Here is a 56,724-nt window from a genome sequence, read left to right on the forward strand (position 1 = left end):
CCACCGGCCAGGAGACGAGCCCGCAGTGGCCGACGCTGACCCAGGACGACCCGCGCGTCCAGCAGCAGACCGCCTTCACCGTCGGCTCGGACGGCAGCCGGATGCGCTGGCGGTTCGTGGCGGCCCCGGTGGCCGGCAGCGACGCGACGGTCGCCGTGGGGGTGCCGCTCGAGACGGTCTCGCACACCGTGACCCGCCTGCTCGTCTCGACCGCGCTGCTCGGCACGCTCGCGCTCGTGCTCTCCCTGGTCCTCGGCCACTTCGCGGTGCGACGGGCGTTCCGGCCGCTGCGGCGCATCGAGGACACCGCCGCCACGATCGCCGCCGGTGACCTCAGCCAGCGCGTGCCGGTGCGCCAGGCCGACGACGAGGTCACCTCCCTCTCCCGGAGCCTCAACGCCATGCTCGCCCGCATCGAGTCCTCGTTCGCCGTCCGGGAGGCGAGCGAGGAGCGGATGCGCCAGTTCGTCGCGGATGCGTCCCACGAGCTGCGGACGCCGCTCGCGACGGTCCGCGGCTACGCGGAGCTGTACCGCCAGGGTGCGGTGCGCGACCCCGACGGGGTCGGCAACGCCATGGAGCGCATCGAGGCCGAGTCCGGGCGGATGAGCACCCTCGTCGAGGACCTCCTCGTGCTCGCCCGCCTCGACGAGGAGCCCGAGCAGCGCCTGACCGACGTCGACCTCACCGTCCTGGCGGCGGACGCCGTCGCCGACGCCCGGGTCCGGGCCCCGGAACGCCGGATCTCGCTGCTCGGGCTGCACGGCACCCTGGAGCCGACGGTCGTGCGGGGCTCGGAGCCCAAGCTCCGCCAGGTCATGACCAACCTCGTCGCCAACGCCCTCCGGCACACCCCGGAGGGCACCCCCGTCGAGGTCGCCGTCGGCACCGAGGACGGGGTGGCCGCCGTCGAGGTGCGCGACCACGGCGCCGGGGTCCCCCCGGAGATCGCGACCAAGGTGTTCGAGCGCTTCTTCCGGGCCGACCCGTCCCGGGGTCGCGGCAGCGGCGGCAGCGGGCTGGGCCTCGCGATCGTCGCCGCCATCGTCTCGGCCCACCGTGGCCGGGTCGGGGTCGCCCGGACCCCCGGCGGCGGGGCGACCTTCGTCGTGCGCTTCGCACAGCGGACTCCCAGCGGCTGACCAGCCGGCACCCACCTCGGGGACGTTGACTGGAGCGGACGTCGACCCCCCGAAGGAGCACCGAGACACGATGCACGAGCAGCAGCCCACGCCCACCGGCGAGAACTCCCCGGGGACCACGCCCCAGTGGTACACCCCGCACGGTGGCACGGCCACCACGGAGCGCCCGACGGCCCCGGGGTCGCCGGCCGCTCCCCCGCACGACCATCCGTCCACCCCAGGCGCCCCGACGCCGCCCACGGCCCCTCCCCCTGTCTCGGGGCCGTTCGGGCCGTCGGGGCCGTCCGGACCGCAGGGGTCGCCCCCGAGCGGGTCCGGGCGGCGCCGCACGGCGGAGATCACCGCCGTCGCGGTGCTCGCCGCCGTCCTGTCCTCCGGCGGCACCCTCGCCGCGACCCGGCTGTGGGACGACGCGCAGACCCCCTCCGCTGCGCAGAGCTCGTCCACCCAGCTGGGCCGCGGCACGGACCAGGCGCCGGTGCAGCAGGCCGATGCGGCGAACCCCGACTGGGCGGCCACGGCCGCTGCGGTCTCGCCGAGCGTCGTCGCGATCAGCGCGGAGTCCCCTCAGGGCGCCGGGCAGGGCTCCGGCGTCATCATCGACGACCAGGGCCACGTCGTGACGAACAACCACGTCGTCGCCGGCGCCCAGAAGCTCACCGTCACCCTGAACGACGGCCGCGCCTACCCGGCCGAGATCCGCGGCACCGACCCGTCGACGGACCTGGCCGTCATCACGATCACCGACGGCCCGAGCGACCTCACCCCGGTCGCCTTCGGTGACTCCGACGCCCTCGAGGTCGGCGACCCGGTCATGGCCGTCGGCAACCCGCTGGGGCTGGCCGGGACGGTGACGACGGGCATCGTCAGCGCCCTCAACCGTCCCGTGACGACGGAGGCGGAGCAGCCGGGTCCGCGCAACTCCAGCACCCAGCAGGCCGAGCCGGTCGTGACGAACGCGATCCAGACCTCGGCCGCGATCAACCCGGGCAACAGCGGCGGGGCGCTCGTCAACGCGTCCGGCCAGCTGGTGGGAATCAACTCGTCCATCGCCTCGCTCGGGACCGCGAGCGGCGGGCAGGCCGGAAGCATCGGCATCGGTTTCGCCATCCCGGTCACGGAGGTGCGGTCCATCGCGACCCAGCTCATCGAGACGGGGACCGCCGTCCACGCCTACCTCGGGGTCGTGCCACAGACGGGGACCGCGTCCGACGGGTCCGCCACGCGCGCCGGCGCCGAGATCCGGTCCGTGGAGCAGGACACGCCCGCCGCGGCCGCGGGGCTCGAGCCGGGCGATGTCGTCATCGCGGTCAACGGCGAGCCGGTCGACTCCGCGGAGTCGCTCGTCGGGGTCGTCCGGGAGCAGACCGTGGGCTCCACCGTCACGCTCACGGTGCTCCGCGACGGGACGCGCCTGGAGCTCAGCGCGACGCTGACCGAGCGGAGCAGCACCACCGGCTGAGCCCACCCACGGGCCCGCACGGGGCACCCGACACGCGGTGAGTACGCGTGCTCAGGTGCCCCGTGCGTCGTCCTGGGACCCTGGGGCCATGACCCACCGGGATGACGTGCTGCGGCTCGAGCAGGAGTTCGCCGACGCGATGCAGCGGATGTACACGGTCGGCAACGGCCTCGCCCGCCTGCGCGCTGACCTCGAGCAGCAGGATGCGCGTCGGCAGGCGGCGCCCGCTGCACCGCTCCCCCCGATGACAGCCACCCCGCCCCCGGTGTCCCAGGCCGGCGCGGCTGCACCCGCCGGCGCGCCCGCCGCGGCCGGGCCCTCCGTCCCACCCGGTCCCGGCGTCCCGCCGCCACTGCCCCCGACGGCCGTGCTCCCGGCCCCCGAGCCCTGGTACCGGCGCGAGGGAGCCGTGACGCGGGTCCTGGCCATCGCCGGCGCCGTCGTCACGCTGGTCGGCGTCGCGTTGCTCCTCGTCCTGGCCGCCCGGCAGGGCTGGTTCGGGCCGGAAGCCCGGGTCGCAGCCGGTGCCGCCCTCGCCGTCGTCCTGGCTGGGCTCGGGGTGCGTGGGGGGACCCGCGACCGGGCCGACGGCCGGCCCGGCGGTACCTCCTCGGTCGCCCTCGTCGCGACCGGCGCCGCCGCCGCCTACCTCGACGTCGTCGCTGTCACGGCCCTCTACGGATGGGTGCCGTCCGGGGTCGGCCTGGCCCTCTGCGTCGCGGTCGCGGTCGCCGGCCTCGGGCTGGCGCGCCGGTGGTCCAGCGAGCTGCTCGCCGTCCTCATGGTGGCCGGAGCGGCCGTCCTCTCGCCGGTCGTCGCCGACGGACCCGGATGGCTCGTCTCGGCCGTCCTCGCCGTGCTCGCCGTCGTCGGCTGGTGGGCGGCCGGTGACCGCCCCGCGCCCCGGCTCACGATCGTGCGGACGACCCCGGTGGCGCTGTCGCTGCTCGTGGGCGCCTTCGTCGTCGACGGTCGCAACGGACTGCTGGCCCTGCTCGCCGTCGGTGGCGTCACCCTCCTGGCTGTCCTCGTCACGTCCACGCTCACCGTGCGCCGGCACCGACGGGACGTCACGTCGTCGGTCGCGGTGCTCGTCGTCGCGGTCGGCCTCCTCGCCGTGAACGCCGCGCAGGCCGACCCCGTCCGGACCTCGGCCCACGCCGCCGTCGCGGCGGCGCTGCTGCTCGCGGCATCGGCCGGCGGCCGGGCGCCGCTGGGCCCGCTGCCGGTGCACCTCGTCTCGACGGTCGCGTCGGTCGGGGCGTTCTCGGCGGTCCTGGCCGTCCTGGCCGGGGCGCCCAGCGGCTTCGTCGGCACCGGGCTGCTCCTCCTCGCCCTCGGCCACGTCGCCGTGGCCGGCGCCACGCGCTCGCGCATCTCGCTCGCCATCGGCAGCGCGGTCGCGGCGGTCGCACTGCTCGGCTGGCTCGACCACCCGGCGGCCATGCTGTCCGCCGATCTCGCCACGGCCCACGACCTGCCCGTCGCCTTCGTCGACAGTGGCCTCGCGGCGGCCCTCCTGGCGGTCCTGACCTGGGCGGTGGCCAACGTGCGCCGGGTGCCTGCCGCGCTCCGCCGGGCGACCCGCGTCGGCGCGGTGGCGCTGGGGCTGGTGGCCGGGGCGACGATGCTCGTCAGTGTCGGCACCCTGACCGGCGACCGCCTCGGCGACGTGGCCGTCGGCTTCACGGCCGGGCACGCCCTGGCCACCGTCGCCTGGATGGTCACCGCAGCCGTCCTGCTCCTGCACTCGCTCGAGCACCGGTCCGACCTGGCCCTGCGCGGCGGGCTGCTCCTCGTCGCCGTCGCGGTCGCCAAGCTGTTCCTCTTCGACCTCTCCGCCCTGGACGGCATCGTCCGGTCGATCGCGTTCATCGCGACCGGGCTGCTGTTGCTCGCGACGGGGAGCCGGTACGCCAAGGCCTGGGAGCGGACCCGCCGGAACCCCTGACGCGAGGGTCGGACTCTGCCAGAGTGTCCGGGTGCAGGCGCTGCAGGGACGTTGGGTGACGGACGCCCGGAAGGCCGTCCCCGGCGCTGACGGGCAGCTGCTGGCCGATGTGGGCCGTGACCTGCTGGCCCGCTGGGGCGAGCCGCACCGCGGCTACCACGGCACCTCGCACCTCGCCGAGGTCCTCGCGGCCGTCGACACCCTGTGCCGCGCCGGCAAGGTCGGGCGGCGGGACCGGTCCGTCGCCGTGCTCGGGGCCTGGTTCCACGACGCCGTCTACGACATCGGCGACGTCGAGGGCGGCGGCAACGAGCGGCGCAGCGCCGCCCTCGCCTCGCGGACCCTGGCCGAGCTGGGGGCGGACCCCGACCTCGTGGACGACGTCGTGACCGCGGTGCTCGACACCGCCGACCACGACCTCGGCGGAGGGGGCAGCCCGAGCCGGGAGGTCCTGCACGACGCCGACCTGTGGGTGCTGGCGGCACCCACGCCGCGCTTCGACGAGTACTGCCGGGAGGTGCGTCGCGAGTACGCGGCCGTGCCGGCCGCTGCCTACTCGGCTGCCCGGGCCGCCGTCCTGCGCCCCTTCCTGCTCCGGGACCACGTCTACCGGACCGAGCACGCCCGGCGCGCCTGGGAACCGACGGCACGCGAGAACCTCGCCCGCGAGCTCACCAGGCTCGCGGCCTGAGCACCGCCTCGAGGATGGGCCAGTAGAAGTCGCGGGAGCACAGCCCCTCGAGCTCGGGCCAGGTGACCCAGCGGCAGACGTCGACGTCGTCGAGGGTCCGGCGCAGCCGCGGACGGACCGCGGGCAGGTCGGCCCGGTAGAGCTGCATGAGGTCCTGACCCTCCCGCCACAGGCCCCCGGCGGACCGGCGGTGGAAGCGCTCGTATCCCACAGGGGCCAGCGCGGAGTCGTGCAGGACGAGCCCGCTCTCCTCGTGGAGCTCGCGGAGGGCGTTCTGGCGCACCGACTCCCCCGGCTCCCGCCAGCCCCCTGGCGGGCCCCACTGGTCGCGCCGGACGGAGTGGACGACGAGGTGGTCACCGGCGGCGTCGCGGACGAACACCATCGCCGCGAAGACCCGGGCCGGGGCTGCCTCCCGCGCCGACCGGATGAGGTCGACGTCGGCCGTGGTCCCGTCCGGGAACCGGACCTCGCGCACCCGGGCGACCCCCGTGTCGCCCCGGCGCTTCTGCATCCGCAGCCCGCTGGCGACGAGCGCCCGGAGCAGGTCGCGCGGAGGTGTGGGCCGGGCACCCGCTGCGACGACGGCCGCGTACCGCTCCTCGGGGATGTCGTAGTGGTCCCCCTCGAAGCCGCGGGCCGGGATGCCGCACCCGCGGGCGAAGGCGTGCAGCTCTTCGAGGCTCGTGTCGCTGACGAGGTGCGACCACCGTCGTCCGTGGGCCTCGAACCTCGGGGGGTCGATGAGGATGGCCACGGCCCGATCGTAGGCGGGCGGGCCGCACCCTGTGGAAAACCCCGCGGCCGGTGGACCGCCCTTTCCTAGGGTCGGGGGACCGGGGTCGGCCACCAGGGCCGGCCGCCACCGAAGGGGGAACCCATGGCCGCCCAGTTCCAGGTCGACACCGACCGCATCGCCGCCGCGAGCGCCGACGTCGCGCGCATCTCCGCCGAGATCGAGGGCCAGGTGGCCGTCATGCTCGCCCGGCTCACCGGACTCCAGGACGCCTGGACCGGCACGGCGTCGGCGCAGTTCCAGGGCGTGGTGACGCAGTGGCGCGGCACCCAGCACCAGGTGCGCGAGTCGCTCGACGCCATCGGCCGGGTGCTCGGCGCCGCCGGCGCCCAGTACGCCGAGACCGAGGCGCAGGCGGTGCGCATGTTCACGTGACGAGGACGGCCGCTGCCGCTACTCGGTGGCGATCGCGCGGAGGACGTCGAGGCGCGCCGCCCGGCGGCCCGGCCACACCGCTGCCAGCACACCGACGACGGCCGCCACGGCCACGAACCCGGCGAGCTGCACCCACGGGATGGCCAGGACGTCGATGCCGTCGTCGGCCAGCGACCGTTGCAGCGCCACCGCGAAGACGAGCCCCAGGACGATCCCCAGCACCGCGCCGAGCACCGCGATCGCCACCGACTCCAGGCGCAGCATCGTGCGCAGCTGACGGCGGCTGAGCCCGACCGCACGGAGCAGGCCGATCTCGCGGACCCGCTCGACGACCGAGAGCGCGAGGGTGTTCACGATGCCGAGCACTGCGATGACGACGGCGAGACCGAGTAGGGCGTAGACGATGAAGAGCAGGCGGTCGATGGGTTCGCGCTGCTCGGCCGCGTACTCCGCCTGGTCGGCCACGCTCACCGTCGGCAGGTCGGCGACCGCGGCGTCGAGTCCCTGCCGCAGCGCGACGCGGTCGGCGCCCGGGGCTGCGACGACGTACGTCGCGCGGTCGGTCGGGGGGACGCCGAGCTCGTCGAAGGCGTCGATCGACATCGTGACGTCGGACTGGAGCACCGCGTCCTGCTCGTACGTCGCGACGACCCGGGCCGCGGACTCCTCCCCGGCGAAGTCGATGGTCACCGCGGAGCCCACCTGCAGCCCCTGGTCCGCGGCGTACGTCGACGCGACGGCCACCGCGGCCACCCCGAGGTCGGTGAGCGCCCCGGTGAGGATGGTGGGCCGCGCCACCCGCACGACTCCCGCAGGGTCGATGCCTGTCGCGAACTCCCGGTCGCCGTCGACCTCGAGCAGTGCGTTCCGCACGCGGACGACCTCCTCGACGCCCTCCACCCGGCTGACATCGTCGGTGATGCTCGCCGAGAAGCCCTGCCCCACCACACTCGAGACGACGTAGTCGGCGACGACGTCCTCGGCGAGGGACTTGTCGATGCTCGCCTTCGCCGAGGCTCCGAGGACGGCCATCAGGGTCACGAGCGAGACCCCGATCATCAGCGCCGACGCGGTGGCGCCGGTGCGGCGCGGGTTGCGGCGTGCGTTCTGCTCGGCTATTCGTCCGACGGCACCGAAGGAGCGGCGGTACGTCCAGCCGAGGGCCGCGAGCACCGGGCGGCCGAACATCGGGCTGAGCAGGGCCGTCCCCACGAGCACCCCGAAGGTCCCGGCGCCGAGCACGTAGGTCGGCTCGCTCCCCCAGCCGGCCAGGCCGCCGCCCATCGCGACCGCCCCGGCGACGAGCAGCACCGACCCCACCGCGAGCCGCCACCGCATCCCGCCCTCGGCGAGGTGGGCGTCGTCGCGCATGGCCGCCACCGGGGGCACCGAGCCGGCCCGTCGGGCCGGCAGGTAGGCCGCGGCGAGGGTGACGACGACCCCGACGACGAGGGCCACGACGATGGTGCGCGGACGGAGCACGAGCTCGCTGACCCCGAGGTCGAGCCCGACGCGCCCGAACACCCAGCGGATGCCGATGGCCAGCAGGATGCCGAGGCCGATACCCACCGCGGACCCGACGACGCCGACCAGGCCGGCCTCGGCCAGCACCGACCGCGCCACCTGCCGCCGGCTCGCCCCGATCGCCCGCAGCAGCGCGAGTTCGCGGCTGCGCTGGGCGACGAGGATCGTGAACGTGTTGACGATGAGGAACGCCCCCACCGTGAGGGCCACCCCGGCGAACACGAGGAGGAAGGTCGTGACGAACGAGAGCGCCTCGTCGATCCGCGTGGAGGCGCGCGCGGCGGTCGCGTCACCCGTCGCCGCCTCGAACCCGTCCGGGAGCACGGCCTCGACCGCGGCGAGCAGGTCATCCTGGCTCGTGCCGTCGGCGGCGGTGACCCACACCTGCGACCAGGCGTCCGCGCCCTCGAGGTAGAGCTCCTGGGCCTGGCCTGCGTCGAGCATGACGACGCTCGCGCCGACGAGCGAGGTCCCGGCGAAGTCGGCCGTGCCGACGAGGGTGGCCTCGACCCGAGGCTGGGTCCCCGACGTGACGAGCGGGACGGCGTCGCCCTCGACGTAGGCCGCACGGGCCGCGGTGTTCGCGTCGAGGACGACCTCCCCGGCGGCCCCCGGCCAGCGTCCCGTCTCGAGAGTGGCGGTCGGCACGCCGTTGGCGGCCGGGCCCGAGTTGTACGACACCGCGATGCCGGGAGGACCGTTGCCGCCGATCAGCTTGCCGGAGCCGTCGACGACGTAGGTCCCGAAGGTCGTGATCCGGCCGTCGGCGCGGGCCGCGCCCGGCACCGCGGCCAGCTCGGCGACGAGGGAGTCCGGGACGGTGCGGGTCCCGCCCGCACCGGCACCGGGGCCGCCGCTGCCCCCGCCGGCGCGGACGATGACGTCGCCGACCGCGCCGCTCGTCAAGCCGGTGAAGGCGCGGTCGAGGGTGTCGGTGAAGACGTAGGACCCGGCGACGAACGCGACGCCGAGGATGACGGCGACAGCGCTGAGGACGAGGCGCAGCTTGTGCGCGATGATGCCCCGCCAGGTGGCGCGCAGCACGCTCAGGCCTCGAGCTCGGCGAGGCGGGCCATCCACTCCAGGACCGCCTCCGTCGTGGGCTCCCGCAGCTCGCCGACGACCCGGCCGTCGGCGAGGAAGACGACCCGGTCGGTCCAGCTCGCCGCCCCCGGGTCGTGGGTGACCATGACCACCGTCTGGTCGTGGTCGTCGACGGCCCGGCGGAGGAAGCCGAGCACCTCGGCGCCCGACGTGGAGTCGAGGTTGCCCGTGGGCTCGTCGGCGAAGACGACATCCGGCTGGCCCATCAGCGCACGAGCGCAGGCCACCCGCTGTTGCTGGCCGCCGGACAGCTCGCCCGGCCGGTGGCCCAGCCGGTCCCGCAGCTTGACGGTGTCGATGACCTCGTCGAACCAGGCGGGGTCCGGAGTCCGCCCCGCGATGGCCAGCGGGAGGGTGATGTTCTCCTCGGCCGTCAGGGTGGGGACGAGGTTGAAGGCCTGGAAGACGAAGCCGATCCGGTCCCGCCGCAGCTCGGTCAGCGCCCGCTCCTTGAGCGTGGTGAGGTCGACCTCCCCGAGCAGCACCCGGCCCGAGGTCACCTCGTCGAGCCCGGCCGCGCAGTGCATGAGGGTCGACTTGCCCGACCCGGACCGGCCCATGATGGCGGTGAACTCACCGGCGTGCAGGTCCAGGGTCACCCCGTCGAGGGCGACGACGCGGGTCTCGCCGGTGCCGTAGACCTTGGTGAGGTCCTCGACCCGGGCGGCGGCACGTCGGGCCGGAGCGGACGGGGCGGGGGTGGGGTCTGTGACCGTCATGCGTCGTCCTCGGAGCGCCGGATTGGGCGAGCGGCCGGAAGCGACCACCCTGCGTTGGACCCAACGCTAGGCGACGGTGTGATGGTTCCGTGTGCGTGGGCTGTCCCGAACGGCTCTGGGGAGCTCGGATGCCGGCACGGCGTCCCCCTCCGGGCCACCCACGGTGGCGGCCGAGAGCTCGGGGACCTCGACCGACCAGACCTCGCGCAGCGTCGGATGGTCGTGGTCGCCGTGGTCGACGCCGGTGACCCAGGTGAGCTCGACGCGGTCGGGCAGGACCCGGCAGAGCGCGACGTTGTTGTCGAACCACGGCCCCTCCGTGACGGTCCACGGGTACGCCGGGTCCGGCACGCGTCGCGACCGTGAGGCGAGGAACCGCATCGGGCGCACGAGCGACCGGGTGAGCATCGAGACCGCCACCCGCACGCCCCGGGGCATCGGGTTGCGGATCGGTGAGCACACCGCCTGCACGATGCGGGACCGCGCGCCGTGACGGGTCGGCTCGGTGACCTCGGCGAAGTACGAGTTGTGCACGTCGCCGGACAGGAACATCACCGTCTGCGGGGCCGGGCCCCGGTGGCCGCGGGCGAGGTCCATCACGAGGTCGAACACCTCGTCGAAGCCCGAGGTGAAGGCCGCCCAGTGCTCGAGGTCGATGCTGCGGCGCATGCGCTCGGCCAGGTCCGCGGGGAGCCGGCCGTAGGCACCCTGGGCGACGGCCTCGTCGATGGCCTCGAAGTCGTGCAGGCCAGGCGGCAGGAGGAACGGCAGGGAGGTGCCGATGAAGACATGCCGGTGGCCGCCCCGCAGGGTGTCGTCGAGCCACTCCATCTCGACCGGGTCGAGCATCGACCGGCCGTCGGGCCGCAGGTCGCGGGCCGCCCGGGAGTCGAGGACGATAAGCAGGCTGTCCCCCAGCTCGCGGGTGTGGCTCCAGCGGTACGTCTCGGGCTGCGCATCGGCCCGGGCAGCGAGCCGGTCGAGCGCGTCGGTGAGGTCGAGCTCGCCGTCACCGCCCTTCGCGTCGTGCTCGAGCACGTGCCGGAAGACCTCCTCCTCCGCGAGCTCGGCGGGCGAGAGGTTGCCGATGTGCTGGTGCACCCAGTAGGCGGCGAGACCGGACACGATCCGCTCCTGCCACCACGTCGTGGCGCGGATGTCGCGCCGCCACGACCACGACGTGTTCCAGTCGTCGCGGATGTCGTGGTCGTCGAAGATCATCGCGGAGGGCACCGTCGACATCGCCCAGCGGATGACGGGGTCGCCCCAGGTGATGCGGTACAGCTCGTCGTACTCGGGGTAGTCCTTGATCTCCTCGTACGGCGGCTCGTCGAGGCTGCGCCGGCTGCGCATGAAGTCCTCGAGCTCGCCGTGCGGCGTCGTGTCGGCATACACCTGGTCCCCGAGGAGGAGCAGGAGGTCGGGCCACCCCGCGTCCGGGTCGTCGCGCAGGGCCACCGCGAGACTGCGGAGCGCGTCGACGCCGTGCAGCGCGTTGCCCTCGTCGTCGTGGCTGCCCATCGTCCGGCACGACCCGAAGGCGAAGTACGGCAGCCGGTCCGGGTCGAGGGTGCGGATGCGGCTCGCGGGCTCGCCCGACAGCGGCCAGACCGTCCGCCCGTCGACCCGGACCTCGTAGGGCTCGTCGGTGGCCGGCTCGAGCCCGTCGCAGACGACGAGGGCGTAGTGCGACCCGTGGACCCCGAAGGTCCGGGCGGTCCACTCGCGCCCGGCGCGGAGCACGGACACCTCGGCGGCCTGCGCGGTGCGGACCCAGACGGTGGCCGACGTCTCGTCCACGTACCGCAGCAGGGGCCCGAGGACGAGGGGACTCCGGTCGTCGGCTCGGGGCTGGCTCATCGGCCCATCCTGCCCGCTCCACCTGGGGCGTGGCTGTGGGCGAGCACGGCAACCTGCCCCTTGCGGCGCAAGGTAGTGCACCGCTACCTTGTGGTGCATGGGAGCTCCGGAGGCCGCACTCAGCCAGCTGCGCCGTGGCGTCCTGGAACATTGCGTCCTTGCCCTGCTCGAGGGTCGCGAGCGTTACGGGTACGACCTCGTCGCCGAGCTGTCGGACGCGGGGCTCGTCGCGAGCGAGGGCACCGTCTACCCCCTGTTGTCGAGGCTGCGGCGGGACGCGCTCGTCGACACCACCTGGCGCGCGTCGGCAGACGGCCCCGCGCGTCGCTACTACGCGCTCAGTCCGGCCGGGTCCCGTGCCCTCGCCGACTTCCGCACCGCCTGGAGCGGTTTCGCCGCCTCCGTCTCCACCATCCTCACGCCCGAGGGGGCACCGTCATGACCGGACTCGACCACCCACTCGTCCGCGCGTACCTGGAGCGGCTCGACGTCGTCGGACGCCGCCTGCCGGACGACCGCCGGGCCGAGCTGCGGGCCGACATCGAGGAGCACCTCCTCGAGGCGGCGGCCGCCACCGACGGCAGCGACGCCGCGCTGTCCGTGGTGCTCGAGCGTCTGGGCGCTCCAGAGGACGTCGTCGCCGAGGCCGCGACGGGGGTCTTCGTCACCGGTCCGCCGCTGGACCCGGCCGCGGCGCGGTACCCCTACGCGGGGCCGCCCGAGCGCGCGCCGTCCGAGAGGCCGGTGCTCGAGACGACCGCGCTCGTCCTGCTCGTCCTGTCGATCCCGGTGGCCCTGAGCATCGTGCTCACCATCGTGTCCCCGGTGCTGTGGCTCGTCGGCCTCGTGCTCCTGCTGATCTCGAAGCGGTGGACGGCGGCCGACAAGGCCTGGGGTGCGGTGGCCTACGGCATCTTCGGCGTCCCGTTCCTGGGCCTCGCCGTCATGGGCATGGCGTTCCCCCTCTACGCCGGGAGCTGCACGAGCAGTGCCGGAGCCGACGGGGTCGTCGTCGAGACCTGCACCGGTGGGCCTCCCGGCTGGATGCCGGTCGTGACCATCGGGGCGGGCCTGGCCGTTCTCGGCCTCTGGGTCTGGACGGCGCTGCGGCTCCACCGCCGCATCCGTGTCCCCCGCGCCGATCTCGCGGCGCCGTCGGCCGCTCCGCAGCCGGCCCGCTGACCAGCGGCCGACACGGGGCGTCCCTCCCGTGACCAATCGGTCGATACCGGTACGAGCGACGACGGGGAGGGCGTCCCTCCCGTGACCAATAGGTCACCTCAGGTACGAGCAGACGACGGGCGGGCGTACCTCCCGTGACCAATAGGTCACCTCGGGTACGCGCCGGGCGGGCAGGGCGTACCCCCCGCGACCAATAGGTCGATACCGGTACATCCGGCACCGGTCGTCGGGGCGTACCCCCGCGACCAATAGGTCGATACCGGTACATGCGGCACCGGTCGTCGGGGCGTACCTCCCGTGACCAATCGGTCGATACCGGTACATCCGGCACCGGCCGTCGGGGCGTACCTGCCGTGACCTACAGGTCGATACCGGTACATCCGGCACCGGTCGTCGGGGCGTACCTGCCGTGACCTATTGGCCGATCCGGGGACGAGCCGGGGTGGCAGACGCCGACGGGCGGCCCTCCCACAGGAGGACCGCCCGTCAGTGCGTGACGCGGGAGGCGAGGCTCAGAAGCCCATGCCGCCCATGTCGTCGCCGCCCGGCATGGCCGGAGCCGACTTCTCGGGCTTGTCGGCGATGACCGCCTCGGTGGTGAGGAACAGCGCCGCGATGGACGCCGCGTTCTGCAGCGCCGACCGGGTCACCTTGGCGGGGTCGATGACCCCGGCCGCGATGAGGTCGACGTACTCACCGGTCGCGGCGTTCAGGCCCCAGCCCGCGTCGAGGTTGCTGACCTTCTCGGCCACGACCCCACCCTCGAGACCGGCGTTGATCGCGATCTGCTTGAGCGGCGCCTCGACGGCGACCTTGACGATGTTCGCGCCGGTGGCCTCGTCGCCCTCGAGCGAGAGGTTGGCGAACGCCTTGGCACCGGCCTGGATGAGGGCCACGCCACCACCGGCGACGATGCCCTCCTCGACGGCGGCCTTCGCGTTGCGAACGGCGTCCTCGATGCGGTGCTTGCGCTCCTTGAGCTCGACCTCGGTGGCCGCGCCCGCCTTGATGACGGCGACGCCGCCGGCGAGCTTGGCGAGGCGCTCCTGGAGCTTCTCGCGGTCGTAGTCGGAGTCCGACTTCTCGATCTCGGCACGGATCTGGTTGACCCGACCCTGGATCTGGTCGTTGTCACCCGCACCCTCGACGATGGTCGTCTCGTCCTTCGTGACGACGACCTTGCGCGCCTTGCCGAGCAGCGACAGGTCCGCGGTGTCGAGCTTGAGCCCGACCTCCTCGGAGATGACCTGGCCGCCGGTGAGGATCGCGATGTCGCCGAGCATGGCCTTGCGACGGTCGCCGAAGCCCGGAGCCTTGACGGCGACGGACTTGAAGGTGCCGCGGATCTTGTTGACGACGAGCGTGCTCAGCGCCTCGCCCTCGACGTCCTCGGCGATGATGAGCAGCGGCTTGCCGGACTGCATGACCTTCTCGAGGAGGGGCAGCAGGTCCTTGATCGAGCCGATCTTGGAGTTCGCGATGAGGACGTAGGGGTCCTCGAGCACGGACTCCATGCGCTCGGTGTCGGTGACGAAGTAGTGGCTGATGTAGCCCTTGTCAAAGCGCATACCCTCGGTGAGCTCGAGCTCGAGCCCGAAGGTGTTGCTCTCCTCGACGGTGATGACGCCTTCCTTGCCGACCTTGTCCATGGCCTCGGCGATCATCTCGCCGATCTGCGGGTCGGCGGCGCTGATCGACGCGGTCGCGGCGATCTGCTCCTTGGTCTCGACGTCCTTGGCGTTCGCGAGCAGCTCGTCGGAGACGGCCGCGACGGCCTTCTCGATGCCGCGCTTGAGCGCCATCGGGTTCGCACCCGCGGCGACGTTGCGCAGGCCCTCGCGCACGAGGGCCTGGGCGAGGACGGTCGCCGTCGTCGTGCCGTCACCGGCGACGTCGTCGGTCTTCTTGGCGACCTCCTTGACGAGCTCCGCGCCGATCTTCTCGTAGGGGTCGTCGAGCTCGATCTCCTTGGCGATCGAGACACCGTCGTTGGTAATGGTGGGGGCGCCCCACTTCTTCTCCAGGACGACGTTGCGGCCCTTGGGGCCGAGCGTGACCTTGACGGCGTCGGCGAGCACGTTCATGCCCCGCTCGAGACCGCGGCGCGCCTCCTCATCGAAAGCGATGATCTTGGCCATTCGGGTGGTTCCTCCCACGCGAATCGAAGGTGGGACCGGGCGGTGCCCGCGACGGACGGACGGGGGCCGCGGCTCACGTCACCGTCGACACACCTGTCCTCACCGGACCGGTCGGTACTTATCACTCTCGGCATGAGAGTGCTAAGGCTCATTATTGGCACTCCCGGGGTGAGAGTGCAAACGCGACGACGGCCGTGGGACGCGGCGGCGGGCAGCACGGTCGGCCCCTGATCGGGCCCGGCTCACTCCCGGCTCCAGCGGAGGGTCACCACCTCGAACGGCCGCAGCGCGAGCACCACCGTGCCCTCGCCAGCCCTCTCGACGTCGGGCACCCCGCTGCCGAGCGGGCGCTCCAGCAGGTCGGTGGCCACGACGGCGGCGGCGTCGAACCCGGCGCGCACCCGGGTCGTCACCCTCGACCCGAGGGCCTCGTACAGCCGCACGACGACATCACCCGAGCCGTCGTCGGCCAGCTTGACCGACTCGACGACGACCGCGTCGCGGTCGACCGCGACGAGGGGCTCGACCCGGTCCCCGGCCCCCCGGACGACGCGCGGCGGGAGGTTGACCCGGTACCCCTCGCGCACCGCGTCGGGGATCCCGGCCCCCGGCACCAGCGAGTACGTCATCCGGTGGGTGCCGAGGTCGGCGACGGGGTCCGGGCTCTGCGGCGCCCGCAGGAGCGAGAGCCGGACGCACGTCGACGTCCCGCCGCCCGCGCGGTCGGCCCGGGTCACGTCGTGCCCGTACGTGGAGTCGTTGACGACGGCCGCGCCGTGGCCGGGCTCCCCCACGTGGACCCAGCGGTGGGCGCACACCTCGAACCGCGCGGCGTCCCAGCTGGTGTTCGTGTGGGTCGGCCGGTGGACGTGCCCGAACTGGATCTCGGAGGTGGAGCGGTCCGTGGAGACGTCGAGGTCGAAAGCCGCCTTGAGGAGCTTCTCGCGCTCCTGCCAGTCCACCTCGGTGCAGATGTCGACCCGGGGCTCGCCGGCGGGCAGGGTCACGAGCTGCACGACGCGGGAGCGCCCGAACGTCCGCACGACCCGCACACCGCCCTCGACCGCCGTCACCGACCCCCCGTCCCCGAGGTCGCACAGGTCGGTGGCCGACCGGCGGTAGTACGCGTCGATGTCCCAGGCGTCGAACCGCACCGGAGTGTCGGCGTGGAGCTGGAGGAGGTTGCCGCGCGAGCCGGGCGCCAGGGCCTCCCGCCCGCCGGCGGTGTCGACGACCGAGGTGAGCAGGCCGGAGGCGTCCACGTGGGCGCGGACCAGCCCGTTGTCCAGGACCCACCCGTCATCGGTCTCGTGCACCCTCGGCGTCGAGGACGGCGCAGGCTGAGCCGCGCCGAGCCCCGGCACCCCGGCACGCGCGTGCGGAGCCGCGTTGAACAGGGTGTCGACGTCGCCGGCGCCGGCGAGCGCGCCGAGGGCGTCGCCGATGACCTCCTCGAGCTCGGCCGCGACGGCCCGATACTGCTCGACGGCCTCACGATGCACCCAGCCGATCGACGATCCGGGCAGGATGTCGTGGAACTGGTTGAGGAGCACCGTCTTCCACAGGTGGTCGAGCCGGGCCGCGGGGTAGTCGAAGCCCACCCGGACCGCGGCGGTCGCCGCCCACAGCTCGGCCTCGCGGAGGAGGTGCTCGGACCGCCGGTTGCCCTGCTTGGTCCTCGCCTGGCTCGTGTACGTCCCCCGGTGCATCTCCAGGTAGAGCTCGCCCACCCAGACCGGGGCGTCCGGGTACTCGGCCTCGGCCTGCCGGAAGAACGCGTCCGGCCGCTCGATCTCGACCCGCGGCGAGCCGTCGAGGTCTCGCAGCCGCCCGGCGCGCGCGAGCATCTCGCGGGTGGGCCCGCCCCCGCCGTCGCCCCACCCGAACGGGAGCATCGACCGGGTGCCCGCGCCCTTCTCGGAGTAGTTGCGCGCCGCGTGCGCGACCTCGGCGCCGCTGACCTCCGACCCGTAGGTGTCGGCGGACGGGAAGTGGGTGAGGACCCGGCTGCCGTCCAGGCCCTCCCAGCGGAAGGTGTGGTGCGGGAACCGGTTCGTCGTGTTCCAGGAGATCTTCTGGGTGAGGAACCAGCGCGACCCGGAGAGCCGCACGAGCTGGGGCAGCGCGGCCGTGTACCCGAACGAGTCCGGCAGCCACACCTCCTCGGTCTCGATGCCGAACGCGTCGAGGAAGAAGCGCTTGCCGGTCGTCAGCTGGCGCACGAGCGCCTCACCGCCGGGCATGTTCGTGTCCGACTCGACCCACATCCCGCCGACGGGAACGAAGCGACCCTCCCGCACCCGCTCGACGACGCGGTCCCACACCTCGGGCCGGTGCTCCCGCAGCCAGTCGTACTGCTGGGCGGAGCTCATCGCGAAGACCAGCCCCGGGTCGTCGTCCATGAGCGAGGTGACGTTCGCGCAGGTGCGGGCGACCTTGCGCACCGTCTCGCGGACCGGCCACAGCCACGCGGAGTCGATGTGGGCGTGGCCGACCGCCGAGATGCGGTGGGCGCTGGCGCGGGCGGGCGCCGCGAGGACCTCGGCCAGCTCGGCCCGGGCCTTGGCCGCCGTTCCCGGGAGGTCCGCGACGTCCACCGCGTCCATCGCGCGGTCCAGCGCCCGCAGCAGCTGCCAGCGACGCGCATCCTCGAGCGGCAGCTCGCCCGCGAGCTGGCCGAGCACCTCGAGGTCCTGCTGCAGCTCCCACACCTCGGCCTCGAAGACCGCCAGCTCCGCCCGCGCGATGCGGTACAGCGGGTCGGTGGGGGCCGTTGCGGGGTCGCCCATCGGGGAGGGCCGGAAGTCGAAGCCGCCCCCGCCCAGGAGGAGCGGGTTGGACGCGGCCTCCACGTGCAGATCCACCTCCTCGCCACCGGCGGCCGGGCCCGCTACCCGGGCCCACTGCGACTGCGGGTGCAGCCCCTTGACGGGCGTCCCGTCCGGCCGGTAGACGAGGCCCTCGGCGTGGAAGCCGGTGCGCTCCGGGTCGAAGCCGAGGTCGAGCCGCAGGTCGACGGCCCGCCCGGCGAACCGGTCCGGGACCCTGCCCTGCACCCGGAACCAGGAGGTCCCCCAGGGCGGCCCCCACGTCTCCCCCACCGTGCAGGGCGTGTGGTCGGCGGCGAGCCCCTCGGCGACCGGGACCGGCTCCCCGGGCGCGTCCCAGCGGCCGAGCGTCACCGGCTCGGGGTCGCTCCAGACGGCGTCCGCGACGCGCTGGAGGGTGCGCCGGAGCCGGCCCTCGATGAGCAGGTGGTCGTCGTGCATCAGGGTCTCCTCGGGTCGGGGGTCAGGACGAGATGGCGAGCACGCGGCGGTCGTCGCGCTCGAGCAGGTGGGGCCCGCCGTGGTTCCCGACGGTGACGTGGTCCCCGCGGACCGGGGTGCGTCGGCCGTCGGGGCAGACCAGCTGGCCGCCGTCGGCGCCGACCGCGTGGAGGTCGTCGCCGAGGCGGAGCAACACCGGGGCGTCCGGACCGGCAGCGACGGCCGTGCGCCCGGCGGCCATCGCCCCGAGCACGTCACCGTCGGCGGCCAGGACCCACGTCGTCGGCGACCCAGGCGAGGCGGTGGCCGGGTCGTGGACGTCGCTGCCCCCCAGCGGCACCGGGCGGCCGGCCGCGGACCACCAGGCGAGGCAGGCCCCGTCGCTCCGGTCGGTCCACGACGAGTGCCACACCTCGGCGTGCGAGGGCGTGGCCGCCACCCCTCCCGGCTCCCGCCAGGCGCAGTCCCCGGCGACCGGGTGGTTGACCGACAGCACACCCCCGGCCCCCACGACCTGCTCGGCCCAGGCCCGCGCCGGTCGACGGAAGTCGACCCACCCGACGTCACCGAACGCGTTGGCGTGGCCGTCGGCCGTCGTCACCTCCTGCCCGGGGAGGAGGTCGATCCCGTACCGGGCGCCGACCGCCGCGAGGTGCCGGTGGTGGCTCACCGTGTTGTGGTCGGTCACCCACAGGGCGTCCAGTCCTCGCGACGCCGCGAAGGCCGCGAGCTCGTCGAGGCTCAGGCGTCCGTCGGAGTGGCGCGTGTGCGCGTGGCAGTCCGTGGCGTGCCAGCGGAACCCGCTGGGGGCGGGCAGCTCCGGTCGGGGTGGGCGCCCGGCGAACGGGACCGGGCGCGGCGTCGGGCCGGCGTGCTCCGGCTCCACGGCACCCACCTCGACGGCGAGCGAGAAGCCGAGGCCGGCCGCCGGGACCCGGTGCAGCCCGAGCACGACCTCCCAGCGCCCCCCGGGGAGCCCCCGGTCGAGGTAGCCGGGCGTGGCGGCCGCGGGCGCGATCTCGACCACCGAGCGGGCCCCACCGGACCAGCCACGCCAGCCCAGCGGGTCGACGAGCCCGAGGTCGAGCACGCCCGCCGGCCCGCACGACCGGTCGTAGGTGAGGACCACCCGCAGCCCAGGGCTGCCGTCCGGGACGTCGAAGCCGAGCGCCGGCCACACCGACTCCGCCCGGTCCTGCGGGGTCCACGTCCCGCGCCAGGTCGCCGCCCCCACCTGCTGGGCCGGGCTCACGGCTCGATCAGCGCACCGTCCTCGTCGGCGCGGTAGAGGAGCACGCGGTCGGTCTGGGGGCGCAGGCCCAGGGGGTCGCCGACCTGCGGCTCCAGGCCCTCGGGGAGGACCGCCCGGAGCTGACGGCCCCCGGCCTCCACGGTCACCAGGACGGTGACCCCGAGGTTCTCGACGGCGGCGACGGTGCCGGCCACGACGTCGCCGTCGGCATCCTCCGGCCCCTGGGCGCCGACGTACTCGGGCCGGATGCCCCACACGACGCGCTCGCCGTCGGGGAGGTGGCGATGCGAAGGGGGCACCGGCAGGGCCAGGCCGCCCCCGACGTCGACCCGCCCGTCGACGAGGTCGCCCTCGAGGAGGTTCATCGGCGTCGCGCCGATGAAGTTGGCGACGAAGAGGCTCCCCGGCCGCTGGAAGACCTCGCGCGGCGTGCCGACCTGCCGGATGCGCCCGGCCTCCATGACGGCCATCCGGTCCGACATCGCCAGCGCCTCCGCCTGGTCGTGCGTGACGAACACGGTCGTCACCCCGAGCCGGCGCTGCAGCTGCTTGAGGAAGGTGCGGGCCTCGAGGCGCAGCCGGGCGTCGAGGTTCGACAGCGGCTCGTCGAAGAGGAACACCTGCGGGTGGCAGGCGATCGCGCGGGCGAGCGCGACGCGCTGCTGCTGGCCGCCCGAGAGCTGCGCCGGCCGCCGCTCGAGCAGCTGCCCGAGGCTCAGCGGGTCCGCGGTCCTGGCGGCGCGGTCGGCCCGCTCGGCCTTGCCGACCTTCTGGATCCGCAACGGGTAGGCGATGTTCTCGGTGACCGTCATGTGCGGGAACAGCGCGTAGTCCTGGAAGACCATCGCGACGTCACGCTCGCCCGGGTCGAGGGTCGTGACGTCACGGTCGTCGATCCGGATGAACCCCTCCGTCGCGGCTTCGAGCCCGGCGAGGGTGCGCAGCAGCGTCGTCTTCCCACAGCCCGAGGGCCCGAGGAGTGCGAAGAACTCGCCGTCCGCGATGGTGAGGTCGACGCCGTCGACGCCGCGGACGCCGTTCGGGTACTGCTTGACGAGGTCGGTGAGCTCGACGGTTGCCATCAGCCCTTGATCCCTCCTTGGAACGAGAAGCCGTAGCGGCGGTTGACGACGAGGTAGAGCAGCACGACCGGGATCGAGTACACGAGCGCGAAGGTCGAGATGAGGGCGAAGTCCGGTTGCCCGCCGGCGTCGTAGAACGTGTACATGACGACGGCGGCGGGCTGCTTCGACGGGTTGGCGAGGAGCACGTAGGGGACGAGGAAGTTGCCCCAGACCTGGACGAGCGCCCACACCCCCACCGTCGCCATCCCCGGGCGGATCACCGGCAGGACGACGTGCCCGAGGATCTGCAGCGGCTTGGCCCCGAACACCCGCGCGGACTCCTCGTAGGAGCGCGGGATGCCGTCGACGAAGTCCTTGAGCATGAAGACGGCCGCCGGCAGGAGCCCGCCGGTGAGGACGAGGATGACGCCGGTGTGGCGGTCGATGAGGTTCAGCTGGAACAACATGAGGAAGATCGGGACCATCGCGGCCGTGCCCGTGACGATCGAGGACAGCAGGAGCAGGGCGTACAGCAGCTGGTCGCGCCCGGGGACGCGCACCCGGCTCAGGGCATAGGCGGCGAGGGCGGCGAGCCCGATCACGAGCAGCGACGAGCCGCCCGCGAGCAGGATGCTGTTGCGGATGGACGGCCACACCTGGGGGTTCTCGGCGAGCTTCGCGAAGTTGCCGAGGGTCGGCGTCGAGAAGCGGACGCTGTAGGTCGGGTTCTTCGTGAAGGGCGTCAGGACGAGCCACAGCAGGGGCAGCGCGAAGAACACGACGAGGGTGCAGACGGCGGTGTAGGCCCCGATCCGGCCGACGACACCGCGGACGACGGGGTTCACGCGGCGTCCTCCTTCTTGGTCCGCAGCACCCGCAGGTAGAAGACGGCGATGACGAGGTTCGCCAGCAGCAGGAGCAGCGAGATCGCCGAGCCGTAGCCGAGGTCGCCGCCGATGATGGCCTCCCGGTAGATGTAGACGGGCAGGATCTCGCTGGCCCCGTTGGGGCCGCCGCCGGTCAGCAGGTAGGGCGAGAAGTCGTTGAACGTCCAGAGCGTGATGAGCAGCGTGTTCGTGAGGACGTGCCGCTTGACGGTCGGGAGGACGACGTCGCGCAGCTGCTGCCAGCCGCGGGCCCCCGACATCCGGGCCACCTCCAGGTGCGAGCGCGGCACCGTGTTGAGCGCCGCGCTGTAGAGGAGCATCGAGAACGCCGCACCCCGCCAGATGTTGAAGATGACGATGACGAGCATCGGGTGGTCCAGGACCCACGCCTGGCCCGAGGTGTCGAGGATCGCGTTGAGGGTGCCGGCCCGGCGGTCGAGCAGCGCCTGCCAGAGGAACGCGACGACCGACCCCGGGAGGATCCACGCGAGCAGCACGAGGATGGTCAGGGCCGGCCGGACGAACCGGTGGGCCGAGCGGAGGTACCAGGCCAGCAGGAAGCCCAGGATGTTCTGCCCGATGACCGCGGACCCGCCGACGTAGAGCAGGGTGAGGTAGAGGGACCGGTGGAACCCGGGGTCGCCGAGCGCCTCGACGTAGTTCCCGAGCCCGACGAAGACGGGCTCCTTCGCGCCGGACCCGCTCAGGCTGTAGTCGAGCAGCCCGAGGTAGATCGTCCAGATGGCCGGGAAGACGAGGAAGATCCCGATGACGACCAGGGCCGGGGCGACGAACCCGAGGGCCCGGCCCCGCCCCAGCCCGGCGACGTCCTGGTCCTGTCTCGCCGTCCGCGCGGGTGCGGGCGCCCCGACGTCGGGGGGCCGGGCGTCGGTCCCCGGCCGCGGCTCAGCCGCCGGCGACGCGGTCGGCACCGACGGCCTTCTCGAGCGAGCGCTGGTAGGTCCGCGCGGCCTCGTCCGGGGCCGCACCGCCCACGACGTCCGCGGTCGCCTGCTGGATGGCGAGCGAGACCTCGTTGTACTTCTCGTCCGAGGGCCGGTAGGTCGTGATGGGCAGCACCTCCTCGGAGATGAAGCTGAGCAGCGGGTCGTCGGCCAGCGTCTCGGCGTTGACGTCGTTGCGGGCCGAGATGCGGATCTGGGCCTCGGACAGCGCGGTCTGCATCTCCGCCGACGCCATGAACGCCATGAGCTCCCACGCCTGCTGCGGGTACTGCGTCTTGGGGCTGATCATCCAGCCCGCGCCGCCGGACACGCTGACGAAGTCCTGCCCGTCGACGCCGGCGCCCGGGGTCTTCGCGGGGATCTTCGCCCAGCCGACGACCTCGTCCCGGTCCGGCATCGAGGTGGCGCCGCAGTCGTCCTCGCTCGGGCAGATGACCGACCGCCAGAAGTAGTCGCCCTCGGCGAGGATGCCGATCCTGCCCTCGGCGAACTCGGCGAAGGACTGGTCGCGGCCCGCCTTGTCCTGCTGCATGCGCGGGTCACCGAGCCCCTCGCCGTAGACGGTCCGGTAGAAGCCGAGCACGTCGGTCACCCCGGGGGTCGCCCCCTGCCAGGTGCCGGCCGCCTCGTCGTAGAGCGGGCTGCCGGTGCCGGCGAGGAGCGGCAGGAAGCCCTGGGCCGTCGTCGCCTCGCCCATCGGCACCCCGGCGTTGATCTGGATCGGGGTGACCCCGTCGAGCTTCTTCAGGGCCCGGCCCGCGGTGAGCACGTCCTCCCACGAGGTCGGCTGCCAGTCGGCCGGCAGCCCGGCCTTCTCGAGGAGGGTCTTGTTGAGGTAGAGCACGCGGCCGTCGGTGCCGTTCGGGATGCCGTACCGCTCCCCCTTGAACGACATGTTCTGCTGCACCGACTCCGAGATCTGGCTCCACCCGTCCCAGCCGGCCGCGGCCTCGCCGACGACGTCGTCCAGGGGCTGCACGTAGCCGGCCGCGGCGAGCTCCCCGAGCCAGATGCCGTCGGCGGCGAACACGTCCGAACCGCTGCCGGTCCGCAGGTTCAGCTCGAGCTTGGTCTTGTACTGCTCGTCCTCGACGCCCGCGCCGTTGAAGGTGACGTCGGCCGTCACGCCCTTGGCCTTCTGCTGCTCGACGAACGCCGGGATGACGGTGTCCTCGATCCAGGCGGCCTCGGCGGCGTTCTTGCCACCCTTGATGTCGTTGGCGCTGATGACGAGGGTGACGTTCTTCGCGTCGGCGTTCGCGTCGGGGTCGGCCGCGGGACCGGAGTCCTTGGCCCCCACACAGCCGGTGAGCAGGGTCGCGGCCGCGATGCCGAGAACGGCGGCGCGGCTCGGGCGTGATGGTCGCATCGTTGCGGATCCTCCCGGAGGGGCGGGCCGGCGGTCACCGGCCACGGGCCGCTGCTGGCCCGTCGGTGACGACCTTTGCACAGAAAGTCACACTAATGATCCCAAGCGTGTCACTTTTTGACGACCTGACCGGGGCGGGGAGGGCGGGCGTGACCTCGGCCGGCGCTCCGGTTCGGGGCGGCGAGGCCGCGGCTTGGTGAATGTTCCCCGACACCGCACACTGTTCCCTCGTGGACGCAGCAACCATCATCCTCGCGCTCGTCATCGTGACCGCGCTGGCCTTCGACTTCACGAACGGCTTTCACGACACGGCGAACGCCATGGCGGCGTCCATCTCGACGGGGGCCCTGGCACCCAAGGTCGCGGTCGGGCTGTCGGCGGTGCTCAACCTCGTGGGCGCGTTCCTGTCGGTCGAGGTCGCGCTCACCGTGTCCAACGCCGTCATCAAGATCCAGGACGCGGACGGGGCCCCCCGCCCCGAGCTCCTCAGCGATGGCGGGTCGGCGCTGCTGCTCATCATCCTGGCCGGGCTCGTCGGCGGCATCGTCTGGAACCTGTTCACCTGGCTGCTGGGCCTGCCCTCGAGCTCGTCGCACGCGCTGCTCGGGGGGCTCACCGGGGCGGGTGCCGCCGGACTTGGGTTCGCCGGGGTCAAGTGGACCGGCGACGGGACCAAGCTCGACGGGGTCGTCGGCAAGATCCTGCTGCCCTCGCTGCTGTCGCCGATCGTCGCGATGGCCGTCGCGTTCGTCGGCTGCTGGCTCGTGCACCGCGTCACCCGGTCGGTCATGCACCGGCTCGAGGAGCGGCACTTCCGGTGGGGCCAGATCGGCAGCGCGTCGCTCGTCTCGATCGCGCACGGCACCAACGACGCCCAGAAGACGATGGGCGTCATGACCCTCGCCCTCATCGCGAGCGGCCACTGGGAGCGCACCGACGCTGTGCCCCTGTGGGTCAAGCTGTCCGCGGCCATTGCGATCGCCCTCGGCACCTACATCGGCGGGTGGCGCATCATCCGCACCCTCGGCAAGGGGCTGGTCGACATCACCCCGCGGCAGGGCCTGTCCAGCGACGGCTCGACCGCAGCCGTGCTCCTGGCGGCCAGCCACCTCGGCTTCGCCCTGTCGACGACCCACGTCGCCACCGGGTCGGTGCTCGGCGGTGGCCTGGGCCGCGGCACGCACGTCCGGTGGGCGACCGCAGGGCGCATGGTCGTCGCGTGGGCGATGACCTTCCCGATCGCGGCCGGCATGGGCGCGCTCATGTGGTGGGCCGGCCACACCCTGGGGGGCCTCACCGGCGCGGTGCTCATCTTCACGATCCTGTGTGCCGCGGCGGGCTGGATGTACCACCGGTCCCGCCTCCAGCACGTGGGTGCGCACAACGTCAACGCCGAGTGGGACCGCCCCAAGGACGTCCTCGACCAGCACGCCCCCACCAAGACCCCCACCCACTGAGCGAAGGAGCCACGATGCGCAGTCTCGAACTCGCCCTCCTCGGCGCCGGCAAGGTCCTCTTCGCGGGCCTCGTCTTCGGGGCCGGACTCCCCGTCGTCTACGCCCTCGCGATGCGCGCCCTCACCATCGGCTCCTCCACGGTCGTCGACGACGGCGGGCGGGCGCACACCCAGCCCAGCACGCTCGGGCGGGCCCTGGCCGGCCTGCTCATCGCGCTCATCGTCGGAGGCGTCGTGCTCGGTCTCGTCCTCATCGTCGCGAGCGGCTTCGGCAAGGCCGTCAGCTTCGAGCACGTCATCCCGACCATCGTCGACGAGAAGTGAGCCGTTCGATGCCCCAGCTGTCCCACTCGGTCCTCGGCCACATCCGGGCCGGCTTCCCCGACGGCGTCCCGGACGCCGAGGCGGCCGCCCTGAGCGCCGTCCTGCAGGAACGCCTCGGCACCGCCGCCGCCCACGACGTCCTGCGCACGCTCGCCGCCGAGGGACTGCTGTCCGGCACCGCCCTGCGGGCACTGGTGCCCGAGGACACGCAGGTCCGACAGGTGTCCGCCAAGCTCGTCCTGGGCGGCTGGCCGCTGAGCGGGCTCGAGGAGGACGAGGAGGCGCCTCCGCACGAGGGCAGCCCCCTCGCGCGCATCGTCAACTGGCTCCGCGAGGGCTACCCCGGCGGGGTGCCCGACCACGACTACGTCCCGCTGCTCGCCCTCCTGGAGCGGCGCCTCACCCGCTCGGAGGTCAAGAAGGTCGCGAAGGCGCTGCGCCGTGCCGACGTCAGCCCCGCGGGCCCGCGTGACATCGCCGCCGCCATCACGTCCTACACCCACACCGACCCGAGCGACGAGGACCTGCGCCGGGTGCGCGCCCAGCTCGCGAAGAAGGGCTGGCCCGTGGAGTTCCCCGACCCCGACCTGCCCTAGCGCTGGCCTCCGGCCCGGGTGCGGACACAGCGCTGGCCTCCGGCCCGGGTGCGGACACAGAGACGCCCGTCCGGCTTCCCTCACGGACGGGCGTCACTGGTCCTGGTGGCCGCGGGTCAGGGCTCCATCCCGAGGCGGCGGGCCGAGCGGGCGCGCTGGCGGCTGGCCCGGAGCCGGCGCAGGCGCTTGACGAGCATCGGGTCGTGGGCCATCGCGACCTGGCTGTCGATGAGGGAGTTGAGCACCTGGTAGTACCGGGTGGAGCTCATGTCGAAGAGCTCCTTGATCGCGGTCTCCTTGGAGCCGGCGTACTTCCACCACTGGCGCTCGAAGGCCAGGATCTCGCGGTCGCGCTCGGACAGGTCCGGGGCGAGAACGGCGGTGCTGGCGTGATCGGAGGCGGCGCTCACGGTGTGGTCTGGGCCCTTCGGTCTCGTCGTGCGGTGGTCCCCCGAGTCTATCGGAGAGAATGACACTCGTGTCATTCCCTTCGGCCGGATGCTGCGTGTCGGCTGGACACATCACAGCGCACCCAACTCACGAGTCACATCCGCCTCAGCCGCCCCAGCCGGGGGTCACATCGTCGTGTCGAGGATGAGCCGGATGTCGTCCTCGGTCGTCAGCGGGTTGACGATCGCGAACCGCGCCAGCGTCTCGCCGCGGTGCGTCGTCGGGACGACGAAGGCGACCTCGTCGGCGAGCAGTCGGTCCGACCACGCCTGGTAGTCGGCCGGGGTCCACCCGAGCCGGCGGAACACGACGACCGAGAGGTCCCGCTCCCGGACCAGCTCGAGATGGTCGCGGCGCGCGATCTCGGCCGCCGCGAACCGGGCCACCTCGAGGGTGTGCTCGACGGCGGCGGCGTACGCGTCGGTGCCGTTGACGACGAGCGAGAACCAGAACGGCAGGCCGCGCGCGCGACGGGTCAGCCCGACGGAGTAGTCGGTGGGGTTCCAGTCCGTCGCCTCGGTGAGCACGTCGAGGTAGCCGGCCCGCTGGGTGTGCGCGGCCCGGGCGAGCGCCGGCTGCCGGTACAGCAGCGCGCAGCAGTCGAACGGCGCGAAGAGCCACTTGTGCGGGTCGACGATGAACGAGTCGCAGTGCTCGATCCCGTCGTACAGCGCGCGGACCGAGGGGGCCACGAGCCCGGCGCCCCCGTACGCGCCGTCGACGTGGAACCAGAGGCCGTTCTCCCGGCAGACCCGCGCGACGGACGCGAGGTCGTCGACGATGCCGAAGTTCGTCGTCCCGGCGGTCGCGACGACGGCGAAGAACGTCTCGGGGCCGTGGGCCTCGAGGGCGGCCCGCAGGGCCTCCCCGGTGAGCCGCCCCGCGTCGTCGGCAGCGACCCCCACGAGCTCGGCGTCCATCACCTCGCACGCGGAGGCGATGGAGCTGTGCGCCCCCTCGGTGGCCGCCACCCGCCACGGCCGGACGGCCACGGGGGCGCCGTCGCGTGCCGCCGACCTGGCCGCGACGAGCGCCGACAGGTTGCCGATGGTGCCGCCCGGGACGAAGACCCCGCCGGCCTCGTCGGGCATGCCGACGAGGTCGGCGATCCACCGCAGCGCCTGGTTCTCGGCCCACACCGCGCCCGCCCCCTCGAGCCAGGAGCCGGCATAGACCGACGACGCCCCGACGACGAGGTCGAACATCACCGAGGCGTCCGAGGGGGCGCAGGGGATGAAGGACAGGAAGCGCGGGTGGTCGGTCGAGAGGCACGCCGGCGCGAGCTCGTCGGTGAAGATCCGCATCGCCTCGGCGCCGCCGACGCCCGAGGCGGTGATCGTCGAGCCGAGCGCCGCGTCGAGGTCCGCGCGGGTCCGGGTCCGGTCCAGCGGCGGCTCCATCCGGATCCGCTCCTCGGCGTAGTCCGTGATGACCTGGAGGAGGTCCGCGAGCTCCTCGTGCGGTCGGAGGGTGAAGTTCGGGCGCGCGCTCACGCGCCGGAGTCTAGGAGCCGGCCAGGGGCAGCAGCAGGCCGACGAGCCCCGCGACGTCGCCGACGAGGGCGTCGGGGCTCTCGGCGGCGAGAGCCTCGACCTCACCCGCGCCCCAGGTGACGGCGACGGCCGCCATCCCGGCGGCCCGGGCGGCCTGCAGGTCGACGGTGGCGTCCCCGACGTAGGCGCACGTCGCGGGGTCGACACCGAGCGCGGCGGCGCCGTGCAGCAGCGGGTCGGGCGCCGGCTTGTGCCGCGTCGTGTCCTCGAGCCCCGCCACGACGTCGATGAGGTGGTCGGCCCCGACCGCCTCGAGCGCGATGCGGGCGGTGTCCCGGCGCTTCGAGGTGACGACCGCGGTGCGGACACCGGCGGCGGTGAGCTCCTCGAGCATCCACGGCACCCCGTCGTAGCGCCGGATGAGCCGCGCGGTATTCGCGAGGTTCCACTCGCGGTAGGCAGCGTCGAGGGCGTGACCGTGCTCGGGTGACTCCTCGAGCAGCGCCTCGAGCAGTGGGCGGCCGATCCACGCCCGCGCCCGCGCCTCGTCGACCTCCTCGCCGAGCACGACCCGGAAGGCGTGCTGGTACGAGGCGACGATGAGCGGGATGGTGTCGGCCAGCGTCCCGTCGAGGTCGAAGAAGACGGTGGGCCAGCGGGGCGAGGAGGTCACCCGCGTCAGTCTGCCGGGGCGGCCCGGACCGAGGGCAAGGCGGGGCCCGGACAGCCCCCCTTGCCGACCGCGCCATCGAGGGCCCCTTCCCGGTCGGTGCCGCAGGCAGCCCCCGGGGCCTCCTCCACGCCGCGGGCCGACAACGCCTGCAGGGTGGACGGGTCCACGACGGCCAGGATCGAACAGAAGGCCTCGCGCAGGACCCGGCCGTGGCCGGGTCCGAGCCGGTCCACGACGAGCTCACGCACCGCGCGAACGTGGCCGGGCGCGGCGGCCTCGATGGCGTCCCACCCGGCATCGGTCATCCGCGCCACGGTGAACCGCCGGTCGGTCGGATCGGGACTGCGCACCAGCAGGCCACGGCTCTCGAGCCGGCTGGCCACGTGCGAGAGCCGGGAGAGGGACCCGTTCGCGAGGCCCGCGAGCTCGCTCATCCGCGCCGTGCGGTCGGCCCGCTCGGAGAGCACCGCGAGGGTCATGTACTCGAAGAACGTCAGCCCCGCGTCCCGGGTCAGCTGGGCGTCCAGGGCGGCGGGGAGCTTCATCATCGTCGCCGACAGCACGAGCCACGTGGCGTGCTCTTCGTCATTGAGCCACAGAGGACCGTCGTCGGAGGTATTCACGGCCTCATCCTACCCGTGACTTGACGTTTCAAGTGACTCCCCTGCACTATGAGTTGAAGCGTCAACTCAATCGAAGGTGAAGTACATGGACATCGCAGTGTGGATCGTCAGCGGGCTGCTGGCCCTCGTCTTCCTGGCCGCCGCGGCGACCAAGCTCACCCAGTCGAAGGAACAGCTGGAGGGTGACCCCAAGATGGCCTGGACCCAGGACTTCGGCGAGGGCACCATCCGGCTCGTCGCCGGCCTCGAGGTTCTCGGAGCCCTCGGACTGGTCCTGCCGCGAGCCCTGGACATCGCGCCGGTCCTCGCGCCGTTGGCCGCCACCGGACTCGCGGCCGTCATGCTCGGCGCCATCGTCACCCACGTCCGGCGTCGCGAGCAGGGAGCCCTGCCGATGAACATCGGGCTGCTCGTCCTCGCGGCCTTCGTGGCCACCACGGGGTTCGCCGCCTGAGCGACCCGGGGCCTCAGGCGACCGGAGCGACGCCGAGCTCGTCGAGGAGACCGAGGACCCGCGTGCGGATCTCGTCGCGGATGGGCCGGACGACCTCGATCCCCTGCCCGGCGGGGTCCTCGAGCACCCAGTCCTCGTAGCGCGTCCCGGGGAAGTACGGGCACGTGTCGCCGCAGCCCATCGTCACGACGACGTCCGAGGCCTGGACCGCGTCGGCGGTGAGCACCTTCGGCTGCTCCGCCGAGATGTCGATGCCCTCTTCGCGCATCGCCTCGACGGCGACGGGGTTGACGGCAGTGCCCGGCGCGCTGCCCGCCGACCGGACCTCGACGGCCCCACCGGACAGGTGGGTGAGGTACGCGGCGGCCATCTGCGACCGGCCGGCGTTGTGCACGCAGACGAAGAGGACCGAGGGCCGGTCGGCGGTGTGCGGGTCGCTGCTCATGCGGGGCTCCTGGTGGTCGAGGTCGCGGCGCCTGACCCACGCTGGGCGAAGCGGCTGCGCAGGGCGAGGCTGACATAGACGAGGCCGACGAGGACGGGCACCTCGATGAGCGGGCCGACGACGCCGGCCAGCGCCTGCCCGGAGGTGACCCCGAAGGTCGCGATCGCGACGGCGATGGCGAGCTCGAAGTTGTTGCCGGCGGCCGTGAAGGCCAGGGTCGTCGTCCGCTCGTACGTCATCCCGAGCCAGCGTCCGAGGACGAAGCCGCCGCCCCACATCAACGCGAAGTACGCGAGGAGGGGCAGTGCGATGCGGGCGACGTCGAACGGCCGGCTCGTGATCTGCTCGCCCTGGAGGGCGAAGAGCACGACGATCGTGAACAGGAGGCCGTAGAGCGCCCACGGGCCGACCCTCGGCAGGAAGGACCGCTCGTAGGCCGCACGGCCCCAGCGCTTCTCGCCGACCCGGCGGGACAGGTAGCCCAGGAGCAGGGGGACGCCGAGGAAGACCAGGACCGAGCCCGCGATCGACCACGGGGAGACGTCGAGGTCGGACTGGGGCAGCCCGAGCCAGCCGGGGAGGACGGAGAGGTAGAACCAACCGAGGCCGGCGAAGGCGATGACCTGGAAGACCGAGTTGAGGGCGACGAGGACGGCGGCGGCCTCCCGGTCCCCGCACGCGAGGTCGTTCCAGATGATGACCATCGCGATGCACCGTGCGAGGCCCACGATGATGAGCCCGGTCCGGTACTCGGGCAGGTCCGGCAGCAGCAGCCACGCGAGTGCGAACATCAGCGCCGGACCGAGGACCCAGTTGAGGACGAGGCTGGCGCCGAGCATCCGTCGGTCGCCGGTCACCGAGTCGAGCCGGTCGTAGCGGACCTTGGCGAGGACCGGGTACATCATGACGAGGAGCCCGACGGCGATCGGCAGCGAGACGCCGTCGACCTCCACCGTCGAGAGTGCCGCGCCGAGCCCCGGGACGACCCGCCCCAGGACCAGGCCCGCCACCATGGCGAGGCCGATCCACACAGGGAGGTAGCGGTCGAGGGTGGAGAGGCGGGCCGCCACCGCGGGGGTGGCGGCCGGCCGGGTCTCGGAGTGTGCGGTCACGAGCAGCAGGCCTCTTGCTTCTGGTCGGAGGGGACGGTGGTGGCGGTGCCGGTGGCGTCCGCGCTGCAGCAGCGCCCGTCGCCGAGGATCTCGAGACTGGCACTGGCGGGCCGGGCGTTCGCAGGGTCGTCGTCCTTGACGGTGTAGACCTCCCACGGCGCGCCGGCGGGGTCGTGCACCCAGACCTTGTCCTGGAGCGCGTAGCAGCACGTCGTGTCGTTCTCGTCGAAGGCTGCCAGACCGGCGGCGGAGAACCGCGCGCGGGCCTCGGCGACGTCGTCGGTGGACGGGACCTCGACGCCGAGGTGGTTGAGCGCCCCGGCCGGCCCGGTGCCCCGGGTCTGCTCACTCGTCTCGATGAGGACGAGCTTGAGCGGCGGCTCGGTGACCGCGAAGTTCGCGTAGCCCGGCCGGCGCTTGTGCGGCTCCACCCCGAACATCGCGGAGTAGAAGGCGACGGACGCCTCGAGGTCGGACACGTTGAGGGCGAGCTGGACGCGACTGGTGGTCGCACTGGTCATGGGGCACCTCCGGTGAGAGAGTACATCGACACTCGTCGATGCGATGTCACCAGGTCACCACATAACATCGATCTGTGTCAATATAGATGTGCGTCGATTTCTTAGGAGCCTGCCATGCCGACCCGATACCTTCCGGTCATCACCCCGCCCACCTCCACCTCCGGGTGCTGCGGGATCGGTGTCGACGGCGGGCTCTCGCGCGACCAGGCCGAGGCGAGCGCGACCCTGCTCAAGGCGGTCGCCGACCCCGCGCGCCTGCGGCTGCTCAGCGCGATCCGGGCGACCGAGGGGGGCGAGGCCTGCGTCTGTGACCTCACCGAGCTCGTCGGCCTCGCCCAGCCCACGGTCTCCCACCACCTCAAGGTGCTCGTCGACGCCGGCTTCCTCGAGCGCGAGAAGCGCGGGACGTGGGCCTGGTTCCGGATCGTGCCGGCCCGCCTCGCCGAGGCCCGCAGCATCTTCGACTGACCCCTCCCCCACTCCCGCCCCACCCCGCACCTCCCCCGGGCTTCCCCACTTTTCAGGCCGGCGCCCGCCGACACGCCGCGTTCGCTGCGCATCACGCGGATGCCAGCATGAAAGGTCGGGCAAGGGCGGGGTTACCGTGGGGTCGATGCCCACGCCGCCCGCCCCGAGCCCCGCGATGCCCCTGCGTGACCTCGTGCACCCCACGTGGGCGGACGCGCTGGCGCCGGTCGAGCCGGCGGTCACCCGCCTCGGCGAGTTCCTCCGCGCGGAGGTCGCGTCCGGGCGCGGCTACCTGCCCGCCGGGCCGCACGTCCTCCGCGCGTTCCAGCAGCCGCTCGACGGGGTCCGGGTGCTCATCGTGGGCCAGGACCCGTACCCGACGCCGGGGCACGCCATGGGGCTGTCCTTCTCGGTGAACCCCGACGTCACACCCGTCCCGCGAAGCCTCGTCAACATCTACGCCGAGCTCGAGAGCGACCTCGGCCTGCCGCGTCCGAGCAGCGGCGACCTCACCCCGTGGGCCGACCAGGGCGTCCTGCTGCTCAACCGCGTCCTCACGGTGCGGCCCGGCACGCCCGCCAGTCATCGCGGGCTCGGCTGGGAGGAGGTGACGGGCCGCGCCATCGAGGCCCTCGTAGAGCGGGGCGGGCCGCTCGTCGCGATCCTCTGGGGTCGCGACGCCCGCTCACTCGCTCCGCACCTGCACGGCATCCCGTGCATCGAGTCCGCGCACCCGAGCCCGCTGTCTGCCCGCCATGGGTTCTTCGGGTCGCGGCCCTTCTCGCGCACCAACCAGCTGCTCACCGAGGCCGGCGCCGACCCGGTCGACTGGAGGCTCCCGTGACCCCCGCCCACGACCCCCACCGCGTCTGGACCCGGTACGTCGCGATCGGGGACTCCTTCACCGAGGGCATGTCCGACGCCGACCCCGAGCGCGAGGACCGGTTCGTCGGCTGGGCCGACCGGCTCGCCCACCACCTCGACTCGGTCGCCGAGCGCGCGCACCTGCCGTTCGGGTACGCCAACCTCGCGGTCCGCGGCCGCACCCTGTCCGATGTCGTCGGGCCGCAGCTCGACACCGCCCTGACGATGGGCCCGGACCTCGTCTCGATGGTCGGCGGCGGCAACGACCTGCTCCGGCCGAGCGTGGACCTCGACGGGCTGGCGCAGCGCATCGAGGACGCCGTGGTGCGCCTGCGGTCCAGCGGCGCGGACGTGCTGCTCGCCACGCCGACCGACACCCGCGACGCCGGCCTGTTCCGAGCCCTGCGGGGGCGCCATGCCGTGCATGCGGCGAACATCTTCACGATCGCCCACGAGCACGACTGCTTCGTCGTCAACCTCTGGGGGATGGCGTCGCTGCGTGACTGGCGGATGTGGTCCGAGGACCGGATCCACCTGACCTCCGAGGGGCACCGGCGGGTGTCCCTGGCCGCTCTGACGGCGCTCGGCCACAGCACCGACGTCGCGGACTGGTCGACGCCGCTGCCGGCGCCCGACCGTGCGACGAGACGCGAGGAGCTGCGCGAGCACGCCACGTGGGTCCGCACCCATGCCGCACCCTGGATCGAGCGGCGGGTCCGGGGCACGTCGTCGGGCGACGGGCGGGAGGCGAAGCGCCCGCGGCTCGAGCACTTCCGCGACCCCGCCCAGGCCCCCGCGCCGCACGCTCTCCCCGACGCCTGAGAGGTCACCCCGCTCCGGCGAGGCGGGCGGGGCGCAGGGCCGCCTCGGCCTCGGCCAGCAGCAGCTGCTCGGCCCGGCGATAGCGCGCGTCGGCGTCGCTGGGGGTCTCGCCCACGGCGGTCAGGCCGACCCGCCCCAGCTCGGTGAGGCAGCTGATCATGTGGAACACGATGCCGACCTGTCGCGCCTGGTCGTAGTGCAGCCGGTGTCGCGCGACGATGTCGAACAGGTCGGCCGTCGACAACCCTCGCAAGGCCGGGGACTCCAGGTGGTCGGTCGCCACGAGATGCCGCTCCCGACCGGTCGGGGTCATGAACAGCGCCGAGACGGGGTCGTACCGGCCGTCGGTGAGGAACTGGAGGGTGAGGAACGGGTGGGTCGTGCCGCCCTTGCGCAGGTTGATCTCGATGGCGTACGTCGCCCACGATCCCGCCTCGTCGCGCACGACGACGAAGTCCAGCGCGAAGCGTCCGAGGACCCCCTCGCGGGCCAGACGGCGCGCGACGACCATCGCCTCGCCGCTGATGAGCCGGGCGTAGCCGTAGTCCGCGGGGAACCGGCAGCCCAGGTAGCTCTGCCCGGACGGCCCACCCAGCAGCTGGTCATGGGTCGAGAGCAGCTCGATCTCGCCGTCCGGCAGGATCCGCAGCTGCACCGACGGGCTGCGCAGCTCGACCCCGACGATCCGCTCCTCGACGACCCCGCCGCGCTCCGCCAGCTTCGCCACGTAGTCGTCGAAGCGGATCGTCGGCTTCTCGAAGGCCATGCGCTGGACCGCCTCCCGAAGCCCTGCGGTCTCCCCCGGTGAGCCTGCCGGGCCGAGACCGCGCAGGTCGACGAGCGCGTTCCCCGCCCCCGACACTCCCTCGTTGAGCTTGACGAGCGCCTCGACGGCGGTGGGGCGCGCGGCCCGCAGCCGGCCCAGGGCGGCGGCGACCTCGTCGACGCTGTGCAGGTCCTCGGACCCGAGTGGGTGCCGCACGCCCTCCTCGGCGAACAGGCGGCGGCACCCGGTCTTCGTCCCGAACGGAGCCAGCCTGGGGTCGGCGCCGTACATCGGGATCCCCAGTGCCAGGGCGAGGTCGCGCTCGCGCTCGGTCGTCGTGTACGGCACGAGGTGGGACCTCCCGAGGTCGGGCACGAGCGACGCGATCCGTTCGAGCAGCCGGGGCCGCTCCAGGAGCTTCTCGGTGAGCGGGCGGCCCGACGCGTCCCCGACGGGGACCAGGTGGAGCCGGGCGCGCGCGTGGCTCGGGATGACGCCGGGCAGCAATGCCAGGTAGTACTCGACGATCGTCGGGTCGATGGGCATCGACGTGACGTACACGATGCGCAGGCGCGGCTGCCGGAGCAGGAGCAGCAGGACGAGGAACCGCTCCTCCATGGCCTGCATCGCCGTCCCGCTGCTGGCCTCGACCTTGTCCATCGACACCGACGGGACGATGACGACGGACTCGTTCGGCTCGTTGAGGCCGATGATCCGCCAGACCGCGGGGAGCCGGCTCTGGAGCTCGTCGAACCTCGCGTTGCGCTCCTCCTCGGTGAGCGTGTCCAGGGTCGGCGGGGTCGTGGTGCTCACGGTGTCACCCGCGCCGCGTCGAGGCCGACGACGTCGAACGCGGACACGGGTCGGGACAGCCCCCGCAGTGGCAGCTCGCCCAGCGGTCGGGTCACGGCGATGCCCTCGACCGCGGACCGGACCCGCTGGGTGACGAGCACCTGCCAGGGCTCGGCCGTATCGCAGAGGCGGGCCGCGACGTTGGTCACCGTCCCGATCGCGGCGTAGTCGACGCGCCCCTCGAACCCGATCCGGCCCATCGTCGCGTACCCCTGCGCGATGCCGACCCCCAGCGCGAGATCGTGCCCGCGGCTGCGCCATCCCTCCGAGAGCTCCTGCGCGCGGGCCCGCATCGCCACCGCCAGTCGCACCGCACGGGCGGGGGCGTCGTCGACGGGGACGGGGTCGTTGAAGAACAGCATGACCCCGTCGCCGGTGAACCGCTCGAGGGTGGCGTCGTAGCGGGTGACGAGGTCGCCGATGGCCGCGTGGTACTCCCGCAGCACCGCCCACACCTCCTCCGGCTCGGCAGTCTCCGCGAAGGGCGTGAACCCCCGCAGGTCCGCGAAGACGACGGTGATCTCCCGGCGATGCCCTTCCGCCACGGTGTCTTCTCCGGCGGTCATCACGAGCTCGGCGACCTGCGGCGAGAGGAAGCGCCGCAGCCGGCCCACCCGCTCGAGCTCCTCGACCTGCGAGCTCACGCGGGACTCCAGCTCGGCGTTCCACCCGGCGAGCTCGGCGGCCTGGGCCTCGATGGTGTCGTGGTAGCGCTTGACCCGCAGCAGGCTGCGGACCCGGGCGAGGAGCTCCTGGTGGTCGAACGGCTTGGACAGGAAGTCGTCGGCCCCGGCCTCGATGGCCAGCACCTTCTCCTGGGCGCCGCTGGCGGTGATCATCACGACCGGCAAGAACGCGGTGCGCTCATCGGCCCGGATGCGGCGGCACACCTCGTAGCCGTCGATGCCGGGCATGAGGATGTCGAGCAGCACGACGTCGACGTCCTCGCGCACGAGCACCTCGAGCCCGGCCTCGCCCGAGGACGCGGTCAGCACGCGATAGCCGCGCGGGGACAGCACCGCGTCGAGGAGACGGATGTTCGCGTCGAGGTCGTCGACGACGAGCACGACCGGCGGGTCGGGTTCTGGTGCGGTCATGGCGACGGCCTTCCTCTCGTGATCATCGAGCGCACCTGGTCGGGCAGGTCCCGCACGCTGATCGGCTTCTCCCAGTACCCGTCGAAACCGGCCGCTCGCACCCGCTCGCGGTCCTCGGGCATGGCGAGCGCGGTGAGGGCGACGACGGGGACGTCGCGGGTGTCCGGATGGGCGCGGAGGGCGGCGAGCCCGGCCACCCCGTCCTGCCCCGGGAGCTGGAGGTCCATGAGGACCAGGTCGGGACGGCGGGCGATGGCCTCGACGAGGGCGTCGTCGGTCGTGCCGGCCTCGCGGACCTCGAAGCCGGCGTGCTCCAGCACCGCGCGGACGAGCTTGAGGTTCCGCTCGTTGTCCTCGACGACGAGCACGCGGCTCCCGGTCATGTCCGGCCCCTGCCCGAACCTGTCGTCGTCACCCGGTCGAGGAGCAGGAGCAGGTCGCGGGCCCCCGCCGGGGCGACGGAGGCGGCGACGGTCACCTCGTCCGCCAGGTGGGCCCACGTCGCGGGGTCCGCGCCGCCCGGCGCGAGCGCGACGACGGGGACGTCCCGCAGGACGTCGTCATCGTGCAGGGCCCGGACGGCGGCGAACCCGTCGTCGGACACGCTGACGAGGTCGACGAGGACGGCGTCCGGGACCGCCGCCCGCGCTGCCGGCAGCCCGTCGACGACGGTCGCCGACGCCCGGACCTGCCAGCCTCCGGACTCGAGCTGCTCGACCAGGGCGCCCCGCGTCGTCGGGTCCCGGTCGACGACCCAGACCCGCCGCGGGCCCGGCCCCGGCACGAGCCCCGCGCGACGCAGCGACTGGACGAGCAGCTCGCGCGCGACGGGCTTGACGAGGTAGTCGTCGGCTCCGAGGGCGTAGCCGCGCCCGCGCTCGTCGAGGATCGACACGACGATGACCGGGACGTCTGCGGATGCCGGGTCTCCCTTGACCCGCGCGAGGACCTCCCAGCCCGAGATGCCGGGGAGCCGGATGTCGAGCACGACCGCGGCCGGGAGCTCGCGTGCGACCACGTCGAGCGCCTCCTCACCGGAGGCCGCATGGACGACCCGGAAGCCCTGGTCGGCGAGCAGGATCCGCATGAGGTCCGCCGAGCGACGGTCGTCCTCGACGAGCAGGACGACCGCCCCACCGGGCGCGTCCGTCCCCGCATCCCCGGCGGCGGCCCGGTGCACGGGGACGGTGAAGCGGAAGGTGCTCCCCCGCCCCTCGTCGCTGTCGACCCACAGGCGTCCCCCGTGCAGGTCGACGATGCGGCGGCTCAGGGTCAGTCCGAGCCCCGTGCCCTCCTGGCCGGTCGTGGCGTGCCCGCCCTGCTGGAAGGACTCGAAGATGCGCTCCCGGTCCCGCGGCGCGATGCCGGCACCGGTGTCCACGACCGCGAGCTCGACCTCGGCGCCGCGGTCCTCGGCACGGACCGTGACCGTCCCGCCGGCGGGGGTGAACTTCACGGCGTTGGTCAGCAGGTTGAGCAGCACCTGGCGGACCCGCAGCTCGTCGACATCGACGAGCGGCAGGGAGTCCGGGACGTCGACGGCGAGGGTGAGCCCGCCCCGCGCCGCACGCTCGCGGACGAGACCGACCGTGGATGCGGTGAGCGTCGGCAGGTCGACGGGGCCGAGGTCGAGCTCCATGTGCCCGGCCTCGACCTTGGACAGGTCGAGGATGTCGTTGAGCAGGGCCAGCAGGTGCTTGCCGGAGTCGTGGATGTCCCCGAGGTACTCGGCCTGCCGATCGTTGAGGTCCCCGAACATCCGCTCGAGCAGGACCTCGGAGAACCCGATGATCGCGTTCAAGGGCGTGCGCAGCTCGTGCGACATCGAGGCGAGGAACTCCGACTTGTGCCGGCTCGCGACAGCCAGCTCCTCGCTCTGGCGCTCGAGACGCCGGTAGAGGTGGGCGTTCGCCAGGGCCAGCGACGACTGTGAGGCGAAGGTCTCGAGGAGCTCGCAGGTCTCGTCGTCGACGAGGCCGGGCTCGCGGCGCCTGATGACCAGAGCCCCCGCCACCCGGTCCTGTCGCAGCATCGGGACGGTGACGACCGACCGCCATCCCGCATCGCGCAGCAGCCGTAGGTGCGGGTCGGACGCGTGCTCGGCGAGGTCGGCGACCTGGAGGGGGCGCCGTTCGAGCGCGGCCCGACCGACGAGGCTGTCGTGCAGGCCGACACGGACCTCACGGAGGTCCTTGACCAGCTGTGGGGCGGTGCCGAACGTCGTCCGGACCCGGAACCGCTCGCTCTCGGAGTCGAACTCCAGGATCGACCCGCCGTCGGCCCCGGCGAGCGCCACGGCGTGGGTGACGATGGTCGTGAGGACCTCGTCGGGATCCAGGCTCGAGCTCACCGACTCGCCGACGGCGCTGAGGGCCTCCAGTTGGTCCAGCCGCCGGGTCAGCGCCTCCCGGTGGGCCTCGAGGTCCCGCATGAGGCGGGCGGTCCGGACCGCGATCGCGGCCTGGGCCGCATAGCTCGTCAGCAGCTCGACCTCCCGGTCGCTGAACAAGGAGACCGTGTTCCGCCAGAGGTTGAGCACTCCGACGACCTCGTCGTCGACGAGCATCGGCGCGCCGATGACCGTCCGGTAGTGCCCGAGGCGTTGGAGGTCCGTCCGGCTGTACTCCGGGTCGGCGAGCACGTCGGCGATCTGCTGGGTCTGTCGGTCATGGCCGACGCGGCCGACGAGCGCGCTGCGGTCCGCTTGGACCGGGTGGTCGCGCACGAAGGCCAGGAACGCCTCGCTCACGCCGGAGGACCAGGCGAGGCGGAACTCGTGCCCGTCGAAGAGGTACACGGCGGCGGCATCCCCCCGGGAGAGCCGCCGGGCGCTGTCCGTGACGGTGCGCATGACGGCGTCGAGGTCCGAGGCCGACCTGCCGAGGGCGCGCAGCACCTCGCCGGTCGCGTGCAGCTGGTCCTGCGCTTCGCGCAGAGAGTGCAGGAGATCGTCGTCGCCGCTCACGCTGGAGCGCCCGCTCGTTGTGGTCATGGAGACCTCCGCGCCCGATACCTACGAGTGTGGCCCTGAGTGGACGCAACGTCCATCGTCCTGACCAGTCCTTGCGTGACCTTGTCGGTCGATGTGAGGACGGACCGGGGCGTACCCGACGTGACCTATTGGTCGATGTGGGGACGGACCGGGGCGTACCTGACGTGACCTATCGGTCGATGTGAGGACGGACCGACCCGTACCTGCCGTGACCTATCGGTCGATGTGCGGACGGACCGGCGCGTACCTGACGTGACCTATCGGTCGATGTGGGGACGGGCGGCGGGGGTGGTTGCGAGGATGCGGTCGCAACTGCGGGGCTAGAGTGGCTTTCATGACGCAACTGCGGATCAGTGAGGCGGCGGCGCTGCTCGGGGTCTCGGACGACACCGTGCGCCGGATGGTCGACAGCGGGCGGCTGCCCGCCACCTCGGACGACGCCGGGCGCCTCGTCGTCGCCGGCGCCGACGTCGCGGCCATCGCTCAGGAGACCGCCCGCCCCGCGCCGGTCGGAGTGGTCGCCGACGAGTCCGCCCGGAACCGGATGAGCGGCATCGTCACGAGGGTCCTCACCGACACCGTCATGGCCCAGGTCGAGATGCAGTGCGGGCCGTTCCGCATCGTGTCGCTGATGTCGAGCGAGGCCGTCCGTGACCTCGGCCTCGAGGTCGGCACGGTCGCCGTCGCGTCGATCAAGTCGACGAACGTCGTCGTCGGGGTGGCCCGATGACCCCGGCAGCCCTGCGCCCCCTGCTGCTCGCCGCCGCCGCCGCGCTGACCCTCGGTGCGTGCTCGGCCGCGACGACCGCGGACACGACCCAGGCCGGCGACGACCCGACCGCCGGGGGTAGCGGCACCGTCACGGTCCTCGCCGCGGCCTCGCTCACCGCGCCGCTGACAGCCCTCGCCGAGCAGTACGAGCGGGACCATCCGGGGGTCACGGTGCGCCTCAGCTTCGGCTCGAGCACGACACTCGCCCAACAGATCTCCGAGGGGGCTCCGGCCGACCTGTACGCGAGTGCCGGCGAGGCCCCGCTCTCGCTCCTGCCCCCGGACGCCGCCGGTGACGGCGGCCGGGCGACCATCGCGCGCAACACCGTCGAGATCGCGACCCCGCCCGACAACCCCGGCGCGGTCGCCGACCTCCGCGACCTCGGCGACCCCGACCTCGACGTCGTGCTGTGCGCCGCGACCGTCCCTTGCGGCAAGGCCGCGGACGACGTGCTGCGCACCGCCGGCGTGACCGCCCACGTCGTGTCCCGCGAGGTCGACGTCAAGGCGACCCTCACGAAGGTGGTCCTCGGGGAGGCCGACGCCGCACTCGTCTACCACTCCGACGTCGTCGCGGCCGGCGGCGACGTGCGCGGCGTCGAGATCCCCGCGGCGGACAACGTGTTCCTCACCTACCCGCTCCTGTGGTTCAGCGACGACCCGGACGTCGTGGGCTTCGCCGACCTCGTGGCCGGCCCCACCGGCACCGCGGCGCTCGAGGCGGCAGGCTTCCTCGCCCCATGACCGCGCCCGCACCCACCGTCGCCACGCCAGGCGCCGCCCGCCGCCACCCCGGCCGCTCGCGGGCGGTCCTGCTCGTGCCCGCCGGCCTCGGCGTCGCCCTCGTGGTCCTGCCGCTCCTCGGGCTGCTGCTGCGCACCGACTGGGGGTCGTTCGCGAGCAACCTCTCGGCCCCGGTGGTCTGGCCCGCCATCCGACTCTCGCTGGTCACGACGCTCGTGACCGTCGCGCTCTGCTTCGTCCTCGGGACGCCGCTCGCGTGGCTGCTGAGCCGCGCGGACGGGCGGGCCGCGACCTGGCTACGGGCCGTGCTCACCGTCCCGGTGGTGCTGCCACCCGTCGTCGGCGGCGTGGCCCTGCTCATGGCCTACGGGCGGCGGGGAGTGGTGGGCGCACCGCTCTTCGAGGCCTTCGGGCTCCGGCTGCCCTTCACCCCGACGGCCGTCGTCCTCGCCCAGGTCTTCGTGTCGCTCCCCTTCTTCGTCCTGGCCGTCGAGGGGGCGATGCGCGCCGTCGACGCCCGCTACGACGCCGTCGCGGCCACGCTCGGCGCCACCCCCCTGCGGATCTTCGTGCGGGTCGCGCTGCCCCTGGCCGCCCCGGGCATCGCGTCCGGCGCAGCGCTCGCCTGGGCTCGCGCCCTCGGGGAGTTCGGGGCGACGATCACCTTCGCCGGCAACTTCGCCGGCAGCACCCAGACGGCTCCCCTCGCCGTGTACGTCGCCCTGCAGAACGACCCGCAGGCGGCGCTGGCCCTGAGCATCGCCATGCTCGCGGTGTCGCTGCTCGTCCTCGGGATGCTCCGCGGGCGGTGGATCCGATGACCCTGGACGCCCGCATCCTCGTCGACCGCGGCGCCGTCACCGTAGACGTGCCCCTCGCGGTGGCGGACGGGTCGGTCGTCGCGGTCCTCGGCCCCAACGGCGCCGGCAAGACGACCGCGCTGCATGCTCTCGCCGGGCTCGTGCACCTGCGGGACGGACACGTGCGGGTCGACGGCCAGACCTGGGCCGGCCCCGGGCTGCACCTGGACCCGGCCCAGCGCGCGGTGGGACTGCTCGCGGCCGACCACCTCCTCTTCCCGCACCTGACGGCTCGCGACAACGTGGCGTTCGGCCCCCGCAGCCGGGGGGCCCCCCGGCGCGACGCCGCCGCCCGGGCCGAGCGCGAGCTCGACGCCCTCGGCGTCGCGGACCTCGCGGGTCGCCGCCCGGAGGCCCTCTCGCACGGGCAGGCCCAGCGCGTCGCCCTCGCTCGCGCCTTGGCGACCGACCCCCGGCTGCTCCTGCTCGACGAGCCCCTCTCGGCCCTCGACCCGGCGGTCCGCCCGCACATCCGCGCCACCCTCGCCGCCCGGCTGCGCGCCTACGACGGGGTCACCGTCCTCGTCACCCACGACCCGCTCGACGCCCTGACGCTGGCCGACCACCTCGTCTTCGTCGAGGACGGCACGGTCGTCCAGGAGGGGACCCCGGCCGACGTCGTCGAGCGCCCCCGCGACCCCTACGTCGCCCACGTCGTCGGGCTCAACCTCTACCCCGGGACCACGACCGACGGCGAGACGGTGGCGACGCCGCTCGGGCCGGTCGTCACCGCGGGCCTGGGCCACCGGGGCCGGTCCTGGGTCGCGTTCGCCCCGTCGGCCGTGGCCCTCTACCCCGACGAGCCGCACGGGTCCACCCGCAACGTCTGGCGGGCCCGGATCGCGACCGTCGAGCTCGTGGGGCAGACGGCTCGCATCCGCCTGCTGGCCGGCGTCGACGACGTCCCGCTGCTCGCCGAGGTCACCGCCGGCTCGGTCGCCGCGCTCCGCCTCCACCCGGGCACCGCGCTGTGGGCCGGGGTCAAGGCCACCGAGGTCAGCGCCTACCCGTCCTGAGCGTTCGACGGGCCGTCCCGGGTTTTGTTGGACGTCCGAGTACCTCGCTACCCTCGGGCCATGTCAGCGACGAGGCTCATGCCGACCGAGGAGGGTCAGGACCTCATCGACCTGACCCGCGACATCTGCGCCAAGGAGCTGCGTCCGAAGGTCGACGACGCCGAGCGGGCCGCCGCCGTCGACGAGTCCTTCCCCACCGACGTGTTCCGCACCCTCGGTGCGGCCGGGCTGCTGTCGCTGCCCCACCCCGAGGAGCACGGGGGCTACGGCCAGCCCTACGAGGTCTACCTCCAGGTCGTCGAGGAGATCGCGTCCGCGTGGATGAGCGTCGCGGTGGGCGTCTCGGTCCACTCGCTCACCGCGTTCCCCGTGACGACCTTCGGCACCCCGGAGCAGCAGGCCGCGCTCCTGCCCGGGATGCTGTCGGGGGACCAGCTCGGCGCGTACTGCCTCTCGGAGCCCCTCGCCGGCTCCGACATCGCCTCGATGACGACGCGGGCCACCCGCGACGGTGACGCCTACGTCCTCAAGGGACGCAAGGCCTGGATCAGCCACGCGGGCCACGCCGACTACTACACGACCTTCGCACGCACGTCCGACGACGGCGGGAAGGGCCTGTCCTGCTTCGTCGTCCCCGCGGACGCCCCCGGCCTCACGTTCGGCACCCCCGAGAAGAAGATGGGCCTGCACTGCGACACCGTCCGCGAGGTGATGTTCGACGACGTCCGGGTCGACGCCGCGCGCCGGATCGGCGACGAGGGCCAGGGGATGGCCATCGCACTCTCCGCCCTCGACGCCGGCCGGCTCGGCATCGCCGCCGCGTCCACCGGCCTCGCCCAGGGGGCGTTCGACCTCGCCGCGGGCTACGCCAAGGAGCGCCGTCAGTTCGGCCGCGCGATCGGGGAGTTCCAAGGCCTCCAGTTCCTCCTCGCCGACATGGAGGCCGCCGTCACGTCCGCCCGCGCCACCTACCTGCACGCGGCGCGCCTCAAGGACGCCGGTCGCGCCTTCAGCAAGGAGGCCGCGGTCGCCAAGCTCGTCGCCACCGACGCCGCGATGCGGGTGACGACGGACGCGGTGCAGGTGCTCGGCGGCGCCGGCTACACCCAGGACTTCCCGGCCGAGCGGTTCATGCGCGAGGCCAAGGTCACCCAGATCTTCGAGGGCACCAACCAGATCCAGCGGCTCGTCATCGGCCGTCACGTGCTGCGCTGACGGAACGACCCGCGCCCCGGCCGCGTCCGAGCCACGAGGAACCCTCCGGAAGGAGCCGCATGCGCCACTCCCTCGTCGCGGCCGCCGCCCTGGTCGCCGCCCTGTCCGGGTGCGGCACCGCCGGCCCCGACCCCGCAGCGACGCCCACCGGGCCCACCGACGGCACCAGCACGTCGACGGGCCCGGCCCCGACGCCACCCAGCGGCACCGGGCGCCCCACCGTCCCGCCCCTGGGGGACGACTCCGTCCCGCCCGACCTCGAGTCCGACCCGCGCGTCCAGGCCGCCATCCTCGACGCGAAGGGGCGCGTGGGGGTCGTCGCCGCCGACGTCGTCGTCGCCGGGTACAGCCCCGTGACGTGGAACGACGGCTCGCTCGGCTGCCCGCAGAAGGGCCGCTCCTACACCCAGGCGCTCGTCGACGGCGAGCTGCTGCTGTTGCGGTCCGACCAGCGGGTGATGTCGTACCACTCGGGCGGCGGCGGCGACTTCACCTACTGCGCGGAGCCGAGCGACGGCTATACGCTGCGCACCGGCTGACGCCCGCAACAGCCCCGAACATGGAGAGACCGGGCCATCTCATACGTGGCCCGGTCCCGCTCAAGGCTAGGCACGGCACGGCGACGCGTGGGGTATCGACACGCGGCGGTCGCGTGAACGTCGGACGACCCCCGGCACCCGTCAGGGGTCGAGGTCGCGCGAGATCCCCGGCAGCAGCGTCTCGCCGTCGCGCAGGGCGGCGAGCGCCGCGGGGTTGAGCGTCTCGATGTGGCGGAGCCCCTTGCGCCGGTACCGGACGAGCTGGACGGCCCCGAGCCCCCAGAAGAGGAACTGCACCGACATCGCGATCCGGAAGTCGGCCCGGGTGTACTCGGCGGGCCCGCCGGGCGCCAGCCGGTCGAGCACGACGCCGATGAGCGCGATGCACAGCAGGGACGCGGTGAAGCCGCCGATGTTGACGACGCCCGTCGCGCGGCCGAGATGGGTGGAGGGGTGGAAGGTGCGGGCGAGGTCGAAGCCGACCATCGACCCCGGCCCGCCGACGGCCGTGACGACGGCGAGGAGGAACAGCAGCGGCACCGGCGCCGGGCCCGGCCACAGCAGGGTCACCGCCCACACGGCCGCGATGACGCCGACGATGCCGAGGACGAGCTGGGAGCGGCGGTACGGCAGGCGCGCCGTGAAGGTCGCGATCACCGGGCCGGCGGCCATCGCCGTCGCGGTCATGACGACGAGGACGAGGGCGGCGGTGCGGGGGTCCACCCCCTCGCTGAGCAGGAACGGGTAGCCCCACAGCATCGTGAACACGGTGGCCCCGAACTGCGAGGTGAAGTGCACCCACAGGCCGAGCCGGGTGCCCGGGTTCCCCCACACCTCGGCCAGCGTGCGGGCCAGGGCCCGGACCTTGATGCGCTCGACGGCCTCCCCCCGGTACGGGCTGTCCTTGACGGCGACGACGAGCGCGACGGACAGGACGAGCCCGAGCCCCGCCGCGGTCGCGTACGAGCGGGTCCACCCGAAGGTGGCGAGGGCCGCGGCCAGCGGTGTCGCGGCCGCCACCGCGCCCAGCTGGCCGACCATCCCGCTCAGCTGGGTGATGAAGGGGGCCTGCTTCACCCGGAACCACAACGCCACGAGCCGCAACAGCGACGTGAAGACCATCGCGTCGCCGGCCCCCAGCAGGACGCGGGCGGCGAGCCCCACCTCGAAGGACCCCGCGACCGCGAACCAGAACTGGCCGGCCGTCATCATGAGGAGCCCGATGAGCATGAGCCGCTTCGACCCGAACCGGTCCAGCAGCACGCCGACCGGGATCTGCATCGCGGCGTACACCGCGAGCTGGAGCACGGTGAACGTCGACAGCTGGGCCGCGCTGATGTCGAACCGGTCGGCGGCGAGCAGCCCCGCGACGCCGAGCGAGGTGCGGTGGAAGACGGCGAGGACGTAGACGGACAGGCCGACCGCCCAGATGACCCACGCACGACGACGCCCGATGTTGTGCACCTGGCGTAGGACGGGGCGGGTCACCCACCGAGTCTAGGAGCCGGTCGCCCGCTCCTCCGCGACCGAGTTGCCGCCGTCGACGACGACGACCTGGCCGGTCACGTAGCCGGCTCCGGGGCTCGCGAGCCAGCCGACGGCCGACGCCACCTCCTCGGCGGTGCCGGAGCGGCCGAGCGGCGTCGTCAGCCCTTCGCCCGCCTCGGCGGGGGTCTGCGAGCCGGTGGCGATCCACCCCGGAGCGACGGCGTTGACCGTGACCCCGTGCGGCCCCTCGTCGACCGCCAGGGCCCGCACGAGCCCGACGAGCCCGGCCTTGGCCGTCGCGTAGGCCACCTCGCGCCTCATCGCCATGACCGCCCCGGTGGCCGAGGTGACGACGACGACGCGGCCGCCGCCGGCGACCCGCAGGTGCGGCAGCGCGGCACGGGTGAGGTGGTACGTCGTGTCGAGGTTGCGGGCGAGGGAGGCCGCCCAGCGGGCGGGGTCGGTGCCGAGCAGGTCGCCCTCCCCCATCTCGGGGTCGGAGACCGACACCATGCCGGCGTTGTTGACGAGCACGTCGAGCCGGCCGGTCAGGTCGAGGGCCGCGGCGACGACGCGGGCCGCTCCGTCCTCGTCGGTGAGGTCGGCCGCCACGCCCGCGGACCGGACCCCGAGGGCCCCGATCTCCGCGGCTCGCTCGAGGACCCGGTCCGTGGTGGCCGTGACGACCACGTCGGCGCCGCACCCGGCGAGGAGCCGGGCGCAGGCCATCCCGATCCCCGTCGGGGAGCCGGCTCCGGAGACGACGGCGGTCCGGCCGCGCAGGTCGACGGCGGACGGGAGCGACAGCGGCACGTCAGGCCGTCGCGGCCGCGAAGGACTCCTCGAGCACGTCCATCGCCTCGTGGAGCAGGTCGTCGCCGATCGAGAGCGGGGGCAGGAAGCGGAACACGTTGCCGTAGGTGCCGCAGGTGAGCGTGACGACCCCGCGCTCGTGGCAGCCCCTGTTGACGGCGGCGGCGAGCGCGGCGTCCGGCTGCTTGGTGTCCGGGTCCGTGACGAGCTCCATCGCCATCATCGCGCCGCGACCCCGGACGTCCCCGACCTGCGGGTGCCGCTCGGCGAGCGCGCCGAGCCGGTCGCCGAGGATCTTGCCGATGGAGCGGGCCCGGCCGGCGAGGTCGTCCTCCTCCATCGACTCGATGCTGGCGAGCGCCGCCGCGCAGGCGACGGGGTTCCCGCCGTACGTCCCGCCGAGCCCGCCGCCGTGGACGGCGTCCATGATCTCGGCGCGCCCGGTGACCGCCGCCAGTGGCATCCCGCCGGCGATGCCCTTGGCCGTGGTCACGAGGTCGGGGACGACCCCGTCGTGGTCACAGGCGAACCAGTCGCCGGTGCGGCAGAAGCCGGACTGGACCTCGTCGGCGACGAGCAGGATGCCGTGCTCGCGGCACCAGTCGGCCAGCCCGCGCAGGAAGCCGTCGGGCGGGACGATGAAGCCGCCCTCGCCCTGGATCGGCTCGATGACGACGGCGGCCGTGTTCTCCTCGCCGACCTGGGCGTGGATCATGCTCGTGACCGTGCTGAGCGCCTCCTCGGCGCAGCGCTCCGGCCCGCCGGGCCAGCGGTACGGGTAGGCCATCGGGACGCGGTAGATCTCCGGGGCGAACGGGCCGAAGCGGTGCTTGTAGGGCATGTTCTTCGACGTCATGCCCATCGTGAGGTTCGTCCGGCCGTGGTAGCCGTGCTCGAAGACGACGACCGCCTGGCGGCCGGTGGCGTGCCGCGCGATCTTGACGGCGTTCTCGACCGCCTCGGCGCCGGAGTTGAACAGCGCCGAGCGCTTCTCGTGCTCGCCCGGGGTCAGCGCGTTGAGCCGCTCGCAGACCGCGACGTACGGCTCGTAGGGGGTGACCATGAAGCAGGTGTGGGTGAAGCGCTGCACCTGCTCGGTGACCGCCGCGACGACCCGCGCGTTGCCGTTGCCGACCGTCGTGACCGCGATGCCGGACCCGAGGTCGATGAGCTGGTTGCCGTCGGCGTCGCGCAGGATGCCGCCCGCGCCGTCGGTGACGTGGACGGGCAGGCCGACCCCGACCCCCGCCGCGACGGCCGCCGCCTTGCGCGCCAGCAGCTCCTGGGAGCGCGGCCCGGGGATCGACGTGGCGAGAATGCGTTGCTGCTCGATCATGCGGGCATCCTATCCGTGGATCGACTGGCGGTGAACCCACGGAATCCGTGGCACGGGCGAGGTAGCGCAGTCAGATTCAGATGTCTCGGCACGCGAGCGCGATCCGGGCCGCTGCACCGGGTATACCGGTAGGGCCAACACACTGTCAGGACAGGAGGACGTCATGCCCGGACGCAAGGAACCCGGCCCCTCGGTCAAGGACGACGAGGTGTACGAGGCGCTGCGCGAGGACGGCGCGAGCAAGGAGAAGGCGGCCCGCATCGCCAACGCCGCGGCGAACAGCTCACGGTCGTCGGTCGGCGCCAAGGGCGGGCACGCCCCGGCCTACGAGGACTGGACGGTCGAGGACCTGCGGGGGCGGGCCGCGGAGATCGGCATCGAGGGCCGCTCGTCGATGTCCAAGGACGAGCTCATCGATGCGCTGCGCTCGCACTGACGTGCGGGTGACGGCCCCGGCCGACCCTGCCCCGGGACACGCGAAGGCCCCCGGGAGATACGTGCAGGGGGTTCGCATCTCCCGGGGGCCATCTTCGGGCCCGGACTTGGCAGCACCAGGTCCGGACGGGAGTAATGTACACGCTCATCGCGGATCGCCGGGACCAAACCCGGAAAATGTCGTGGACCGAGGGGAGATGCCGTGAGACTCCTGCTCGTCGAGGACGAACGACCACTCGCCGCCGCGCTCGACGAGGCGCTGCGCGAGGCCGGCTGGGTGGTCGACCACACCGAGGACGGACGCGAGGGGCTGCGGCGTGGCGTCGCCGGCACCTACGACGTCATCGTGCTCGACATCATGGTCCCGGGGATGAACGGCTACGACGTCCTCAAGCACCTGCGCGAGCACAAGGTCTGGACCCCGGTGCTCATGCTCACCGCCAAGGACGGCGAGTTCGACCAGACCGACGCCTTCGAGCTGGGTGCCGACGACTACGTCACCAAGCCGTTCAGCACTCCCGTCCTCCTGGCCCGCCTCCAGGCCCTGGCCCGGCGCGGCGCCCCCGAGCGGCCGGTCGCGATGACGGCCGGGGGACTGAGCCTGGACCCCACGACCCGGCGGGTGACCCGCGAGGGCAAGGAGGTCCAGCTGACCGCCCGCGAGTACTCCCTGCTGCACCACCTCATGCGGCGCGCGGGTCAGGTGCAGAGCAAGGCCGAGATCCTCGAGAACGTGTGGGACTCCGACTACCCGGGCGCCGACAACGTCGTCGAGGTGTACATCGGCTACCTGCGCCGGAAGATCGACACCCCGTTCGAGACGAAGGTCATCGAGACCGTCCGCGGGATGGGCTACCGCCTGAACCCGGTGCCGGGCGTACCGGCATCCTGACGGCGAAGCGGCACCACCCCTCGGGCGTCTCGGTCGCCTCCACGCGGCCGTCGTGGGCCGTCATGACCTCGGCGACGATGGCGAGCCCGAGCCCGGTGCCGCCGGTCCCCCGGGTGCGCGAGTCGTCGAGCCGCACGAACCGGCCGAACACGCGCTCGCGGTCCTCGGGGGCGATCGGCGGGCCGTCGTTGTCGACGGTGATCAGCGCCTCGTCCCCGTCGTGGGTCAGCGTCACCCGTACCGAGGTGTCCATGTGCCGCTCGGCGTTCTCGAGGAGGTTGCGCACGACCCGGCCGAGCCTCGCCTGGTCCCCCTCGACCCGCACCGGCTCCACGGCGACCTGGATCGGCATGCCCCGTGCTCGCAGCGCGCCCGTCTCGGCGAGGACGACGTCGTCGAGGTCGACCTCGGTGCGGTTGAGGACCATGACGTGCTCGTCGGCCGAGGCGAGGGTGAGCAGGTCCTCGACGAGCACGGCGAGCCGGTCGACCTCGGCCGAGGCCCGGGCCGACACCGAGCGGCGCTCGTCGACCGGCCGGTCCTCGCCGAGCCGGTCGAGGAGGACGCGGATCGTCGCGAGCGGGCTGCGCAGCTCGTGCCCCGCGTCGGCCACGAAGGCCCGGCGTGAGGCGTCGGCCCGTTTCATCCGCTCGAGCAGGTGGTTCATCGTCTCGGCGAGCCGGGTCAGCTCGTCGCGTCCGGCCGGCACCGACAGCGTGCCGCGCGCCGCCCCGGTGGCCGCGATGGCCTCCACCTGGTCGCGCATGCGCTCCACGGGGCGCAGCGCCTGACCGACGGCGAACGTCGTGACCGCGGCGAGCAGCGCGACGAGCCCGACGGCGGCGATGACGGCGAACTCGGTCGACTGCCCGAGCGCGGACGCCTCGGCCCGGGTCGGGACCGCGACGAGGATCGTGTAACGGTCACCGGACGCGGTCTCGGCGTCCGCGGCCGCGACGACGTAGGCCCCCTCGGGCTGGCCCGGCACCCCGTCGAGGCTGCCGAGGCGGACCTCGCCCCGGTCGAGGACGGGACTCGCCAGCGGCCGGTCCGGAGCGCCGTTGGCGGCCGCGACCACCTCGCCGCTGAGCGGCTCGACGACCTGGATGAGCCGGTTGGCGTCGACGCCCCGGCGGGCGCCGAGCAGACCGTCCACCCCGCGCACCGGGAGGTCGGACTGCAGCTCGATGGCCTCGGAGCGGGCGAGGTCGCTCGCGGAGGACTCGAGCACCTGGCCGAGCGAGTAGAAGACGATGCCGGCCAGGGCCGCGCTGACGAGGATGACGATCGGCAGGGTGAGGGCGAGGACGCGGCTCCTCAGACCCAGCCGGATGCGCATGCGGGGAGTCTAGGCGCGCCGCCACCGGACGCCCGTCTCCCCGAACGTGTGTGAACACGCCGGGGATCCCCGGCGTGTTCACACACGTTCGGTGCGGGGGTCAGGTGCCGAGCACGGACGCGAAGACCGGCGCGAGGCTCGGCCACGCCCGGGCGCGGCACCAGACGGGCACCTCGTCGACGGGGACGCGGAGGGTGACGACCTCGCCCCCGGCACCGACCGTCCTGCCCTCGCCGGTCCAGACGTCGACCCACTCCCCCGGCGGCAGCCAGGTCGGCCAGTCCTGCGCCCCGGCCTCGGTGACCGGGTTGACGAGCAGGTCGTCGCCGAGCATCCACTGCTGCGGGTGCGCCCACACCGCCGCCTCGCCCGGGTGGTCGAAGAAGAGGGCGCGCATGAGCGGACGGTCGGTGGCCACGGTGCGGGCCGCCTCGGCGGCGAGATGGTCCACCAGTGCTTCCCGCAGCAACGCGAACCGCCGGAACACCGGGACGACCCGCTCGTCCCCGGTCGTCTCGGCCACGTACCAGGGGGTGCGGTCGCGCAGCGGCAGCTGGTGGTGGTTGAACTCCGAGTGGTACTGCATGACCGGCATGAAGGTCGACGCGGCGGCGGCCCGCAGGTAGAGCTCGGCGTCGGGCACCGGGCCGGAGAACCCGGCGAGGTCCCAGCCCCAGTAGACGATGCCGCAGGCCGACGCCGTGAGCCCGGCCGTCACGGAGTGCCGGAACGCCTCCCACGTCGAGTCCTCGTCGCCCGCCCAGAACACCCCGTGCGGCTGCGAACCGGCGAACCCGCTGCGCGAGAACGTGACCGGGGCCTTGCCGTGCTTGCGGAGCAGGTCGCCGAAGGCGCGGGCGTAGTGCACCGGGAACAGGTTGTTCCCCTCGTCGCCGCGGCGGCCGTCCGCGTAGCGCAGGTCGTGCCCCCACGCGTGCTCGCCGCCGTCGGTCTTGAACCCGTCGATGTCGAGGTCGCGCACGAGGTAGTCCCGCTTGGCCGTCCACCAGTCGCGGGTGCGCTGGACCGACAGGTCGGGCATGAGCGACTTCGGGAACCACCAGCCCCGGTTGAGGTACGGCGTGCCGTCGGCCTCGCGGACGGCGTGGTCACCCTCGACCATCGCCGCCGCCTCGGCCAGCACCTGGGCGTGCAGCCCGTCCTCGGAGGCGTCCGTCTTGAGCAGCGGGATCTGCCACAGCACCACCTTGATGCCGCGGGCGTGCAGGTCCTCGACCATCGCCCGCGGGTCCGGCCAGGCCCCATCTGCGGGGAACTCGAAGTCGGCGGCCGCGAAGGGTGACCCGTCGGAGCGGACCCGGTACCGGGCGTCGCGGAAGATCATGATGCCCTCCTCGTCGGACCACGCCTCGATGACGACGACGCCGACGGGGATGTCGAGCTCGCGGTGGGTGTCCATCCGCTGCCGGACGAGCTCCTGGGTGTTCCACTCGTTGCCGGACGCCCAGAGCCGCAGCACCCAGGACGGCAGCTCCTCGGCGCGGCCGACCTCGTCGAGGAAGGCCGACAGCACCTCGGTCGGGCTGCCGTCGTGCACGGCGATGTCGACGCCCTCCTCGGCCGTGCCGCCTAGCGCCACCTCGACGACGAGCCGGCCGGGGTCGGACCCGCCGACGTCGTACCAGGTGCGGCGGGTCGTGCGGACGTGGAAGCCCCACGACGAGCCGTCGGCCCCCACGACGTGGGCGAACGGCATCGGCAGGTAGGTCCGGCCGTGCCGCCCCTGGGACTTGTACTGCTCGAAGACGACGGCGTCGAGGCGACGGCCGGCCTGGTCGAGGGCGTCGTACCGCTCGCCGAACCCGACGACGTGGTCGCCCTCGGCGAGGGTGAGGGCGACCCGCACCCGGTGGATGCCGTCGTCGGTGACGAGCCACTCCAGCGACCCGTCGACGACCCGGCCCCCGCCCCCGGAGAAGATGGCCGAGAACCCGGCCGGGGGCTCCGCCACCCAGCGGGCGGGGTGGACGTGGAACCACTCGGTGCTCTCCTCGCGCCCGGTCGCGGTGGACGCGGTGAAGCGGTACGCGGCCCCGGCCTCGACCGGCGGGCTCGTCACGGCCCACCCGCCGTCGCCTCCCAGCGAGGCGGCCTGGGCCGCAGCCAGGTGCCCCTCGCCCCCGGCGAGCGCGGCGGCGTCGGCGTCGGTCGCGGTGCTCGGCGCGAGCTCCAGCACGACCGGCTCCCCCCGCTCGCCGTCCGCACCGAGCGGCGCCCAGGCGCACGTCACCGCGGTCACGGCGGGTCCGGCCTCGACGCCGAGGACCACCGGCTCGCCGACCATGGGTAGGACCGGCACCCGCTGGTCGAGGGAGGTCGCATAGGGGTGCTCGATCCCGGCGGGCCGGTGGCGCAGCAGCGGGGCGGTCACGCCTGGACCCCCTCGAGCAGGCCGAGCTCGTCGGCCAGGACGAGGTACATGCCGTGGGACCACAGCAGCGGGGTCGCCACCTCGCCCCACCGCTCGACCCACTCGGCGCGGGTGTGCGGGTGCAGGAGGTGGTGGCCGACCTGCTCGGGCATCTCGCCCGAGTCCGCGGCCTGGGCGGCGACCCAGTCCAGCAGGCGCCGCGCCCCCTCGGTGTCGCCCTGGGCGGCGAGGTTCCAGCCGAGGAGGCACGACAGGAGCAGCCACTGCCCGCCGCCGTAGAACACGTCGGCGAGGAAGCGGTGGACCCCACCGTCGGCGTCGAGGTCGCGGGCGACGGCGGCGACGGTGCCCCGCGCCAGCGGGGACCCGACCTCGACGAGCCCGAACGGCACGACGCACGCGGGCAGCGACCCGTCGACGGCCGTGGAGCCGAGCCACTTCGTCAGATGCCCGTCGGCGACGCCCTCGGCGAGCGCCAGGGCGCGGGCCCGGGCGGCGACGTCGCGGCAGGTCGACGCCCGTGCGGCGTCGGGCACCCCCGCCCCCGCGACCGCCTCGAGGCCGCCGACGATGGCACCGAGCGTCGAGACGTGCCGCTGCTCGTCGTGCTCCTCCCACCAGTCGAAGCACGGCCTGTCCCAGAATGCGCCGACGAAGTCCACGGCGACCTCGATGCCCCGGCGCCAGCGGCCCGGGTCGAGGCCGTGCCGACGGGCGTGCGTGACGACCGACCACAGCCAGGTGCCGTAGCCGTCGGTCTGGAAGTCCCACCACTCGTCGGTGCCGTCGCCGCCGTCGAGGGTGAACCTCGTCGGCAGGAGCAGGTCCCGGGGGACCTCCCGGCCGGCCGCCCGGAGCGCGACCAGCTCGTCGACCTGGTCGCGGCGGGCGCTGAGCGTGGCGTCGACCCAGTCGTGGAAGGCGTTGACGGAGGCCAGGTCGCCGTAGCGCGACATGCCCTCGGCGGTGAAGCCGCCGTCCCGGAGCCAGGCGTACCCGCGGTACGCGGAGAAGGTCGGGGAGGCCGGGTAGGCGCCGGAGGCGTGCTGGTGCTCGCGGATCACGGCGTGGCTGCGGCGGGCCAGCGCCACGAGGTCGTGGGTGCGGTGGCTGGGGAGTGTCGTCATCGGGGTCCCGTGGTCGGGCCGCCGGGCCCGGGGCGTGCTGCCCCGGGCCCGGCGACATCGGCGGTCTGCGGTGTCAGGCGGTCACTTCAGGAGCGCGTCGACGGCCTTCGCCGCGTTCGAGACGGCCTCGTCGACGGTGATCCGGCCGGCCGCGGCCGCGCTCAGCTCCTTGCCGACGGCGTCCTGCATCTCCTGCTGGCGCTCGATGACCGGGGGCAGGACGGTCGCGTCGAGCGAGGCGAACACGGCCTGCCGGTTGGCAGGTGCGCCGGCGTCGAGGTAGCTCGCCAGCTTGGCCTCGTCGGCGACGGGCGGCAGCTCCCAGCTCGTCTCGAGGCGCTTGTCGACCATCTCGTCGGAGGAGGTGAGGAAGGCGATCCACCGCTCTGCCGCCTCCTGGTTCTTGCTCGCGGCGTTGACGACGACACCGTTGGTGAACATCGCCGAGGCCTTCTCGGCGTCACCGGGCTCGACGACGATGTCCCACTCGAACGGCGCGTCGGCCATGCCCGAGAACATCCAGATCCCGGTGTGCCACATGGCGAGCTTGCCGTCCTTGAACAGCGTGGAGTCGAAGTCGGGCGTGCCCGCGCCGTCGGCCTCGGTCGGCATCGTCGTCCCCGACTTGCCGACGAGCCACTCGGCGGCGGCGCGGCCGGCGTCGGAGTCGAACGCCGCCTGCGTCTTGTCCGCGTTGAGGAACTCGCCGCCCGCCTGGGCCACGGCCTTGTAGTACTCGAAGAACGAGATGGGCTGGTAGTCACCCCAGACGCCGGCCTTCTCGTCGGTCAGCTTCTCGGCGGCGGCCTGCTCGTCGGCCCAGGTCCAGTCGGCCGTCGGCTCGTCGACACCGGCCTTGGCGAAGAGGTCCTTGTTGTAGAACAGGACGACGTTCGAGAAGGACTCGGGCAGGCCGTACTGGGTGCCGTCGGCCGAGAACGCCTCGAGCAGGGAGGGCTTGTACGAGGCGGTCTCGACGTTCTTCAGCGGCGCGAGGGAGCCGTTGGAGGAGTAGGTCACGAAGTTCTCGTAGTTGAGCTCGAACGCGTCGCCGGCCGTGCCACCGGCCACGGCGGTCTGGAGCTTGGTGAAGTAGTCGTCGTACGGCGTGGTCTCGATCTGCACCGTGACGTCCGGGTTCGCGGACTCGAAGGCCGCCTTGATGGCGTCGAGGTCCTCCTCGTGGCCGCCGTTGGCCGAGAAGTTCATGTAGCGCACCGTCACCGGCCCGCCCGACTCTGCGGGCTCCTCGGTCCGGGTCGCCGACCCCTGGGCGCAGGCGCTGAGGGCGAGAGTGATGGCGAGGATGGCAGGCGCGGCGCTGCGCCTGGCGGTGTTCCGCATGGTGGTTCCTTTCGGTGGTGGTGCGCTGGTCGGTGCTGGGGTCACTTGATGCCGGTGTGGGCGACGCCGGCGATGATGTGGCGCTGGGCCAGGAGGTAGACGACGGCGATCGGGACGATCGAGAACACCGAACCGGCCATCACGACGTCCCACGCGGTGGTGAACTGGCCCTGCAGCGTCGCCAGGCCGAGCGGGAGCGTCATGAACTCGGGCGAGCGGATGATGACGAGCGGCCACAGGAAGCTGTTCCAGCTCGCCATGAACGCGAAGACCGCGACGGTGGCCAGTGCGGGACGGATCAGCGGCACGACGATCTGGAGGAAGATCCGCAGATGGCTCGCGCCGTCGATCGTCGCGGCCTCGTCCAGCTCGCGGGGCACCGACTCGATGGCCTGCTTGAGGAGGAAGACCCCGAACGCGGAGGCGATGCTCGGGGCGAGCAGGCCGGCGTAGGTGTCCTGCAGGCCGAGGGTCTTCATCTCGATGAACAACGGCACGACGAGCACCTGCAGCGGCACCATCAGGGTGGCGAGGTACAGGCCGAAGACGACGTTCTTGCCCCGGAACTCGAGCCGCGCGAAGCCGTAGGCGGCCATCGCTCCGGTGACGAGCTGCAGACCGGTGGAGGCGACGGCGACCCAGAACGAGTTGAGGG

General features: G+C 73.4%; 52 protein-coding genes (2 of these 52 only partly in view). 22 read left to right on the forward strand and 30 right to left on the reverse strand.

Annotated elements, in window-relative coordinates; all coding sequences use genetic code 11:
* The 4 genes from Q0963_RS11410 to Q0963_RS11425 all read left to right on the forward strand — a co-directional run.
* A protein-coding gene (locus Q0963_RS11410) for a cell wall metabolism sensor histidine kinase WalK (protein WP_299445777.1) crosses the window boundary here: on the forward strand, positions 1–1,142 show its 3' portion. Its footprint begins 388 nt before the window's first position; the window shows 1,142 of its 1,530 coding nt (coding positions 389–1,530); its start codon lies beyond the left edge, outside the window; the stop codon is at positions 1,140–1,142.
* Positions 1,143–1,212: 70 nt separating this feature from the next.
* Positions 1,213–2,604 (forward strand): trypsin-like peptidase domain-containing protein, encoded by a 1,392-nt coding sequence (locus tag Q0963_RS11415; RefSeq protein ID WP_299445780.1) that lies wholly within the window; start codon positions 1,213–1,215, stop codon positions 2,602–2,604.
* An 88-nt stretch (positions 2,605–2,692) separates the two neighbouring features.
* On the forward strand, positions 2,693–4,555 hold the full coding sequence (locus Q0963_RS11420; protein ID WP_299445782.1) for a DUF2339 domain-containing protein: 1,863 nt from the start codon (positions 2,693–2,695) through the stop codon (positions 4,553–4,555).
* Between the two features lie 31 nt (positions 4,556–4,586).
* Positions 4,587–5,246: a hypothetical protein gene (locus Q0963_RS11425; protein WP_299445784.1), complete on the forward strand. Its 660-nt coding sequence runs from the start codon at positions 4,587–4,589 to the stop codon at positions 5,244–5,246.
* Here the strand turns inward: Q0963_RS11425 and Q0963_RS11430 are convergent.
* Positions 5,227–6,003 carry a DUF4031 domain-containing protein gene (locus tag Q0963_RS11430; RefSeq protein ID WP_299445786.1) on the reverse strand — a complete coding sequence of 259 codons (777 nt, stop codon included), beginning with the start codon at positions 6,001–6,003 and terminating at the stop codon, positions 5,227–5,229. The genes Q0963_RS11425 and Q0963_RS11430 overlap by 20 nt on opposite strands.
* Positions 6,004–6,126: 123 nt before the next feature.
* Here Q0963_RS11430 and Q0963_RS11435 point away from each other — a divergent pair, with 123 nt between their 5' ends.
* Positions 6,127–6,417 carry a WXG100 family type VII secretion target gene (locus Q0963_RS11435; RefSeq protein ID WP_299445789.1) on the forward strand — a complete coding sequence of 97 codons (291 nt, stop codon included), beginning with the start codon at positions 6,127–6,129 and terminating at the stop codon, positions 6,415–6,417.
* Between the two features lie 18 nt (positions 6,418–6,435).
* Here the strand turns inward: Q0963_RS11435 and Q0963_RS11440 are convergent, their stop codons facing one another.
* The 3 genes from Q0963_RS11440 to Q0963_RS11450 form a co-directional block, all read right to left on the reverse strand.
* Positions 6,436–8,985, reverse strand: a complete 2,550-nt coding sequence (locus Q0963_RS11440) for an ABC transporter permease (protein WP_299445792.1) — start codon at positions 8,983–8,985, stop codon at positions 6,436–6,438.
* A gap of 2 nt (positions 8,986–8,987) precedes the next feature.
* The gene (locus Q0963_RS11445) at positions 8,988–9,764 is read right to left on the reverse strand and encodes an ABC transporter ATP-binding protein (RefSeq protein ID WP_299445796.1); all 777 of its coding nucleotides are present in this window, start codon (positions 9,762–9,764) and stop codon (positions 8,988–8,990) included.
* Positions 9,765–9,830: 66 nt separating this feature from the next.
* The gene (locus Q0963_RS11450) at positions 9,831–11,624 is read right to left on the reverse strand and encodes an alkaline phosphatase D family protein (RefSeq protein ID WP_299445798.1); all 1,794 of its coding nucleotides are present in this window, start codon (positions 11,622–11,624) and stop codon (positions 9,831–9,833) included.
* 97 nt (positions 11,625–11,721) lie between these two features.
* On the opposite strand from Q0963_RS11450, the gene Q0963_RS11455 reads away from it, so the two are divergent.
* Together Q0963_RS11455 and Q0963_RS11460 are read left to right on the forward strand one after the other, a co-directional pair.
* Positions 11,722–12,066 (forward strand): PadR family transcriptional regulator, encoded by a 345-nt coding sequence (locus Q0963_RS11455; protein WP_299445801.1) that lies wholly within the window; start codon positions 11,722–11,724, stop codon positions 12,064–12,066.
* On the forward strand, positions 12,063–12,806 hold the full coding sequence (locus tag Q0963_RS11460) for an HAAS signaling domain-containing protein (protein ID WP_299445803.1): 744 nt from the start codon (positions 12,063–12,065) through the stop codon (positions 12,804–12,806). Before Q0963_RS11455 ends, Q0963_RS11460 begins: the two co-directional genes overlap by 4 nt.
* Positions 12,807–13,318: 512 nt before the next feature.
* Here Q0963_RS11460 and groL read toward each other — a convergent pair.
* From groL to Q0963_RS11495, 7 genes are all read right to left on the reverse strand, one after another.
* A complete protein-coding gene (groL, locus tag Q0963_RS11465; RefSeq protein ID WP_299445806.1) occupies positions 13,319–14,944 on the reverse strand; it encodes a chaperonin GroEL in 1,626 nt (541 codons plus the stop codon).
* Positions 14,945–15,186: 242 nt separating this feature from the next.
* A complete protein-coding gene (locus Q0963_RS11470) occupies positions 15,187–18,213 on the reverse strand; it encodes a glycoside hydrolase family 38 C-terminal domain-containing protein (protein ID WP_299445809.1) in 3,027 nt (1,008 codons plus the stop codon).
* 22 nt (positions 18,214–18,235) lie between these two features.
* A complete protein-coding gene (locus Q0963_RS11475) occupies positions 18,236–19,465 on the reverse strand; it encodes a CehA/McbA family metallohydrolase (RefSeq protein ID WP_299445812.1) in 1,230 nt (409 codons plus the stop codon).
* On the reverse strand, positions 19,462–20,547 hold the full coding sequence (locus tag Q0963_RS11480) for an ABC transporter ATP-binding protein (RefSeq protein WP_299445815.1): 1,086 nt from the start codon (positions 20,545–20,547) through the stop codon (positions 19,462–19,464). The genes Q0963_RS11475 and Q0963_RS11480 overlap by 4 nt, the downstream gene beginning before the upstream one ends.
* The gene (locus Q0963_RS11485; protein WP_299445818.1) at positions 20,547–21,374 is read right to left on the reverse strand and encodes a carbohydrate ABC transporter permease; all 828 of its coding nucleotides are present in this window, start codon (positions 21,372–21,374) and stop codon (positions 20,547–20,549) included. The genes Q0963_RS11480 and Q0963_RS11485 overlap by 1 nt, the downstream gene beginning before the upstream one ends.
* Positions 21,371–22,348 (reverse strand): carbohydrate ABC transporter permease, encoded by a 978-nt coding sequence (locus Q0963_RS11490; protein ID WP_299445820.1) that lies wholly within the window; start codon positions 22,346–22,348, stop codon positions 21,371–21,373. Before Q0963_RS11490 ends, Q0963_RS11485 begins: the two co-directional genes overlap by 4 nt.
* Positions 22,323–23,750, reverse strand: a complete 1,428-nt coding sequence (locus tag Q0963_RS11495; RefSeq protein WP_299445822.1) for an extracellular solute-binding protein — start codon at positions 23,748–23,750, stop codon at positions 22,323–22,325. Before Q0963_RS11495 ends, Q0963_RS11490 begins: the two co-directional genes overlap by 26 nt.
* A 230-nt stretch (positions 23,751–23,980) precedes the next feature.
* Between Q0963_RS11495 and Q0963_RS11500 the strand changes: the two genes are divergently transcribed.
* The 3 genes from Q0963_RS11500 to Q0963_RS11510 are packed head-to-tail and all read left to right on the forward strand — an operon-like array spanning position 23,981 to position 26,126.
* Positions 23,981–25,207: an inorganic phosphate transporter gene (locus Q0963_RS11500; protein WP_299445824.1), complete on the forward strand. Its 1,227-nt coding sequence runs from the start codon at positions 23,981–23,983 to the stop codon at positions 25,205–25,207.
* 14 nt (positions 25,208–25,221) lie between these two features.
* The gene (locus tag Q0963_RS11505) at positions 25,222–25,530 is read left to right on the forward strand and encodes a hypothetical protein (protein WP_299445827.1); all 309 of its coding nucleotides are present in this window, start codon (positions 25,222–25,224) and stop codon (positions 25,528–25,530) included.
* Between the two features lie 8 nt (positions 25,531–25,538).
* Positions 25,539–26,126 (forward strand): DUF3349 domain-containing protein, encoded by a 588-nt coding sequence (locus Q0963_RS11510; RefSeq protein WP_299445829.1) that lies wholly within the window; start codon positions 25,539–25,541, stop codon positions 26,124–26,126.
* Between the two features lie 116 nt (positions 26,127–26,242).
* On the opposite strand, the gene Q0963_RS11515 is transcribed toward Q0963_RS11510, so the two are convergent.
* The 4 genes from Q0963_RS11515 to Q0963_RS11530 all read right to left on the reverse strand — a co-directional run bounded on the left by Q0963_RS11515 (position 26,243) and on the right by Q0963_RS11530 (position 29,365).
* On the reverse strand, positions 26,243–26,536 hold the full coding sequence (locus Q0963_RS11515) for a DUF3263 domain-containing protein (RefSeq protein ID WP_299445832.1): 294 nt from the start codon (positions 26,534–26,536) through the stop codon (positions 26,243–26,245).
* Between the two features lie 165 nt (positions 26,537–26,701).
* Positions 26,702–28,069 carry an aminotransferase class V-fold PLP-dependent enzyme gene (locus Q0963_RS11520; protein WP_299445835.1) on the reverse strand — a complete coding sequence of 456 codons (1,368 nt, stop codon included), beginning with the start codon at positions 28,067–28,069 and terminating at the stop codon, positions 26,702–26,704.
* A 10-nt stretch (positions 28,070–28,079) separates the two neighbouring features.
* Positions 28,080–28,742 (reverse strand): HAD family hydrolase, encoded by a 663-nt coding sequence (locus Q0963_RS11525; RefSeq protein WP_299445838.1) that lies wholly within the window; start codon positions 28,740–28,742, stop codon positions 28,080–28,082.
* Between the two features lie 5 nt (positions 28,743–28,747).
* Positions 28,748–29,365, reverse strand: a complete 618-nt coding sequence (locus Q0963_RS11530) for a MarR family winged helix-turn-helix transcriptional regulator (RefSeq protein ID WP_299445840.1) — start codon at positions 29,363–29,365, stop codon at positions 28,748–28,750.
* Between the two features lie 85 nt (positions 29,366–29,450).
* On the opposite strand from Q0963_RS11530, the gene Q0963_RS11535 reads away from it, so the two are divergent.
* Positions 29,451–29,819, forward strand: coding sequence for a DoxX family protein (locus tag Q0963_RS11535; protein WP_299445842.1), 369 nt, complete (start codon positions 29,451–29,453; stop codon positions 29,817–29,819).
* Between the two features lie 13 nt (positions 29,820–29,832).
* Here Q0963_RS11535 and Q0963_RS11540 read toward each other — a convergent pair whose 3' ends face one another.
* From Q0963_RS11540 to Q0963_RS11550, 3 genes are read right to left on the reverse strand one after another with little or no spacing between them, the layout of a single operon-like run.
* Complete coding sequence (locus Q0963_RS11540) at positions 29,833–30,264, reverse strand: arsenate reductase ArsC (RefSeq protein WP_299445844.1); 432 nt, start codon at positions 30,262–30,264, stop codon at positions 29,833–29,835.
* Positions 30,261–31,376 (reverse strand): ACR3 family arsenite efflux transporter, encoded by a 1,116-nt coding sequence (gene arsB, locus Q0963_RS11545; RefSeq protein ID WP_299445847.1) that lies wholly within the window; start codon positions 31,374–31,376, stop codon positions 30,261–30,263. The genes Q0963_RS11540 and arsB overlap by 4 nt, the downstream gene beginning before the upstream one ends.
* Positions 31,373–31,897, reverse strand: a complete 525-nt coding sequence (locus tag Q0963_RS11550; RefSeq protein ID WP_299445849.1) for an ArsI/CadI family heavy metal resistance metalloenzyme — start codon at positions 31,895–31,897, stop codon at positions 31,373–31,375. The genes arsB and Q0963_RS11550 overlap by 4 nt, the downstream gene beginning before the upstream one ends.
* 114 nt (positions 31,898–32,011) lie before the next feature.
* Between Q0963_RS11550 and Q0963_RS11555 the strand changes: the two genes are divergently transcribed.
* The 3 genes from Q0963_RS11555 (at position 32,012) to Q0963_RS11565 (ending at position 34,051) form a co-directional block, all read left to right on the forward strand.
* Complete coding sequence (locus Q0963_RS11555; RefSeq protein ID WP_299445852.1) at positions 32,012–32,365, forward strand: helix-turn-helix transcriptional regulator; 354 nt, start codon at positions 32,012–32,014, stop codon at positions 32,363–32,365.
* A gap of 145 nt (positions 32,366–32,510) precedes the next feature.
* The gene (locus Q0963_RS11560) at positions 32,511–33,209 is read left to right on the forward strand and encodes a uracil-DNA glycosylase (RefSeq protein WP_299445855.1); all 699 of its coding nucleotides are present in this window, start codon (positions 32,511–32,513) and stop codon (positions 33,207–33,209) included.
* The gene (locus Q0963_RS11565) at positions 33,206–34,051 is read left to right on the forward strand and encodes an SGNH/GDSL hydrolase family protein (protein ID WP_299445858.1); all 846 of its coding nucleotides are present in this window, start codon (positions 33,206–33,208) and stop codon (positions 34,049–34,051) included. The genes Q0963_RS11560 and Q0963_RS11565 overlap by 4 nt, the downstream gene beginning before the upstream one ends.
* A 4-nt stretch (positions 34,052–34,055) precedes the next feature.
* Here Q0963_RS11565 and Q0963_RS11570 read toward each other — a convergent pair whose 3' ends face one another.
* The 4 genes from Q0963_RS11570 to Q0963_RS11585 are packed head-to-tail and all read right to left on the reverse strand — an operon-like array spanning position 34,056 to position 39,758.
* Positions 34,056–35,630, reverse strand: a complete 1,575-nt coding sequence (locus Q0963_RS11570; protein ID WP_299445861.1) for a peptide ligase PGM1-related protein — start codon at positions 35,628–35,630, stop codon at positions 34,056–34,058.
* Entirely contained in the window at positions 35,627–36,766 is a 1,140-nt protein-coding gene (locus tag Q0963_RS11575) for an adenylate/guanylate cyclase domain-containing protein (RefSeq protein WP_299445863.1), read from the reverse strand. Before Q0963_RS11575 ends, Q0963_RS11570 begins: the two co-directional genes overlap by 4 nt.
* Positions 36,763–37,149, reverse strand: coding sequence for a response regulator (locus Q0963_RS11580; protein WP_299445866.1), 387 nt, complete (start codon positions 37,147–37,149; stop codon positions 36,763–36,765). Before Q0963_RS11580 ends, Q0963_RS11575 begins: the two co-directional genes overlap by 4 nt.
* Positions 37,146–39,758, reverse strand: a complete 2,613-nt coding sequence (locus Q0963_RS11585) for a GAF domain-containing protein (RefSeq protein WP_299445869.1) — start codon at positions 39,756–39,758, stop codon at positions 37,146–37,148. Before Q0963_RS11585 ends, Q0963_RS11580 begins: the two co-directional genes overlap by 4 nt.
* Before the next feature lie 334 nt (positions 39,759–40,092).
* On the opposite strand from Q0963_RS11585, the gene Q0963_RS11590 reads away from it, so the two are divergent.
* Genes Q0963_RS11590 through Q0963_RS11615 form a run of 6 tightly spaced genes read left to right on the forward strand, consistent with a single transcriptional unit; the run spans position 40,093 to position 44,903 of the window.
* The gene (locus Q0963_RS11590; RefSeq protein ID WP_299445872.1) at positions 40,093–40,488 is read left to right on the forward strand and encodes a molybdopterin-binding protein; all 396 of its coding nucleotides are present in this window, start codon (positions 40,093–40,095) and stop codon (positions 40,486–40,488) included.
* Entirely contained in the window at positions 40,485–41,273 is a 789-nt protein-coding gene (modA, locus tag Q0963_RS11595) for a molybdate ABC transporter substrate-binding protein (RefSeq protein ID WP_299445875.1), read from the forward strand. Before Q0963_RS11590 ends, modA begins: the two co-directional genes overlap by 4 nt.
* Entirely contained in the window at positions 41,270–42,094 is an 825-nt protein-coding gene (locus Q0963_RS11600) for an ABC transporter permease (protein ID WP_299445878.1), read from the forward strand. The genes modA and Q0963_RS11600 overlap by 4 nt, the downstream gene beginning before the upstream one ends.
* Positions 42,091–43,149, forward strand: a complete 1,059-nt coding sequence (locus Q0963_RS11605; RefSeq protein WP_299445881.1) for a sulfate/molybdate ABC transporter ATP-binding protein — start codon at positions 42,091–42,093, stop codon at positions 43,147–43,149. Before Q0963_RS11600 ends, Q0963_RS11605 begins: the two co-directional genes overlap by 4 nt.
* A 60-nt stretch (positions 43,150–43,209) precedes the next feature.
* Positions 43,210–44,364, forward strand: a complete 1,155-nt coding sequence (locus Q0963_RS11610; protein WP_299445884.1) for an acyl-CoA dehydrogenase family protein — start codon at positions 43,210–43,212, stop codon at positions 44,362–44,364.
* 59 nt (positions 44,365–44,423) lie between these two features.
* Complete coding sequence (locus Q0963_RS11615) at positions 44,424–44,903, forward strand: hypothetical protein (protein WP_299445887.1); 480 nt, start codon at positions 44,424–44,426, stop codon at positions 44,901–44,903.
* Positions 44,904–45,044: 141 nt separating this feature from the next.
* Here the strand turns inward: Q0963_RS11615 and Q0963_RS11620 are convergent, their stop codons facing one another.
* Genes Q0963_RS11620 through gabT form a run of 3 tightly spaced genes read right to left on the reverse strand, consistent with a single transcriptional unit; the run spans position 45,045 to position 48,540 of the window.
* Entirely contained in the window at positions 45,045–46,391 is a 1,347-nt protein-coding gene (locus Q0963_RS11620) for a nitrate/nitrite transporter (protein WP_299445890.1), read from the reverse strand.
* 9 nt (positions 46,392–46,400) lie between these two features.
* On the reverse strand, positions 46,401–47,204 hold the full coding sequence (locus tag Q0963_RS11625; RefSeq protein WP_299445893.1) for an SDR family NAD(P)-dependent oxidoreductase: 804 nt from the start codon (positions 47,202–47,204) through the stop codon (positions 46,401–46,403).
* A 1-nt stretch (position 47,205) separates the two neighbouring features.
* Positions 47,206–48,540, reverse strand: a complete 1,335-nt coding sequence (gene gabT / locus Q0963_RS11630; protein ID WP_299445896.1) for a 4-aminobutyrate--2-oxoglutarate transaminase — start codon at positions 48,538–48,540, stop codon at positions 47,206–47,208.
* Positions 48,541–48,703: 163 nt separating this feature from the next.
* Here gabT and Q0963_RS11635 point away from each other — a divergent pair, with 163 nt between their 5' ends.
* Together Q0963_RS11635 and Q0963_RS11640 are read left to right on the forward strand one after the other, a co-directional pair.
* Positions 48,704–48,976, forward strand: a complete 273-nt coding sequence (locus tag Q0963_RS11635) for a Rho termination factor N-terminal domain-containing protein (RefSeq protein WP_299445899.1) — start codon at positions 48,704–48,706, stop codon at positions 48,974–48,976.
* 201 nt (positions 48,977–49,177) lie between these two features.
* Positions 49,178–49,867, forward strand: a complete 690-nt coding sequence (locus Q0963_RS11640) for a response regulator transcription factor (RefSeq protein ID WP_299445902.1) — start codon at positions 49,178–49,180, stop codon at positions 49,865–49,867.
* Here the strand turns inward: Q0963_RS11640 and Q0963_RS11645 are convergent.
* From Q0963_RS11645 to Q0963_RS11665, 5 genes are all read right to left on the reverse strand, one after another.
* Positions 49,803–51,206 carry a cell wall metabolism sensor histidine kinase WalK gene (locus Q0963_RS11645; RefSeq protein WP_299445905.1) on the reverse strand — a complete coding sequence of 468 codons (1,404 nt, stop codon included), beginning with the start codon at positions 51,204–51,206 and terminating at the stop codon, positions 49,803–49,805. The genes Q0963_RS11640 and Q0963_RS11645 overlap by 65 nt on opposite strands.
* 100 nt (positions 51,207–51,306) lie before the next feature.
* Positions 51,307–53,598: a TIM-barrel domain-containing protein gene (locus Q0963_RS11650; RefSeq protein WP_299445908.1), complete on the reverse strand. Its 2,292-nt coding sequence runs from the start codon at positions 53,596–53,598 to the stop codon at positions 51,307–51,309.
* Positions 53,595–54,725, reverse strand: coding sequence for a glycoside hydrolase family 15 protein (locus Q0963_RS11655; protein ID WP_299445911.1), 1,131 nt, complete (start codon positions 54,723–54,725; stop codon positions 53,595–53,597). Before Q0963_RS11655 ends, Q0963_RS11650 begins: the two co-directional genes overlap by 4 nt.
* An 81-nt stretch (positions 54,726–54,806) precedes the next feature.
* Positions 54,807–56,069 carry a sugar ABC transporter substrate-binding protein gene (locus tag Q0963_RS11660; RefSeq protein WP_299445914.1) on the reverse strand — a complete coding sequence of 421 codons (1,263 nt, stop codon included), beginning with the start codon at positions 56,067–56,069 and terminating at the stop codon, positions 54,807–54,809.
* Between the two features lie 41 nt (positions 56,070–56,110).
* Positions 56,111–56,724, reverse strand: partial view of a carbohydrate ABC transporter permease gene (locus tag Q0963_RS11665; protein WP_299445917.1) — the 3' portion only. The gene runs 289 nt beyond the window's last position; 614 of the gene's 903 nt are visible here — the last part of the coding sequence; its start codon lies beyond the right edge, outside the window; the stop codon is at positions 56,111–56,113.

The organism is uncultured Phycicoccus sp. (genome assembly GCF_947495705.1).
Taxonomy (GTDB): Bacteria; Actinomycetota; Actinomycetes; order Actinomycetales; family Dermatophilaceae; genus Phycicoccus.

Coding starts and splice junctions, on each gene's coding strand:
- Q0963_RS11585 (WP_299445869.1), bottom strand. CDS start 39,758: ATGACCACAACGAGCGGGCGCTCCAGCGTGAGCGGCGACGACGATCTC.
- Q0963_RS11610 (WP_299445884.1), top strand. CDS start 43,210: ATGTCAGCGACGAGGCTCATGCCGACCGAGGAGGGTCAGGACCTCATC.
- Q0963_RS11575 (WP_299445863.1), bottom strand. CDS start 36,766: ATGACCGCACCAGAACCCGACCCGCCGGTCGTGCTCGTCGTCGACGAC.
- Q0963_RS11660 (WP_299445914.1), bottom strand. CDS start 56,069: ATGCGGAACACCGCCAGGCGCAGCGCCGCGCCTGCCATCCTCGCCATC.
- Q0963_RS11560 (WP_299445855.1), top strand. CDS start 32,511: ATGCCCACGCCGCCCGCCCCGAGCCCCGCGATGCCCCTGCGTGACCTC.
- modA (WP_299445875.1), top strand. CDS start 40,485: ATGACCCCGGCAGCCCTGCGCCCCCTGCTGCTCGCCGCCGCCGCCGCG.
- Q0963_RS11655 (WP_299445911.1), bottom strand. CDS start 54,725: ATGACGACACTCCCCAGCCACCGCACCCACGACCTCGTGGCGCTGGCC.
- Q0963_RS11415 (WP_299445780.1), top strand. CDS start 1,213: ATGCACGAGCAGCAGCCCACGCCCACCGGCGAGAACTCCCCGGGGACC.
- gabT (WP_299445896.1), bottom strand. CDS start 48,540: ATGATCGAGCAGCAACGCATTCTCGCCACGTCGATCCCCGGGCCGCGC.
- Q0963_RS11445 (WP_299445796.1), bottom strand. CDS start 9,764: ATGACGGTCACAGACCCCACCCCCGCCCCGTCCGCTCCGGCCCGACGT.
- Q0963_RS11435 (WP_299445789.1), top strand. CDS start 6,127: ATGGCCGCCCAGTTCCAGGTCGACACCGACCGCATCGCCGCCGCGAGC.
- Q0963_RS11470 (WP_299445809.1), bottom strand. CDS start 18,213: ATGCACGACGACCACCTGCTCATCGAGGGCCGGCTCCGGCGCACCCTC.
- Q0963_RS11645 (WP_299445905.1), bottom strand. CDS start 51,206: ATGCGCATCCGGCTGGGTCTGAGGAGCCGCGTCCTCGCCCTCACCCTG.
- Q0963_RS11540 (WP_299445844.1), bottom strand. CDS start 30,264: ATGAGCAGCGACCCGCACACCGCCGACCGGCCCTCGGTCCTCTTCGTC.
- Q0963_RS11460 (WP_299445803.1), top strand. CDS start 12,063: ATGACCGGACTCGACCACCCACTCGTCCGCGCGTACCTGGAGCGGCTC.
- Q0963_RS11455 (WP_299445801.1), top strand. CDS start 11,722: ATGGGAGCTCCGGAGGCCGCACTCAGCCAGCTGCGCCGTGGCGTCCTG.
- Q0963_RS11495 (WP_299445822.1), bottom strand. CDS start 23,750: ATGCGACCATCACGCCCGAGCCGCGCCGCCGTTCTCGGCATCGCGGCC.
- Q0963_RS11615 (WP_299445887.1), top strand. CDS start 44,424: ATGCGCCACTCCCTCGTCGCGGCCGCCGCCCTGGTCGCCGCCCTGTCC.
- Q0963_RS11590 (WP_299445872.1), top strand. CDS start 40,093: ATGACGCAACTGCGGATCAGTGAGGCGGCGGCGCTGCTCGGGGTCTCG.
- Q0963_RS11505 (WP_299445827.1), top strand. CDS start 25,222: ATGCGCAGTCTCGAACTCGCCCTCCTCGGCGCCGGCAAGGTCCTCTTC.
- Q0963_RS11480 (WP_299445815.1), bottom strand. CDS start 20,547: ATGGCAACCGTCGAGCTCACCGACCTCGTCAAGCAGTACCCGAACGGC.
- Q0963_RS11600 (WP_299445878.1), top strand. CDS start 41,270: ATGACCGCGCCCGCACCCACCGTCGCCACGCCAGGCGCCGCCCGCCGC.
- Q0963_RS11535 (WP_299445842.1), top strand. CDS start 29,451: ATGGACATCGCAGTGTGGATCGTCAGCGGGCTGCTGGCCCTCGTCTTC.
- Q0963_RS11550 (WP_299445849.1), bottom strand. CDS start 31,897: ATGACCAGTGCGACCACCAGTCGCGTCCAGCTCGCCCTCAACGTGTCC.
- Q0963_RS11510 (WP_299445829.1), top strand. CDS start 25,539: ATGCCCCAGCTGTCCCACTCGGTCCTCGGCCACATCCGGGCCGGCTTC.
- Q0963_RS11635 (WP_299445899.1), top strand. CDS start 48,704: ATGCCCGGACGCAAGGAACCCGGCCCCTCGGTCAAGGACGACGAGGTG.
- Q0963_RS11555 (WP_299445852.1), top strand. CDS start 32,012: ATGCCGACCCGATACCTTCCGGTCATCACCCCGCCCACCTCCACCTCC.
- Q0963_RS11605 (WP_299445881.1), top strand. CDS start 42,091: ATGACCCTGGACGCCCGCATCCTCGTCGACCGCGGCGCCGTCACCGTA.
- Q0963_RS11450 (WP_299445798.1), bottom strand. CDS start 11,624: ATGAGCCAGCCCCGAGCCGACGACCGGAGTCCCCTCGTCCTCGGGCCC.
- Q0963_RS11580 (WP_299445866.1), bottom strand. CDS start 37,149: ATGACCGGGAGCCGCGTGCTCGTCGTCGAGGACAACGAGCGGAACCTC.
- Q0963_RS11420 (WP_299445782.1), top strand. CDS start 2,693: ATGACCCACCGGGATGACGTGCTGCGGCTCGAGCAGGAGTTCGCCGAC.
- groL (WP_299445806.1), bottom strand. CDS start 14,944: ATGGCCAAGATCATCGCTTTCGATGAGGAGGCGCGCCGCGGTCTCGAG.